We start from the raw sequence: 55,092 nt of genomic DNA, 5'->3' as shown, positions 1-55,092 counted from the left end.
GCGAACGCTCCCCGCAAGCCGACCGCAACTGATCGCGCTCGTGCCGTGACTTCCCGCGTCCCGGGCCGCCCCAGTGCGGCGGTCCGGGCCGGGCTCGTTCGGGAACCTGACCATGCATCCCATCCTCGACGGCCTCAAACAGGGCATCGTGCTCGGCGCCGCGGTGGTCTCGGTGATGCTGCCGCCGATGAGCGGCGTCCGCACCGCGCCGTCGCCGGTGGCCGCAGTTCCTGCGGCTGCCCTGGCCGCCCCGCCTGCCCCGCCACGTTTCGCGGACTTCCAGGCTGAATCACCCTCGGACGCCGTGCGCCACATCGCGGACTGGGTCACCGATTCGCGTGACAACCGCGGCATGGGCTACGTGATCATCGACAAGCAGGACGCCCGCATCTGGGTGTTCGCCCCCGATGGCCGCCTGCAGGCGGCCACCCCCGTGCTGCTGGGCGCGGCCACCGGCGACGATTCGGTCGCAGGCATTGGCCAGCGCCCCATCGCCGAGGTGCGCCCCGAGGAACGCACCACGCCGGCGGGCCGTTTCGTGGCCGAACCCGGCCGCAACGCCCAGGGCGAGGACGTGGTCTGGGTGGACTACGGCGCGGCCGTGTCCATGCACCGCCTGCGTGCCATCGAGCCGAAGGAGCGCCGGCACGAACGCCTGGCGTCCCCCACGCCCGAGGACAACCGCATCTCCTACGGCTGCATCAACGTGCCGCCCGCGTTTTTCGACGCGGTGCTGAAGCCCGCATTCGACAAGCGCCGCGGGGTGGTCTACGTGCTGCCCGAAACCAAGGCGCTGGCCGACGTGTTCGCCTCGTATGACGTGGCGAAAAAACACCGGCCTGCCACCTTCTGATCTCCGGAAAAGCGCCAACTTTCCCACTCAACTTCTGTCGCTGATCAGCGACAACCTTGCTACGATCCGCCATCGAGAACCGGGCCTGTGCCCGGTTCTTTCGTGTCCGGGTGACCGGTGGTACGAGGGGGCGGTATGCGGGTTGGGGTGGCGGGAACACGTTGGCTGGTGGCACTGGGCTGCTGCGTGGCGCTGGCAACGGCCAGGGCGGCCGAATCCGACCCCCTCGCCCCGCTCCACATCGACACCCCCCGCCTCACCGCCGAGGCCCGCGACACGCGCGACTGGGCGCTGGGTGCCGGTGACCACGGCAACCTGCCATTTGCCATCGTCGACAAGAAAAACGCCCGCCTGTTCGTTTTCCATGGCGACGGCCGACTGGCCGGCGACTCTGCCGCCTTGCTGGGCCTTGCACCGGGCGACCATGCCGTGCCGGGTGCGGGCCAGCGGGTGGCGAACCTGCTGCCGTCCGAACGCACCACGCCGGCGGGGCGCTTCCTTTCCGAACCCGGCCACAACCTGAATGGCGAAGCCATCGTGTGGGTGGACTACGACGCCGCCATTGCGATCCACCGCGTGCGGCCGGGCCCCGCCCGCGAGCAGCGCGAACAACGCCTCGCGTCGGCCAGCGCGGACGACAACCGCGTGTCGCTCGGCTGCGTCGTGGTGCCTGTGGCGTTCTACGAGCAGGTCGTGAGCCCGGTGCTGGGCCGAAGCCGCGGTGTGGTCTACGTGTTGCCCGAATCGCAGCCTGCGATGGCCATGCTGAACGCCTACCAGGCCGGCGCGCTCACCTCGCGCTGACCCGCCGAATGCCTCGGCCCGCAAGGGCCCTTGGGATGGGCTTCTTGCACCGGTCCGGCGGCAGCGGCACACTGACGCCATGATCCCCTGGACCCGAATTGTCGTGGGCACCGCACTGGTGCTGCTCTCTGCCACCGCGCGCGGTGAATCACTGCGTTGCAACGGGCAGATCGCCAGCGTCGGCGACTCGCGAATCTCCGTGCTGCAGAAGTGCGGTGAACCGGCGTTGCGCGACAGCTACTGCAAGCCGGTCGAGGTGATCACGCCCTGGTCGCCGTACCCGATCATGGCCCCGCCGCACGTGCTGCCGTGCGAAGTGATCGACGAATGGCTCTACGACCGTGGCCAGGGCAGCCTCTTCGCCACCGTGAGGTTCCAGCGGGGGGTTGTCTACACCATCCACTACGACGGCCGGCCGAAGTGACGCGCCCGCCGATGATCCGATTCGCCGCCAACCTGAGCTTCCTGTACCCCGACCGCCCGTTCCTCGACCGTTTTGCCGCCGCGGCGGCCGACGGGTTCGATGCCGTCGAGTTCCTGTTCCCCTACGCCTTCGGGGCGCATGAGCTGGCGGCCCGCCTGCGCGACCACGGCCTCCGCCAGGTGTTGTTCAACGTGTCCCCCGGCGACTGGGACGCAGGTGAACGTGGCCTCGCCGCGCGCCCCGGGCACGAGGCCCGGTTCCGTGACGCGGTGCACCAGGCGCTCGCCTACGCGGACGTGCTCGGCTGCCGGCAGCTGCATGTGATGGCCGGCCTGCGCGAGGGCGACCCGGCGCGCCAGCACGCCACCTATACCGAGAACCTTGCCTGGGCCGCGGCGTTGGCGGCCCCGCTGGGCATCGACCTGCTGCTCGAGGCCATCAACCCGCGCGACATGCCGGGTTACCTGCTGAGCCGCCAGCAGGACGCGCACGATGCGGCGACGGCCGTGGGCGCGCCCAACGTCAAGGTGCAGATGGACCTGTACCACTGCCAGGTCGTGGAAGGCGATCTCACGATGCGCCTGCGCGAGCACCTGCCGGGCGGGCGTGTGGCACACGTGCAGATCGCCGGCGTGCCGTCGCGGCAGGAACCCGACGAGGGTGAACTGAACCTCGTTCACCTGCTCGCCGAGATCGAGGCCAGTGGTTTTGCCGGCCATGTCGGCTGCGAGTACCGCCCGCGTGGCGACACCTCGGCCGGGCTGGCGTGGCTCAGACGGTACCGGGCAGACGCAGGTTCGTGATGCCCGCGGCCACGTGCCCCGAGGGCACATGCGGGGACGCGTTTTCGATGTGGCCGCTCTGGTCGTCGAAGAAGAAGTCGGGTTCGAACTCACGCAGGAAGGCGCCCTTCGGCAGGCCGCCGAGGAACATGGCCTCGTCGATCTCGATGTCCCACTCCATCAGCGTGCGGATGGCGCGTTCGTGGGCCGGGGCGCTGCGCGCGGTGACCAGGGCCGTGCGGATGCGCATGGCCGGTGAAGCCTTCTGCTGCAGCAGCTTCAGCGCATCGAGCAGCGGCTTGAACGGCCCGGCGGCCAGCGGCACGCCGGCACGGTCGAGTTCGTGGGCCTGGAAGGCGTCGAGCCCGGCGCGCTGGAACACCTGCTCGGCCTCGTCGGAGAACAGCACCGCGTCGCCGTCGAACGCGATGCGCACCTCGTTCGGGTGGGCGCTGGACGCCCGGGCGGAATGTGGGAACACCCGCGCGGCCGGCACGCCAGCGCCGAGGGCAGACCGCACGTCGGCCTCGTTCGTGGACAGAAACAGGTGGGCGTTGAGCGGGCGCAGGTAGCGCCACGGCGATTCGCCCCGCGTGAACACGCCGCGCTGGATGGGCATGCCGTAATGTTTGGCGGACCGGAACACCCGCATGCCGGAGACCGGATCGTTGCGCGACAGGATGACCACCTCGACAGACGCGGCCGGGGGCATCGTGTTGAACGTCAGCAACTTGTTCACGAGCGAAAACGCCACGCCGGGTTTGGCGGGCTGGTCCACCCGCTCGAGCTGCAGCTGCATGTAGGCGCGGTCGTCCCGGGCCTCGAAGAGCTGGTTTTCCTCCTCGAAGTCGAAGAGGGCGCGCGACGAGATGGCGACGACGAGCTGGTTGTCGAGGGAAACGGGCATGGCCGACATCGTAGCGCGGTGGCCTGAAACAAACGAAACACACACGTGTTTGCCCGGAAACCTTGCTGATACCGGCTATGCCGACACTGCCCCTCAGACCCAGCGCTACCGCCCGGAGCCAGAAATGCACACCCCCGTCAGCGTCACCACCACGCTACAACGCCTGTTTTCACGCCCGCCGAACCTGTCCTTGCTGTTCCGCCCGTCCGGCTACCCGGATGCACCGGAGCCGAGCGAAACCGACCTGCCCCCTGCGGATTTCATGGACACCCGTCCCGTGATCTTTCGCAGCGAGGGATTCGACGAAGAGCTGTTGCCCACCCGCGGCCGCGCATGACGGCGGGGTGGCTGTGCGGCACCCGGGGGTGGCGGCACGGGCGGCGCCATGGTTGACCGGTCCCCCCGCGAATGGCTGGCGGACGCGCTCGAAAGGGCGCGGAAAGCCGGCGCGTCCCGATATGATTCGGCCCACAGGACAGTCCCTCAGGGAGAGCCGGTCATGGGGCAGGTTGAGGGTGCGGCAAAGCCCGTGCTGCTGGTGGTGGATGACGAGCCCGAACTCCGGGCGTTGCTCGGCGAATATTTCGGCCGGCACGGCTTTGACGTGCAGATGGCCGAAGACGCCGCCCGCGCGCGTGCGATTCTCGCCACCACGGTGCCACAGGCCGTGTTGCTCGACATCAACATGCCGGGCGAAAACGGCCTGTCGCTGGCCCGCTGGCTGCGCGAGGCCCATCCCCGCGTGGGCCTGCTGATGCTCACCACGGCCGGTGAATCCGTCGACCGCATCGTGGGCCTCGAGCTGGGCGCCGACGACTACCTGCCCAAACCCTTCGAGATGCGAGAACTGCTGGCCCGCACGCGCGCCGTGCTGCGGCGCCTGGATCATGTGGCCGCCCCGGCGCCTGCGCCCGCCGCGCCCATGCCGGCCGCGGCTCACCGGGTGGCGTTCGGGCGGTGTGCACTCGACCTCGAACAACGCCGCCTCACCGCGGCCGATGGCACCGAGGTGGAGATCAGCGCGGCCGAGTTCGACCTGCTGGCGCTGTTCGCCCGCCACCCGAACCGCCCGCTGAACCGCGACCAGATCATGGAGCAGGCGCACAACCGCGGCTGGGACGTGTTCGACCGGTCCATCGACCTGCGCATCATGCGGCTGCGCCGCAAGATCGAAACCAACCCCGACAAGCCTGAAGTGCTGAAGACCGTGCGCAACGTCGGCTACGTCTACGTGCCTCCGGCCTCGCCGTGAACGACCCGGGCCGCGAGTACCGCTGGAGCGGCCCGGTGCCCTCCGGGCCTCACCACGCCCCGTCGTTGCCGTCGCTCGATCCTGCGCTGATGCAGACCTTGCTGGAGCACATCACGGCGCGGGTGGCGGTGATCGACCGCGAGCACCGCTTCGTCTACGCGAACCACGAGGCGCTGGCCTTCTACGGGCGGCCACCCGAGCAGGTGATCGGCCGGCACCTGGCCGAGGTGGTGGGCCCCGCGGTCCATGCGGGTTACCTGCCCTTTGCGGAACGCCTCTTCGGCGGTGAGACCTTGCGCTGGCGCGGCTGGGTCGACTACCCGAACCACGGCCGGGTGTACCTGCACGAGACGATGGTGCCGTTTGCTCCCGACGGCGGGGCTGTCGAGGCCGTCGTGGTGTACGGGCGCGACCACACCGCGCTGAAGCTGCGCGAGGACGAACTGGCGGTGCAATTGCAGCGGCTCCACGCGAGCGAGGCGCTGAAGTCGGCCATCGTGGACTACGCCCTCGCCGCGCTGGTGTCCACCGATGCCGAAGGCAACATCGTGGAATTCAACCCGTCGGCCGAAGCCATGTTCGTTCGCCGGCGAGCGGACGTGATCGGCCAGCCGGTGAGCCAGGTGCTGATCCCCGAACGGTTCCGGGCCGCCCATCAGGAGGGGATGATCCGCCTGGCGGCCGGCGCGGCACCGCGGGCGCTGGGCAACCGGATGGAGTTGCACGCGCTGCGGTCGGACGGTACCGAGTTCCCGATCGAGATGGTGCTGTGGCGCACCGATGCCGGTGGCGGGGTGTTCTACACCGCATCGATGGTGGACACCACCGAGCGCCACCACACCGCGCAGCAGGTGGGCCGCCAGCGCGAGGCGTTGCGCCAGAGCGAGAAGCTGTCGGCCATGGGCAGCTTGCTGGCTGGCGTGGCGCACGAGTTGAACAACCCGCTTGCCATCGTGATGGGGCGCGCGAGCCTGCTCGAGGAAAAGTGCGAGGACGCCGACCTGCGTGCCGACGTGTTGCGCATCCGAGAGGCCGCGGAACGCTGCGGCCGCATCGTGCGCACTTTCCTGAACATGGCCCGCAACCGGCCGGCCCTGCGTGTGGCGGTCGACATGAACGAACTGGTGCGGGCCGCAGCCGACATGCTGCTCTACAGCTTCCGCACCCACGGCATCGAGCTCGACCTGTCGCTCGCGCCGTCGCTGCCGTCCATCAACGCCGATGGTGACCAGGTGGGCCAGGTGGTGCTGAACTTGCTGGTGAACGCGCAGCAGGCGATGTCGGGCACGGCGGGGCCGCATGCCATCCGCGTGGCCACCGGGGTCGAACACCGCCGGCAGGGACGTGAACCGCGGGTGTGGCTGCGGGTGGCCGATACCGGCACCGGCGTGCCGGCCGAGTTGCGCTCGCGCATCTTCGAACCGTTTTTCACCACCAAGGGCGAGGGCATGGGCACCGGGCTCGGCCTGGCGGTTTCACGCGCCGTGGTGCTGGAACACGGCGGCGACCTGAACCTGGAGCACCCGGCCCCGCCCGATGGCGGTGCGAGCTTCCGGATGAGCCTGCCCATCAGTGGCATGGCCATCGACGAGACGGGTCCCGTGCCACTCGATGCCCCGGATGCGCCCATGCTGTCGCGGGTGCTGGTGGTGGACGACGAGCCTGAACTCGCGAGCCTGATGCGCGACCTGCTGGAGCAGGCCGGCTACGAGGTGGCCACGGCCGAATCCGGCGCCCTGGCGCTGGCGCTGCTCGACGAGGCCCGGTTCGACGCCATCGTGTCCGACCTGCGCATGCCCGACATGGACGGTGCGGGCCTGTGGCGTGAGGTGCTGGACCGCCACCCGCTGCTGGCCCAACGCATGCTGTTCGTCACCGGCGACACGCTGTCACCCGATGCCCGCGACTTCCTGCGCACCGCACGCTGCGGCGCACTCGACAAGCCGTTTTCGAAGGCCGGCCTGCTGGCCGGCGTGAAGGCACTGCTGGCCGAATGAAGGTTTCAGCGCAGCCGCGCGGCCGCGAAGTCGATGAATGCGCGCACGCGTGCCGGCTGGTGGCTTCGTTGTGGGTAGTACAGGAACAGCCCCACGCGTGCGCTCGTGTGCCGCGTGAGCAGGTGCACGAGCTGGCCCTCGCGGATCAGCGGCTGCGCCAGGTAGCTGGGCAACTGGCCGATGCCGATGCCCGACAGCACCGCCTGCACCTCGGCGTCGACGTCGTTCGTCACGAACGCGGCCGGCACGTCGCGGTAGGCGGTGGCGTCGCCGTCGAGGTATTCCCATGGCATCTGCTTGCCGGTCTGCGCATGGCGAAAGCCGGTGCAGGTGTGGCGCGCCAGGTCGTCCCAGGTGCGGGGGTGGCCGTGGCGCGCGAGGTAGGCGGGTGATGCACACACGAGCAGCTGGATGTCCATCAGGCGGCGGGCGACCAGGTTGCGGTCGAGGGTGGCGCCGCTGCGAAAGCCTACGTCGATCTTGCCGGCCACGAGGTCGGTGAACTGGTCGTCGAGCGTGAGGTCCACGCGCGTGTCCGGGTGTTCAGCCAGGAAGGCGGCCACCAGCGGCAGCACGAGCGTGGCCCTTGTGGACCGGGGCGCCGTCACGCGCACGGTGCCACCCTTGTCCGCGCGGCTTGCCTTCACGCCGTCGATCGCGGTGCGGAGCGTGTCGAGGCCCGTGCGGGCCTGTTGCAGCAGTTGCTGGCCTTCGTCGGTGAGGCTCAGCTGGCGGGTGGTGCGGTGCAGCAGCCGCACCCCGAGCGACACCTCCAGCTGCTTGACCAGCTTGCTTGCGGCCTGTGGGGTCACGCCCTGTTCGATGGCGGCGCGCCGGAAGCTGCCGGCCTCCACCACCCGAACGAACGTCGACAGGGCCTTCATTTCGTCCATGGATTGACAACTCGAAGTTGCTGATCAAACGGCGATTGTGCGTCTAGTGCGTCACGCCATCAACGCCTAAATTGGCGCCCATCGCAACCTGTCGGAGCACGACACAATGACCCCCACTGCCCTCCCCAAGACCTGGTTCATCACCGGCGCCTCGCGCGGCTTCGGCCTCGAGATCGCCCGCCAGGCGCTGGCCCGCGGCGACACCGTGGCCGCCACCGCACGCCGGCCCGCCGACGTGACCGCGGCCCTCGGCGCCCACCCGAACCTGCTGGTGGTGCCGCTCGACGTGACGAACGAGGCCCAGGCCACCGAGGCCGTGCAGGCTGCCATCGCCCGTTTCGGCCGCATCGACGTGCTGGTCAACAACGCGGGCTTCGGCCTGCTGGGGGCCATCGAGGAATCGAGCGCGGCCGACGTGCGCGCCCAATTCGACACCAACGTGTTCGGCCTGCTGCACGTGACGCGGGCCGCGCTGCCGTTCCTGCGCGAACAGGGCAGCGGCCACGTGGTGAACCTGTCGTCCGTGGCCGGCTACCAATCGTTCCCCGGGTTCGGCGTGTACAGCGCCACCAAGTTCGCGGTGGAAGGGCTGACGGAAGCGTTGGCGGCCGAGTTGGCACCGCTGGGTGTGTTCGCCACCGTGGTGGAGCCGGGCTTCTTCCGCACCGATTTCCTGGACGACCGGTCGTTGGCAAACACGGCGAGCCGCATCGGCGCCTATGCGGCCACGGTGGGGGCTAGCCGCGAGCTGGCGGCGGGTGTGAACCACCGCCAGGCGGGTGACCCGGTCAAGCTGGCCACGCAGGTGCTGGCGTTGGCCGATTTGCCGGCACCGCCGTTGCGCCTGCCGCTCGGAAGCGACACGGTGCAATACGTGCGCGCAAAAAACGCGTTCGTGGAGGCGGAGTTCGCGAAGTGGAACGCGGTGGCGGCGTCCACCGACCACGACGACGTGGCGGCCTCGCGCTGACCGCTGCAGGCTACTGCATGAACCCGATGGGCGACCGCTTGGTGTTGCCGTCGGGCAGGTCGCGCGGCTGCACGTGGTCGCGGCCGGCGAGCTTCGCGTTGCCGAAGGCGGTCATCCACGCGCGGCGCATGTCGCGCGGGGCCATCTCGCTCATGCGGTCGAGCACGTCGGTGCCGGGTTCCGCTTCGAAGCGGCTGCCCCAGCCGTGGTCGGCGCGGATGCTGCGGTAGAGCTTCGCGGCGATGTGGCGCGCCTGGTCGCGGTCGGGTGCAAGCACGTCGTAGACGTTCATGCGGTTCAGGATGGGTTCCGGGATGGCCCGGGCATCGTTGGCGGTGGCTACCCAGATGACCTGGCTGGCGTCGATGGGCACCTCGGCGAATTCGTCGATGAAGCTGCCGGCCGTGTCGTGTTCGAGCAGGCTGTACAGCGCCCCGAGCGGGTCGTAGGCGTGTTCACCGCCGGCCTTGTCGATTTCGTCGACCACCATCACCGGGTTGGCGTACTGGCCTTCGACGAGCGTTTCGAACACCTTGCCGGCGCGGGCGCCTTTCCATTGGCTGGACGCACCGGAGAGCACCCAGCCGGCGGTCATGGAACTCATGGAGATGAACCCCATGCCGGTGCCCAGCAGCTGCGACAGTGCACGGGCGAAATGGGTCTTGCCGATGCCCGGCGCACCGAGCAGGAGCAGCGGGGTGATCTCGAGGGCGTCGCGGCTGTCTTCGCAGAGGGCCAGCTGGCGCTTCACGTCGTCGAGGACGTCGGCGAAGTTGGGCAGGTCGTCGTACAGGTGGTCCATGGCGGGCAGACCGGCGGGCTTGACCTGGAAGCGGTCGGGGCCCTTTTCGATCATGCGCTCGTAGGTGGAGCGCAGGCTCTCGTGCTCCTTGTCGGGGAGGCGATCGAGCTTGCGGCCGACGTCGTCGACGCGGTAGACGCTGCGCATGCGCGCGATGGGGATGCTGCCACGGGACGACACGGGAACCAGATCGTTGGATGTGCTCATGCTGACCTCCTGAACCAACCAATGAGTCCATTCAACCACGGCCGGCGCCCAGCGCCTTGGTGAATAACCCGCCCAAAACCTGCCAGTTGCAGAGCATGGACCGTGCCCGGATCGGGTTAGGGCCGCATGAGTTCATCTGAAATCGGTCGTTCGCCGTCGTGGCCGCCGGCCTCACCGCGGTGTCCGCCGCCCCGCGGGCGCTCGCCGCCGAACCGGTGCGCGTGGCGTACCAGACCGTCGTCGAACCCGCCAAGGTGGCGCAGGCCGACGGCGCCTACGAGAAGGCCACCGGCCGCAGGATCTGCGTGATCGCGGCCGTGGCCTTTGCGCTGGAACTGGGGCTGCGGGCCCTGCAGCGCCGCCTCGTCCCGTGGGTAGGCAAGGCGTGAGGTCATGGGTGGGGTCAGAACGGCGCGTCGCCCTCGATCGTCGTGCGGTAGAGCCTGCGGCGCAGGTGGTCGGGGGTGCCCGCCGCCAGGTGCATCACCGATCGGTTGTCCCAGAACACCATGTCGTGCGGCTGCCAGCGGTGGCGGTACACGTGGGCCGGCAACACGCTGTGCGCGAACAGCCGGTCGAGCAGCTCGCGGCTGTCGGTTTCGCTGACACCCAGGATGCGCGTGGTGAAGTGTTCGCTGACGAACAGCGCCTTGCGGCCGGTCTCCGGGTGCGTGCGCACCACCGGCTGGATCGCGGGCTGCACCTTGGCCTTCTGTTCGTCGCTCAGGTTCGGGCGCCACGGGCTGCGCTGCTGCAGCTCGGTGTACTTCGCGAGGTAGCTGTGTTCGGCCTGGAGGCCGTCGGCCCGCTGCTTCAGTTCGGCCGGCAGCGTGTCCCACGCGAGGTGCATGTTCGCGAACAGCGTGTCACCGCCTTCGCTGGGCAACTCCTGCGCATGCAGCATCGATCCGAGGCTGGGCCTGGCCTTGTACGACAGGTCCGAGTGCCAGTAGTGGCCCGCGTCGCCGAGCCCCACGGGCAGGCCGTTCTCGGTGATGTTCGAGACGATCAGCACTTCGGGGTGCTGCGGCAGCAGGAACTGGTGCAGCACGTGGATCTCGAGCGGCCCGAAGCGGCGGCTGAAGTCGACCTGCTGCTGCGGCGTGATGCGCTGGTCGCGGAAGACCAGCACGTGGTGGTGCAGGTGCGCGCGGTGGATGGCGCGAAAACCTGTGTCGTCGAGCGGCACGTTCAGGTCGAGGCCGGTGACCTCGGCGCCGAGCGGGCCGTCGAAACGGGTGATCGACAGGCGTTCGGCGGTGGCGGCTGCAGGCATGCGGGATCCTTCGTGAAACAACGGCATGTGCCTGACCGTACGCCCGTCTGAACGCCGGGGCAACGACGGATTGCGTGTGTCCATCACCGGGGAATGCATAAAGGCCGAACCGCAGATCGACAGCCGGATTTCTTCGTTGTTCGCGGCCGCCAAAAGCAAAACACTGCGTTCACGTTCCCGCATTGCCTCCTCACCCATGACTTCCCTGGTTCCTCCTGACATCGCCGCTCGCGCCGATGCCCTCGCCGAAGCGCTCGCCGCCACCGCGGTGGAACGCGACCGTGCGGGCGGCCACGCCGCGGCCGAACGCGAGCTGCTCCGCGAGAGCGGCCTGCTCGCGCTGACCGTGCCCACCGAATTCGGCGGCCTCGGCCACGGCTGGGCCACGATGCTGGCCGTCGTGCGCCGCCTGGCACAGGCCGACAGCGCACTGGCCCACCTCTTCGGCTTTCACCACCTGCAGGTGGCCGGCGTGCTGCTGTATGGCAGTGCCGGGCAGCAGGCTCGGCTGCTGGGTGGCACCGTCACCGAACGCTGGTTCTGGGGCAACGCGCTGAACCCGCTCGACAAACGCGCGATCGCCGTCGACGATGGAGACGGCGGCCTGGTCGTCGAGGGGGTCAAGAGCTTCTGCTCCGGGTCCGTCGGGTCCGACCGCCTCACCCTCTCCGCGTGGCACGAGGCCACGCAGACCGCGCTGATCGCCGCCGTGCCCACCACACGCCGCGGGGTCGCCGTGGTGCCCGACTGGGACGCGTTCGGCCAGCGCCAGACCGACAGCGGCACCGTGACGTTCGACCGCGTGCGCATCGACCCCGAGGACCTGCTGCAGGCCCCCGGCACCGTGCCCACGCCGCGGGCCACGCTGCGGGCGCAGGTGGCCCAGCTGATCCTGACGAACCTGTACCTCGGCATCGCCACCGGCGCGTTCGATGCGGCGCGGCGGTACACGGTCGACTCGACGCGGCCCTGGTTCGCGTCAGGCGTGGCCCGTGCGGCCGACGACCCGCTGGTGCAACACCGCTACGGCGGCCTGTGGCTGCACCTGCGGCCAGCCGCGGTGCTGGCCGACCAGGCCGCGGCGCTGCTCGACCGGGCCGTGGCACGCGGCGCGGCGCTCACTGCCGGCGAACGCGGCGAGGTGGCCGTGGCCGGTGCCGAGGCCAAGGTGCTCGCGCACCGGGCCGGCCTCGAGATCAGCTCCCAGCTGTTCGAGCTGACCGGTGCCCGTTCCACCTCGGAGCGCCTGGGCCTCGACCGGTTCTGGCGCAACGTGCGCGTGCACACGCTGCACGACCCGGTGGACCACAAGCTGCGCGACCTCGGGCGCCACGCGCTCGACGGCCGCTTCCCCGACCCCACCCCGTACTCCTGAGGCCACCATGGGACATGTCCAGACGTTCGACCCCGGCCTCGCGCCGCCGCTGCTGCGGCTCGAACACCTCCACAAGACGTTCCGGCTCCCGGACGGTTCGTCCTTCCACGCCGTGCGCGACGTGTCGTTGCAAGTGCGCGAGGGCGACATCATGGGCCTCGTGGGCAAAAGCGGCGCTGGCAAGTCCACGCTGCTGCGCACGATCAACCTGCTGGAGCGGCCCGACAGCGGCACCGTCACGGTGGCCGGCAAGGAACTGACCACCCTCGACAAGCGCGCGCTGCGCGAAGCCCGCCAGAACATCGGCATGATCTTCCAGCAGTTCAACCTGCTGCAGAACGCCACCGTGTTCGACAACGTGGCCTTCCCGCTGAGGCTGCACGGCACCCGCGACCCGCGCGCCATCGCTGCGCGCGTGCACGAGTGCCTGGAGGTGGTGGGCCTGACCGACAAGGTGGACAGCCACCCGGCGCAGCTGTCCGGTGGCCAGAAGCAACGCGTGGCCATCGCCCGCGCGCTGGCCCCGAAACCCGCGGTGCTGCTGTGCGACGAACCCACGTCGGCGCTCGATGCCGAAACCACCCGCAGCGTGCTCGACACGCTGCGCGAGATCAACACCACCCTGGGCGTGACCATCGTGATCGTCACCCACGAGCTGTCGGTGGTGCGCCGGCTGTGCCGCCACGTGGCCGTGATCGAACAGGGTGGGATCGCCGAGCAGTTCGGCGTGGCCGAGACCGGCGTGTTGCGCCAGACCGTGCTGGGCCGCGAACTCGCGCGCCTGGCCGCCTCGCCCGAAGAGGCCCACGTGCTCGACCAACTCGAGGCCGCCGTCGCATGACCTTCCTCTCCGACAACATCCAGGCCGTGCTGCCCGAACTCGGCACCGCCTTCGGCCAGACCCTCACGATGCTCGGCATCGGCCTGTCTGCCGCCGTGCTGATCGGCGGCCCGCTCGGCGTGCTGCTGTTCCTGCTGAGCCCCGGCCAGTCGCTCGACCAGCGGCACACGTTCCGCGTGCTGAACTGGTTCGTCAATACCGTGCGGTCCTTCCCGTTCATCATCCTCCTCGTGGCGCTGGTGCCGGTGACCCGCGTGGTGGCCGGCACGTCCATCGGGCCGGTGGCGGCGGCCGTGCCGCTGAGCTTCGCGGCCATCCCGTACTTCGCGCGCCTGGTCGAGCAGTGCCTGCGCGACGTGCCCCGCGGCACCATCGAGGCCGCCCATGCGATGGGCGCGTCCGAGTTGCAGATCGTGTGGCGGGTGCTGGTGGTCGAGGCCCGCTCGGGCCTGGTGCTGGCGCTCACCGTGCTCGCCATCAGCTTCCTGTCGTACTCGGCCGCGGCCGGGGTGGTGGGCGGCGGCGGCATTGGCGACCTCGCCATCCGCTACGGCTACTACCGATTCCAGACCGACGTGATGGTGCTGACCGTGGCCATCCTCGTGGTGCTCGTCCAGATCATCCAGTTCGGCGGCAACGCCATCGCCCGCCGGCTCGACAAACGCTGATCCCGCTTCTTCCAGGACCGCTCATGACCTTCACCCGCCGCACCACCCTCGCCACGCTGCTCGCCCTGGGCGCCGTCTTCACCACCCCGTCGTTCTCGCAGGAAAAGAAGGAGCTCGTGTTCGGCGCCACCGCCGGCCCGTATGCCGACCAGATCAAGATCGGCATCAAGCCGCTGCTCGAGAAAAAGGGCTACCGCGTGAAGGTGGTCGAGTTCAACGACTACATCCAGCCGAACCATGCGCTCGCGCAGGGCGCGCTGGATGCCAACGCGTTCCAGCACATCGTCTACCTGACGAAGTTCGCCAGTGAAAACAAGCTCGAACTCAGCGAGCTGCTGAAGGTGCCCACCGCCCCCATCGCCATCTACAGCCGCAAGCACAAGCGCCTGGACGAGGTGAAGGACGGCGCCACCGTGGCGTTGCCGAACGATCCCACCAACGCGGCCCGCGCGCTGGTCGTGCTGGAGCAGATCGGCTGGCTGACGCTGCGCGAGGGGTACGACCCGATCCGTGCGTCCGAGAAGGACGTGGCGCAGAACCCGAGGAAACTCAAGCTCGTGCCGCTCGAGGCGGCGCAGCTGCCGCGTTCGCTCGACGACGTGGACTTCTCGTTCGTCAACGGCAACTTCGCGCTGGCCTCCGGCCTGAAGCTCACCGAGGCGCTCGCGCTCGAGAAGACGAGCCCCACGTACCAGAACCTCGTGGCCGTGCGCACGGCCGACAAGGACAAGCCGTGGGTCAAGGACATCGCCGATGCCTACCGCTCGCGCGAGTTCCTGGCCGTCACCGAGAAGAACTTCGCCGGCTTCGTGAAGACCGACTACCAGCAGGGGCGCTGATGGCGCGCCGCATCCGCTTCAACGCGTTCCAGATGAACGCGGCCTCGCACCAGTCGCCGGGCCTCTGGACGCACCCGCGCGACGAGGCGCAGCGCTACACCGACCCCGACCACTGGATCGGGCTGGCAAAGCTGCTGGAGCGGGGGATCTTCGACGGGGTGTTCCTTGCCGACGTGCTGGGGGTGTACGACGTGTTCGCCGGCAACCACGATGCCGCGGTGCGCCACGGCGTGCAGGTGCCCGTGAACGACCCGCTCGCGCTTGTGCCGCTGATGGCCCAGGCCACGGAACACCTCGGCTTCGGCGTGACCTGTGCGCTGACCTGCGAGCACCCGTACCCGTTCGCTCGGCGCCTCTCGACGCTCGATCACCTCACACGCGGCCGCGTGGGCTGGAACATCGTCACCGGCTACCTGGACAGCGCGGCACGCAACATGGGCCTGGCGAAACAGCTGGGCCATGACGAACGCTACGACCTCGCCGACGAGTACATGGAGGTCGTCTACAAGCTCTGGGAAAAGAGCTGGGCCGACGACGCCGTGGTGCGCGACAAGGCCTCCGGCACGTTCGCCGACCCCGCCAAGGTTCATCCCATCGCCCACCACGGCACCCACTACGACGTACCCGGCATCCACCTGTGTGAGCCGTCCCCGCAGCGCACGCCGGTGCTGTACCAGGCCGGTACCTCGAAGCGTGGCACCGCATTCGCGGCGCGCCATGCCGAGTGTGTGTTCATCAGCGGGCCCACCGAGACGGTGTTGCGCCGGTACGTGGACGCGGTGCGCACTTCGCTCGTCGAGGCCGGCCGCCCGGCCCACGGCACGCTGATCTACGCCCAGGCCCTCGTGGTGGTCGCAGCGACCGAACAGGAGGCTCGGGCGAAACACGAGGAGCTGCTGGGCCACATCGACGTCGAGGCCTCGCTGGTGCTGCTGTCCGGCTGGACCGGCGTGGACTTCAGCCGGTACGCGCACGATGCACCTATCGAGCACGTCGACACCGAGGCTGGCCGAACGGCCCTCGCTTCGTTCACGCGAGCCGATCCGTCGCGCCGCTGGACGGTGGGCGAGGCGGCGCGCTTCATCGGGCTTGGCGGGCGTGGCCCGGTGATCGTCGGGTCCCCCACGCAGGTGGCCGACGAACTCGAACGCTGGGTGGCGGACACGGGCATCGACGGCTTCAACCTCGCCTACGCACTGGCACCCGACACGATGCGCGACGTGGTGGACCTCGTGGTGCCCGAGCTCCAGCGGCGCGGGTGCTACCCCACGTCGTATGCGGCCGGCACGCTGCGCGACAAACTGTTCGAACGCGGGCCCCGCCTGGGGCCCACCCACGCGGCCACGCAGGTCCGCATCTGACCCTTCCACGGAACCTTCTTTCATGACCCTCCTGATCCATCGCCGTGCGTTGATCGCACTGACTGCCCTGTTCCTCGGTGCCACCACGTTGGGTGCCTGGGCACAGGACACCGTGCGCATCGCCGTCACCGCGGGCCCGCACGCGCAGATCGCCGAGGTGGCGAAGAAAGTGGCCGAACGCGACGGCCTGAAGCTGCAGATCGTGGAGTTCCAGGACTACGTCCAGCCGAACGCCGCGCTCGATGCGGGCGACGTACAGGCCAACAGCTACCAGCACCTGCCGTTCCTGCAGAGCCAGATCCAGGCCCGCGGCTACCAGATCAGCCCGGTTGGTTACACCGTGACGTTCCCGATGGGTTTCTATTCGAAGAAAGTGAAGTCGCTGGCCGACCTGCCGCGGGGCGCGAAGGTGGGCATCCAGAACGACCCCAGCAACAGTGGCCGCGCGCTGGCGCTGCTGCAGAAGTACGGAGCCATCAAGCTCAAGCCCACCGCCGGCATCTCTGCCACCGTCGCCGACGTCATCGAGAACCCCAAGGGCTTGCAGATCGTGCAGGTCGAGGCCGCCCAATTGCCGAGGTCGCTCGACGACCTCGACGCCGCCGCCATCAACACCAACTACGCCGTCCAGGCCCAGCTGGTGCCCACCCGCGACGCCATCGCCATCGAAGATGCCAAGAGCCCCTACGCCAACCTCCTGGCCGTGCGCACTGCCGACAAGGACAAGCCGTGGTCGCCAAACTCGTGAAGGCCTTCCAGAGCCCCGAGGTGAAGAAGCTCGTGGAAAGCAACTTCAGCGGCTCATTGGTTCCCGCGTTCTGAGGGAGACGAGTCACCGCGTTTCGGGGCATGGCATCGCTTCGCTCGCTCGCCCCACGACAGAAGGCCCGGTCAATCCGGGCCTTCTGTCGTAGAGCAAGCGCAGCGACGCGCCAGATCAAGCTACCGCCGAGCCCGGGTCCCCCGGGCGACCGCGGGCGCCCCTCGGGGGCAGGAGCGAAGCGACTGGGGGGCCCTATTTCACCCAGGTGTTGAGCTGGATGATGGGCAAGAGCACCGCCAGCACGATCACCATCACGACCCCGCCCATCACCACCATCAGCAGCGGCTCCAGGATGGTGGCCATCTGCATCGACCGCCGTTGCACTTCCTGGCCCAGCTGGCCGGCAGCGCGGTCGAGCATTTCCGGCAGCTTGCCGGTCTGCTCACCCAGCCGCGCGAACATGGCGAGGAGGCCAGGGAAACGCTTCTTGCCGGCGAGCGCAGACGCCAGCGGCGCCCCTTCACGCACCTGCACGAGGGCGTCGAGCGCATCGGCCCGCATCGCGCGGTTCGACAAGGTTTCGGCCGCGGCCTGCAGGGCCTTCAGGATGGGCACCCCGGCCCCGGCCAGCATGGCCAGCGTGCCGGCGAACCGCGCCGCGTTGTAGCCGCGCGCGAGGCGGCCGAACAGCGGTGTGTTGAGCAGTCCCGCGTCGAACTGGATGCGGAACGCCTCGTTGCGCAACGAAAGTTTCAACAACCCGCCGGCGCCCACCAGCGCGAGCGCGAGCAGCCAGCCGTAGCTGCGCAGGAACGCGCTGAGCCCCAGCATGGCCGACGTCAGGAACGGCAGTGCACGTTTTGAGTTCACGAAGACGGACGCCACCTGCGGCACCACGTAGGTGACGAGGAAGATCACGATCACGACGGCGATGACCGACACGATGGCCGGGTACAGCGTGGCCCCCATCAGCTTGCCGCGTAGTGCCTGGCGTTCCTCGAGGTCGTCGGCCATGCGTTCGAGCACCCGCCCGAGCGCGCCGCTCTGTTCGCCCGCCGCCACGACCGCGCGGTACACGTCGTCGAATTCCCGCGGTGCGCTCGACAGGGCCCGCGCGAACGGCGAGCCGGAGTTGACCTCGCTGCGCAGGTGCGCGACGAGTTCACGCTGGCGCGGGTCCTCCGCCTCTTCGCTCAGCAGGGTCAGCGCACGTTCCAGCGGCAGGCCGGAGCCCACGAGGCCCGCGAGTTGGCGGGTCCACACCGCCAGGTTGGTGGACGTGAAAACCTTGCGCTTGATGGAGAGGCTGCCGGCCGTCTGGGTGCCGGCAGTGACCACCTGCTGCACGTCGAGCGGCACGAGCGACTGCGCGCGCAGTTGCGCTCGTGCAGCCTTGACGTTGTCGGCCTCGAGCAGGCCGGTGGTGGACTTGCCGGCGCCATCGAGCGCCTCGAACTTGTACGCGGGCATCGGCGGCGGGCCTTACTCTCGGGTGACGCGCAAGACCTCTTCCGGGGACGTGATGCCCTCGGCCACGAGGCGGTCGCCGTCTTCGCGCATCGAGCGCATGCCACCCAGTCGTGCGGTGGCGATCAATTCGGATTCGGGTGCGCGGTTGTGGATGAGCGCACGCACGCGGTCGTCGGCCACCATCAGCTCGTATACGCCCGTGCGGCCCTTGTAGCCACTGTGGCCGCATTCCGGGCAACCCACCGGTTTCCACCGGCCCTCGCCGTCCTGCACCTTGCAATGCGGGCACAGCTTGCGCACGAGGCGCTGCGCCAGCACCCCCAGCAGGCTGGAGCTCAGCAGGAACGGCTCGATGCCCATGTCGGTGAGCCGGGTGACGGCGCTGGGCGCGTCGTTGGTGTGCAGCGTGGCGAGCACCAAGTGGCCTGTCAGCGAGGCCTGCACGGCGATCTGCGCCGTCTCGAAGTCGCGGATTTCACCGATCATGATGACGTCCGGATCCTGCCGCAGGATGGCGCGCAGCGCCTTCGCGAACGTCAGGTCGATCTTCGAGTTGACTTGCGTCTGGCCGATGCCGGCGAGTTCGTACTCGACCGGGTCTTCCACCGTCAGCACGTTGGTGGTCTGGGTGTCGACGCCGGCGAGCGACGCGTACAGCGTGGTGGTCTTGCCGGAACCGGTGGGGCCCGTGACCAGCACGATGCCGTGGGGCTGCTGGATCAGCTTGTCGAAGCGCGACAGCGACGCCCCGCCCATGCCGAGGCCTTCGAGCGTGAACTTCGATTCGCCCTTGTCGAGCAGGCGGAGCACCGCGCGTTCGCCGTGTGACGACGCGAGCGTGGACACCCGCACGTCGACCGCGCGGCCGCCGATGCGCAGCGAGATGCGGCCGTCCTGCGGCAGGCGCTTCTCGGAGATGTCGAGTTCGGCCATGATCTTCAGCCGCGAGATCAGCGCGGCGTGCAGCGCCTTGTTGGGCTGCACCACCTCGCGCAGCGTGCCGTCCACGCGGAACCGCACCGAGCTGGACCGCTCGTACGGTTCGATGTGGATGTCGCTCGCACCGTCCTTCGCGGCCTGCGTCAGCAGCGCGTTGAGCATGCGGATGATGGGCGCGTCGTTGGCGGCTTCCAGCAGATCTTCCACCGCAGGCAGGTCCTGCATCATGCGGCTCAGGTCGACGCGGCTTTCCACCTCGCCGATCACCGTGGCCGCACTGGACTCGCCACCGGCGTAGGCCGCGGCGATGCGGTTGGCGAGCGTGGACGCCGACTCGTGCTCGAGCGTGTCGACCGAAAACAGCCTCAGCACCTCACCGAGTGCGGACAGCGACACGTTCTCCGGCGCCCACAGCATCAGGCGCTCGCCGTCGTCCTCGAGCAGCAGCGTGTGCGCCTTCGCGTAGGCGTAGGGAAGGGGATGGCGGGCGCCCATGGTGTGGCCTCAGTTCGTGGGGGCCGAGGCCGGTGGCGCGACAGGCCGCGGCGGCGTGGACGGGTCGCGGGGCACCTGCGGGGCCGACTCCGACAGCTGCGGCGGGATCGACGGTGCTGGCTGGCCAGGCGTGGGCGCCACATACGGCGGCAGCACGGGGGACTCCTGCTTCAGCGGAGCGGCGCTGCGCTGCTGCATGGCACGGATCGCGTCGTAGCGGTCGAGGCTCAGGTCGGTGGCGGCCTGCTGGTCGCGCATGACCACCGGGCGCAGGAACACCATCAGGTTGCTCTTGATGCGGGTGCGGTTGTCGGAGCGGAACAGGACCCCGAGGTAAGGGATGTCGCCCAGCAACGGCACCTTGCTCACCGAGCCGGTGTACTCGTCCTTCAGCAGCCCGCCGAGCACCATGATCTGGCCGTCGTCGACCACGACCGTGGTTTCGATGGCGCTCTTGTCGGTGGTGGGGCCGGCACTGCTCGTGAGACCGGCGACGACGCTCGAGTTCTCCTGGTAGATGGTCATCCGCACCGTGCCGTTTTCGCCGATCTGCGGCTTGACCCGCAGCGTGAGGCCCACGTCCTTGCGTTCGATGGTCTGGAACGGGCTGGTGGTGGCGCCACTCCCGGTGTTGGAGTAGGAGCCGGTGATGAACGGCACGTTCTGGCCGATCACGATCTTCGCTTCCTCGTTGTCGAGCGACACGAGGTTAGGCGTGGACAGCACGTTGCCGTCGGCGTTCGTTTCGAGGAAACGGGCGAGGGCGCCGAGCGTGTAGATATCGCCGAACTTGCGCAGCAGGCCGATGTTGAAGCCCTGCCCGACCTGCGATGCGGCGGATGCAAGGTCGCCGGTGGCAATGGCGGCGGTGGCCGTGACGATGTTCCCGGTGGTGCCGAAATTGGTTCCCGCGCCGTAGATCTTGCTGTCGCCGTTCCTGCCGCTGGGGCCTTGCCACTGCACGCCGATGTCGACGACCTTGTTGGCGTCGACCTTGACGATCATCGACTCGATGTAGACCTGCGCACGGCGCGAGTCGAGCTGGTCGATGACGGCGCGCAGCTGGCGGTACAGCGGTTCGGGTGCGGTGATGATCAGCGAGTTGGTGGCCGGGTCGGCCTGGATGAAGCCGCCGGTGGACGGGCCGGCCGTGGCGGCCACGGGCGCCGTCGATTGGGTGGCCCCGCCGGCCGCATTGGCCGATGCGTTCTGAGGCGCGTTGCTGGCGGACGGCGATGCGCCACCGCTGCTGCCGCCGCCGGCACCGCTGCTGCCGGTCGAGTTGGCGCCGTGTGCGGCGCGCAGCACCGTGGCCAGGCGCGTGGCGTCGGCGTTCTTGAGGTACACGACGTAGATGTTGCCCATCGGCGACGTGTTGTCGGACGGGCGGTCGAGTTTCTCGGCGAGTGAGCGGATCGCGTTCATGCGCGCCGGGTTGGGGGCACGCACGATCAGCGAGTTGCTGCGCGAATCGACAAGGATGGCCGGGGCGCTGCTGCCCCCCGCACCGCCGCCGGCTGGCTGGCCCGGCTGGCCGGTGGCCGCTGCGTCGCTCAGGCGCTGGATGGTGGGGGCCAGGTCGGCCGCCACGACGTGCTTGAGCGTGATGATCTCGACGTCGCCCGTGGTGGCGGTGTCCATCGCCGAGATGATCTTCGCGATGCGCGCGAGGTTGTCGGCGTAGTCGGTGATGATCAGCGTGTTGTTGCCGGGGTTCGCGTTGATGGTGTTGTTGGGGCTGATCAGCGGACGCAGCACCGGCACGAGGTTGTTCGCGTTCTCGTGGTTGATCTTGAAGATCTGCGTGATGATCTGGTCACCCCGGCGTGACACCGCGCCCACCGACACGGTGCCCGACTGCAGCTTGGCATCGGCCTCGGGCACCACCTTGTACAAGCCACCGGCCTCCACCACCGTGAAGCCCTGGCCGCGCAGCGCGGCGAGGAAGTTCAGGTAGGCCTCGCGGGTGGTCAGCGGTTCTTCGTTGTACAGCGTGATCTGCCCCTTCACGCGGGGATCGACGATGAACTGCTGCTTGAGCATGGCGCCGATGGCGCGTGCCACACCTTCGATCTCGGCGTTGACGAAGTTCAGGGTGACCTGCTGTTCCGCCGCCTTGCTGCGTTTGGCCGGTGCCTGGGCGAAGGCCGCGGGCACCGGTGCGAGCGTGGTGAACAACATGGCCACAGCCACCGCGGTGGTCAGCGGGCGCCGGGGCATGGACAGGAGAGGGCGCTTGTTCATCATGCTTATCCGATCGAAATGACGGACCGTGCGCCGTTGCGCCGTCCGATGATATTGAGCAGGTTGGACAGGGCGGCGGCTTCCGCCTCGGCCGCCGTGGCCTCCCCGCGGAACCGCAACCCGTTGGGGGTCCATGTGCCCGAACCCGAAAGCTTCAGGGCGCCGTCCACCGTGACGAGGTTCACCTGGGGCGGTTCGCCGGGACGGCCGGCGTTGCCGTTGATGCTGAGGCGGTAGGTGCCGAGCGTGTCCAGCGTGGACAGCCGCGACGACGCCTGGGCCACCTCGATGTCCAGGTTGCCGTCCAGCAGCAGCCGGCCTTGCACCCATTCCACCGTCATGCCGGGTGACAACATCCGGATGGTGCCGCCGAGTTGCAGCGTGTTCCACGGCGTGCCGAGGCCACCGAGCAGGGCGCTTGGCCACTGGCCCACCCAGCCGGGCGGTGGCACGAGCGTGGCAGCAAAGCGGCCGAGGCCCGGCTTGAGCTTGAGCGTGACGGTGTCGTTCAGGCAGCAGGCATGCCGCAGCTTCATGGCGAGCGAGGTGCCGGCCAGGCCGAGCGACCAGTCGAGCCGCCCCGGCAGCGCACTGGCATCGCGGCTGCCGGCGCCGCCGGTCAGCACGAGCACGGCGCTGCCCGACCAGATGGTGCCGCGCGCATCCGACAGCAGCACGCGCTGGGCGGTGCCGGAGGCCACGGCGCGAGCCACCCATTCGGCAGGCGCAAAAGCCACCAGTGCCACGAGCATCCCCAGCACCATGCCGGCGATGGACCAGCGGGTGGCGGCATTGCGCGAGCGCTCCCACTGGGTTTCGGCGTAGGTGGAGTCGCCCCAGCCGGTGGGCGCCATGCTGTTGGAAAAACGTTTGCCCCGGACGCGGCGCACGACGAATTTGCGGACCATCAGCTGGTGCTCCCCAGGGTCAGGGTGAGCGTGCCGGCATAGCCCTCGGCGCCGCGGGTCAGCTGGGTTTCGACCGGACGCGCGCGGGCACCGCTGCGGGCCTCGCCGAGCCAGCGCCGCAGCTGTTCGCCGGTGACGCCGGTGAGTGTCAGCGTGGCGCGGTCGCCCTGGACGGTGAGGCGGGCCTTTTCCGCACCGAGGCGATCGGTGGCGGCCTTCAGCGCCTCTTGCTGCTGCACCGGGCTCACCGGTGACACCGCGCGGAGTTCACGGGTTTCCGCGGCCATGCGCTGCATGGCCTGCAATTGAGCGTCCAGTGCGTCGATCTGGGCGGGGGCCTCGCGGATCGTGCGCCATGCCGGTTGCACCGTCACGGCCCAGACGATCCAGACGCCGATGAGCGCTGCCGCGATGGTGGCGCCCAGGCGCTCGCGTTCACCGAGGGCGCGCCAGCGCTCGCCGGCCTGTTTGCTGGCAAGCGCCAGGGCGGGGGGCAGCTGGATGCTGCGTTTGTCGCTCATGGCTTGGGTCCGGAAGGCGCACGGCTCAGGGTCAGCGCGCCATTGGTGGATTCGACCTGCCAGCCACTGGGCCGCAGCTGGCCGATGAACTGGTTGATCTGCTCGGGGCTCCAGCCGGGGGCGGCGATGGTGAGGCGGCCCGGCTCGTAGCGGAGGTTGTCGACGGGCGGGCGGTCGCCCGGCCAGGCCGACGCGGCCGCGAGCAACAGCGGCTCGAGGTCGGTTTCGCCCGGTTTGCCGGCGGCGGCGCGCAGCGTGTCGGTTTCGCGGCGCATCTGCATTGGGGCATCGAGCACCCCCTGCACCTGCGGGTGGGCCGTGCGCAGCACCTGCACCATCGCGTCGCGCTTCTGCTTGAGCGTGTTGCGCTGCGTGGCAGCCCACAGGTTCAGGCCGAGCACCTGCACGACCACGAGCGCGACCAGGCCGTACCGCAGCGGCCGCCAATCGGGGCGCAGGAACTGGCGCCAGACGTCGCGCAAGGCGCGCGACCCGCGGTTCTTGCGGGCGAGCGTGAATTGCCGCAGGTTCCACAACGACCGTGCCGACAGCAGCATCCGCTGCGCCGCCGTCATCACGACCACGGGCGAACCCGCCCACTGTTCGGCAGCGGCCGCAGCGGCCGGTGTGGCGCTGAAGCGGGCGTTTTCCGGAAGCGGCGTGGGCAACAGCGCGCGGGCGAGGCTGCCTTTCAGGTTCACGATCACCACCCCGTCGGGGTGGGCCCAGCTCAGCGTGAGGCGATGGGCGGACGCGGCGTCGCCGGACGGCGCCTCACCCTCGGGTTCGGCAAAGTGGCCGGTGGGCGGGTCGTCGGGCCACGAGGCCGGCACCAGGCGGTCGACGAACACCTGCGACTTCTCGAGGAACGCCAGCTCGGCTGCAAGCCACGCGCGGTCGGTGGCGGCCACCCAGGTGGGCTGGCCCGCGCTGGCCATCGGGGCCACCGCGAGGTGCACGGAATCGGGGTCTTCGAGCAGGGCCTCCTCGAGCACGCCCACGAGCGCCATCTGCATGCGCGCGGCGGGGGCCTTCGGCAACGTGATCCGATGCCAGCTGACGTCGGCGTCGGCCAGCACGGCCACCACGGTGGCCGCCTTGGGCAGCAGCGAGGCGGCGCATTGCCCCTGGTCGCTCAGCAACAGCCCATCAGGGCTCAGCGCATAGCTGTACTCGGTGGCGTTGCGGGCCTCCGTGTCGGTCGCACCGGTGCTGTGGCCTAGCAGGCGCAGCCGGGGCGGTATCTGGACGACAAGTGTGCTCATGAGGACTGGGTCGAATTTGCGGCATTGTAGGCATCGAACACGGCGAATTCGTCAAAAATCAACGGCTTACGAAGGATTTCTACAGTGTTCGTTGCATGGAAGGGGTGTTCAACCGGGATCGCTCGAATTGACCCACTCTCGGGAGCGTGGCACCACGTCCCGTCCCTGTCGTTCCACGAGCGAGCGCTGTTCCAGCACCTGGTTGTTCAGGCGCAGGCGGCCGTTGATGATGAAGAAGCTGCTCGCCACACTGAGTTGGGTGGTGCTGAGCACAATGTTGCCGCCCAGCCGGGTTGTCGCATCCGAAATGTTCTTGAAGTGCTCGCGGCCGCGCATCTGCACGATGCGCTCGGCAGTGGCCAGGTCCACCTTGGCGACGGCCGCGATGACCTCGCGCGACGCGGTGTTCACGTTCACCTGGGTGGCCGACGTCTGCGGCAGGATGACCACGTAGGGTTCCAGTTGCTTGATGGTCTTCAGGTCCACGCCGAACCAGGCCAACTGGTCGAGGCGTTCGGGCCGGAGCGGCGGGTTGGCCACGCCGGTGTGGGGCGGCGTCGACTCCAGGAACCCCTTGCTGATCTGCTGGGCCACGGTGGCACTGAGGTTCAGGAAACCGCACAGGCGCTGAAACGCGGCCACCTCGTCGACGACGGCTGTGGGCACGTTGTTGGTGACCGTGACCATGTTCGACAGGTTGAAGCGCGATTGCGCGTCGGTGATGTTGCCCGACAGGAACGTGTCGGGCGCGTCGTCGGTGTTGTCCTTGTCGGCCGCCAGGAAGGTGGACAGGCGTGCCTCGGACAGCGGCACGGCCCAGGGTTCCCCCAGGTTGTCCGTCTTGTCCGGGTTGCTCGGCCGCAGGTCTTCCTTCAGGATGATGCGGGTCCAGGCAAGGGCGCCGGTGAGGATCCAGGCTGACTGCTGGCGGGCGCGTTCCGCCGATTCCACCTGCACGGCGCGCCACTGCTGCCACACCATCGACACCGCCAGCGTGGAGATCACCGTGACGATGATCAACGCCATCAGCAGCGCGGCACCGCGCTGCGCGCGGCGGGTGGGGCGGGAGTGGCGGGTCATTTGGGTCCGATCGGGACGTCACGGGTGATGGTGCCGGCCATGCCCTGGTTGCCGCCGAACGTCAGCACGATGCGCACGGCTTCGGGCAATGGCGCGGCCACTTGCTGGGGCACGCCGCTGCCGGCGGGAGCGGCCGGTGCGGTGCCCGCGCTCGATTGCGCGTTGGTCCACGCGTTCGTGCGGTAGAAATACACCTGCCAGTCCGACAGGTCGGGCAGCGTCTTCAATTGTCCGGCTTCGTTGCCGATGAACTGCCGGCTGCCGATCCAGGCGTCCTGCAGCGCACGCACGGTGGTCACCGGCGGGCTGGCCCAGCGGAACCACGCGTTGTCGCGCCGTGCCCAGACCACCAGCTGCAGGCCGCCTTCGGTGCGGCGGGTCAGCGAGACCCGTGCGCCGTCGAACTCGAGGGCTGGCACCACGTTGCCGGTTTCCTGCACGGCGTCGAGGTCCTGTTCCCATTGGGCGAGCACGGTGCTGGCCCTCAGCACCAGGTCCACGCGCGACTGCGTGCTGTTCTTCGCGCGCACGATGCCGTCGACGCCCTGCCAAGACATGATCGCGACGATGGCCATGATGGACATCGCGATCAGCACCTCGATGAGCGTGAATCCGCGGACGGGCCGGTTGAAGGTGTGTGGCATCACAGCCGCCCCAGCACGGTGGACAGCGTGAGCAGTGGCTGCCCCGCCTCGTTGAAGATCTGGGCATCGGCCCGGCGGAAGGACGGGTTCGGCGTGGGGCGCACGACCAGCTTGCCGGTGTAGGTGGCGCCGAACTGTTCGCAGGTGAACTCGGTGTCACCGACCGACGGGAAGCTGGGCGGGGTGGTGATGCGCAAGCCGGTCAGCTGGTTTTCGGCGCACCATTGCGCCGCGGTCACGTCCTGCAGCCGCTGGGCGTTCTGCGTGAGCGAGCCGGCCGCCTTGATGCCGGCGCCGATGGCGATGGCGACGATGCTGAGCGCCACCAGCACTTCGACGAGCGTGAAGCCGCGCGGGCGGGGGGTCACGGTGCCGCCTCGTCATCGACCACGGAGAACGGGGCAAGCCCGTCGGTGGCGAGCGTGAGGCGTTGGTCGTTCAGGCGGAGCACGACACGCTGGCGGTTGATGATGGGTTCGGGCCCGAGCATCAACGCGGGCAGCCCCACGATCTCGGCCGAGACCCCCTGGCCGAGCCACTGGTTGGGCAGTTCGTTGCCCGGCGTCAGGCCCACGAACCGGAATCCTTCGGGGTTGGGGGCCACGGGGCGAGGCTCCCACCGCACCGCGATGCCGGTGGCGCGCGACTGGGCGCGCGCAGCCTCGAGCAGCGAGGCGAGGCGGGCGGCTTCGTTCTCGAGTTGCGTGCTCGACGGGTCGCGGATGGCGAAGGTGGCCAGCCCCGACGCCACGGCGATCAGGGCCACGACCAGCAGCAGCTCGATGAGCGTGAAGCCGCCGGCACGTGCGCGCGGTTTCAATTTATTGCCAGGAGCCGACTTCGGCGTCGTTGCCTTCGCCGCCGACCTGGCCATCGGCTCCGAAACTGTAGACATCGATCTCACCTTTCACGCCGGGGTTGGCGTACTGGTACGGGTGATCCCACGGGTCATTCGGCAGCTTGTCGAGGTAGGGTTTCCAGTTCGGGGGGATCACGCCGGCGGTGGGCTTGGCCACCAGGGCCTTGAGCCCTTGTTCGCCAGACGGGTAGCGCTGGTTGTCGAGCTTGTAGAGCTTCAGCGCCTGCATCAGGTTGTTGACGTCGGTGCGCGCCGCGGTGACGCGGGCACCCGCGGCACGGTCGAGGACGTTGGGCACGATCAGGGCGCCGAGCACGCCGATGATCACGAGCACGACCATCAGTTCGATCAGCGTGAAACCACGCGCGCTGTGGCGTGCAAGCCGCTTGGAAGCGAGGGAAAGGGATTTCATGGTCATTGAATGTGGCTGCCGGTTCAGGCAATGAATGATAATTCTCCCATGCTTGCAAGACTGTCAGCTTTCGTAGTTTGGGCGCTCGTCGCCGGAGCCATCGTGTTCTGGGGCCTGCGGCTGTTCGTGTCATCCACCCCTGCGCCCGGCAACGCCGTCGCGGTGGTCGAGTCCGTCGGCAGTGGCGGCGACCTGTCCCGCCTGTTCGGCGCCGAGGCGGTGGCCGCGGCGGCCGCGCCGCCGCCCGAGAGCACGCGGTTCAAGCTGCTGGGTGTGCTGTCCGAACGTGACGCCGAAGGTTCCACGGGCCCCGGTGTCGCCCTCGTGTCCGTCGACGGCAAGCCGCCGCGCCCCTACCGCGCCGGCGCCCGCGTCGAGGATCAACTCACCCTCCAGTCGGTTGGCGCGAGATCGGCCTCGTTCGGCCCGGCACAGGGGGAAGTGGCATTCACACTGGAAGTGCCACGCATGCCCGAGCCGGCCACAGGCACGCTGAACCCGGTTGATCCCTCGCAGTTGCAGGTGTCTCGCCCACAGCCGCCCGTGGCCCCGCCGCCGGTGCAGCAGGCTCCTGTGGTGCCGCAGCAGGCGCCACCGCCCAATGCCAATCAGCCGGGTGGCCAGCCCAGCGGCCCCATGGGCGCCCCGCCGCCCGGCAACGAAACCCCGTTCCGCCAGCGTGGCGGTCCGGGCGGCCCTGGCGGCGCGAACCAGCGCTGAGCGGCTTGGCCCCCTCGCGGGCTTCAGGCCAGGCGGCTCGGTGCAGCACCGCCGGTCATCTCGGCGGGCAACGACGGCCCCGGGTCTTCCCCTTCGGCCACCTCGGTCAGCAGTGCCGCGGCGCTGCGAACCAGCGGATAGGCCAGGGTGGCGCCAGTGCCGTCCGTGCTTTCCATGCCCAATTCGAGCAGCGCCATCGCCTGGAACAGTGACAGTGCCTGGGTCAGGCCCGGGTGGCTGTGGCTGCGGCAGAACACGCAGTAGTCGGTGACGGTGGGCGCGATGCGCGACGCCACCATCAGCGCGGCGCACGCCGGCATGCCGTCGATCATGATCAGGTGGCGCTTGCTGGCCGCCACGAGCATGACCCCCACCATCATCGCGATCTCGAAACCGCCACAGGCCGCCAGCACCTCCACGGCGTCATTCAACTGGCCGTGCCGGCCTTGCGCCGTCTGCATCACCCTCATCAGCAGCGATTCGGCTTCGGGCGGCATGTGCGGGCCGGGAACCACGAGTTCGCGGATGGGGTCGCCAGACAGGCCCGACAGCACGAGCGCTGCACTTTCGTGGGAACCGATCCCGATGCCGGCGCAGGCCACGACGTTGCCCGGCAAGGCATCGGCGATCTCCATGCCGGCGCGGATGGCCGCGTGCGCCTGGTCGAGCGACATGGCCGCGGTGACCCGGAGGTTGCGCGTGCCGTGGGCGATCTTGCGGGCCATGAGGCGGGGGTGGGGCACCACTGGTTCGGCCACGCCGCAGTCCACCACGTTCAAGGCCATGCCCTGGATGCGAGCGAACACCGACAACGGCAGCTGCGACGTCAGCAGGCTGTGCACGAGCCACGCGGTGGACGGCTGGTTGGCGCTGTTGGCGCAGACGCCGTCGACGGCGAGCCCGTGGTCGGACGCGAACACCGCGAGTTGCGGGGCATCGAAGCGGGGTTTGAGGGTGTTCTGGATCAGCCCGATGCGGATGGCGAGCGGCTCCAGTTCCCCGAGCTTGCCCGTGGTTTCGCTGCGGCGTTTCAGCTTGTCACGCAACGCTTGCTCGAGCAGCGAGTTGGAGGTGGGGCTGATCAGCGATCGGTTGGCGGACATGGGCGGCGAGTCAACAGGTCACGGTCGGGGGGGCGCGAGGGTCTCGCCGCCTGCGTGGATTGTGAGGCCACGCGAACACCGGCGGCAATCGACTCGGACACTACCTGAGAAACAACCGGTACGCCGGGTTGTCGGTTTCATCGACCCAGGGGTAGGCGAGGGTCTTCAGGAACTCGGTGAACGCCTTCTTGTCGCCGCGGGGCACCTGGATGCCCACCAGCGTGCGGCCGTAGTCGGCGCCCTGGTTGCGGTAGTGGAAGAGGCTGATGTTCCAGTCCGGGTGCATGTGCGACAGGAACCGCATCAGCGCCCCCGGGCGTTCCGGGAACACGAAGCGGTACACGCGTTCGTCGCGCGCCAGCTCGCTGCGCCCGCCGACCATGTGCCGCACGTGCTGGTGGGCCATCTCGTCGTCGGTGAGGTCGATGGCGGCAAAACCGTGGCGCGTGAAGCTGCGGGCGAGCTTGGCCGACTCGCTGCGGTTGCGGGTGGTCAGTCCCACGAACACGTGGGCCTGGCGCTCGTCGGAGATGCGGTAGTTGAATTCGGTGACGCTGCGGTCGCCGATCAGTTCGCACAGGCGGCGGAAGCTGCCGCGTTCCTCGGGGATCGTGATGGCAAACAGGGCTTCGCGTTCCTCGCCCACCTCGGCACGTTCTGCCACGAACCGAAGGCGGTCGAAGTTCATGTTCGCGCCACACGTGATCGCGACGAACGTCTTGCCCTTGAGCTTGTGCTGCTCCACGTACTGCTTGATCGCAGCCACGCCCAGCGCGCCGGCGGGCTCGACGATGCAGCGGGTGTCCTCGAACACGTCCTTGATGGCCGCGCAGGCCGCGTCGGTGTCGACCTTGACGAACTCGTCGACGAGCATGCGGGTGAGGCGGAAGGTTTCCTCACCAACGAGCTTCACGGCCGTGCCGTCCGAGAACAGGCCCACGTCGTTCAGTTGCACGCGTTTGCCTGCGGCCACCGAACGGGCCATCGCGTCGGAATCGGTGGTTTGCACACCGATGACCTTGGTCTCGGGACGGATCGACTTGATGTAGGCCGCGACGCCCGAGATCAGGCCACCACCGCCGATGGCGACGAACACGGCATCGATGGGGCCGGGATGCTGGCGCAGCAGCTCCACCGCGACCGTGCCCTGTCCGGCGATGACGTCAGGGTCGTCGAACGGGTGCACGAACGTCAGCCCGCGCGAACGCTCGAGTTCGAGTGCGTGCTGGTAGGCATCGGAATAGCTCTCGCCGTACAGCACCGTCTCGCCGCCGAGCGCCTTGACGGCATCCACCTTCAGCTGCGGCGTGGTGACCGGCATCACGATCACGGACGTGCAGCCGAGGTGGCGCGCGCCGAGGGCCACACCTTGTGCGTGGTTGCCGGCGGAGGCGCAGATCACCCCGCGCTTGAGTTGCGCGGGCGTGAGCTGGCGCATCTTGTTGTAGGCCCCGCGCAACTTGAAGCTGAAGACGGGCTGGGTGTCCTCGCGCTTGAGCCAGACATGGTTGCCGAGCCGTGCCGACAGCTTGTTCGCGCGGTCCAGGGTGGTTTCGCGGGCCACGTCGTAGACCTGCGCGTTGAGGATCTTCTGCAGGTAGTCGGGCAGGCCGAGGGGCTTCGGGGGACGGGGGCGGGCGGTGCCGGCCATGAACGATCTCCTGGGCGAACGATGCGCCGGATGAAGTGAGTCGAAAAAAAGCCCAAGGCATTGCTGCCTTGGGCTGAATCCACCAATGGAGGAGGTGGAGGAGACAATCGGTTGGGTTGGGCGAACACGCCATAACACCAATGATCGTCAGTGTAATACTTGACATGTTGCGTCGCAATAACCCGTTCGAGGGTATTTCGAGGCCTTTCCCGTGGACGTCCGGCTGATGTCGCGCACGTTGCCCACGTTCCGTTTTTACTGATTTTTTCAGACAGGACATTTCATGGAATGCACCATCAACTGGCTGGCCGCGAGCGGCATGGGCTTTGTCGCCGAAACCGGCAGCGGTCACGTGCTGATGATGGACGGCGCGCCTGACGGCGGCGGCCGCAACCTGGCCCCACGCCCCATGGAAACGGTGCTGGCGGGCACCGGCGGTTGCACCGCCTATGACGTGGTGTTGATCCTCAAGCGCGGGCGGCACGACGTGAGCGGCTGCCAGGTGAAGGTCACGTCCGAGCGGGCGCCGGTGGATCCGAAGGTCTTCACGAAGATCCACATGCACTTCACGGTGACCGGCAAGAACCTGCCCGAAACGGCCGTGCAGCGAGCGATCCAGATGTCCCACGAGAAGTACTGCTCCGCCAGCATCATGCTTGGCAAGACCGCCGAGATCACCACCAGCTTCGACCTGGTGGCGGCCTGAAGGCTCAGATGCGGTGGGCCGTGGTGGTCATCACCTTGGACGCCGCACGCATCAGCCATTGCGCCACCTTCGGCAGCGGCACACCGCCGGCCTGCTCTGCCTGGTCGGCGTGACGGGCCTCGTCTTCCTTCATCCGCAAGACGATGGCGCGTGACGCGTGGTCGCCTTCGGGCAGCCGTTCGAGGTGGCCTGCGAGGTGGGCCTCGACCTGCCGCTCGGTCTCTACGACAAACCCGAGGCTCAACCGGGAGCTGGTTCGCCCGGCCACCCAGCCGATGCCGAACGAACCGAGGTACCACAGCGGGTTCAGCAGGCTCGGGCGGTCTCCCAGCTGGACCAGGCGGTCGCGCGTCCAGGCGAGGTGGTCGGTTTCTTCGCGCCCGGCGGCCTCGAAGCGGGCCCGCGCGACCGCGTCGCGCGCCGTGAGGGCCTGGGCGTTGTAAAGCGCCTGCGCGCACACCTCGCCGACGTGGTTCACCCGCATCAGGGCGCCGGACAGGCGCCGGTCGGCGTCCGGCAGGTCGGGGATGGCCAGCGGCGCCGCGGGTGACGGCACCGCCGCCGGACCGGCACCGGCGAGCGTGCGCAACGCGTTGTCGGCCGCCACGAGCCAGGCATCCAGCGAGGACAGCGGGGCGCGATTGGATTCGAAAGTGTTCATGACCCCCGAGGATACCCGCAGTGGATTGCGCGTAAACCCTCGTTTTCTGCGCGCAAACGGGCCAAACAGCACGCCAATAGGCGTAAATGCTCGTTGCTGCGAGGCAACACCGGCTTGGCATTCGTTAATGCACTCTGGTGCAATAACGTAACTTCCGCTGAGGAGTTCGGCCCGATCGGTTTGTACGTGCCGGAGCTTGATCGGGACCTCTTGTTCAAAACTCATGGAGATAGTCGCAATGAAAAAATCCCTTCTCGCCCTTGTGATTCTCGGCGCGTTCGCTGGCGCTGCTTCGGCCCAGTCGTCGGTGACGATCTTTGGCAAGATTGACCAGGCAGCCCTCAAGCGCATCGGATTCAACGACAAGCAGATTGGGGACACGGCTGGCAGCCGCATTGCTTTCCGCGGGTCCGAGGACCTGGGCAGCGGCATGGCGGCGTTCTTTGCGTTCGAGCACCGGTTCCTTCCCGACACGGGCGGGAACGGTTCGGGCGTCCAGCCCACCGCGGCCGTCACGTCCCGCTTCTGGGAAGGTTTTTCGTTCGTCGGCTTGCGCACGCCGTTTGGCGCGATGTCGCTGGGTCGCCAGTACACCTCGTCCTTCCTGACCGTCCAGAACCAGGTGGATGTCTTCGCGGGAGAAACCACCGCTGCGCTGCGCGACATCGGCATGGGCAACAGCACGGTTTTTGCGATCAACGGTGTCGGTCAGGTTCGCGTTGCCGATTCGGTCAAGTACGCTGCGGCATTCTCCGGCGTGACCCTGTCGGCGGACGTGGCCGAAACGCCTGCCGGGAGCCCCGATCGCCCGTACAGCGTCGCGGGCAGCTACACCGGCGGCCCGGTCTGGGTCGGTGCTTCATTCGAGAACCCGGCTGGTGCCGAGGACCGGCTGGCCAACCTGGGCGCCCGTTTCACGTTCGGCCAGTTCACCTTGTCGGCCGGCATGGGCAACGGCAAGAACAACGCCAGCGTGAAACTCAAGTCCTTCCTGGTGGGTGCGAACATCGCCGTGGGCACGGGCGACATCAAGGTCGGCTACGCAAGCCTCAAGTTGGGATCGACCGACGTCAACAAGCGCTTCGGGCTCGGCTATCACCACAACCTGTCGAAGCGCACGAAGCTGTACGTGGACTACGCTCATGACAGCAAGGGCTTCTCGGGCGCGTTGCCCGTCATTCCGCAAACCGCCATCCTGCGTACCGAGAAGAAGGGCTACGACCTCGGCATCCAGCACAACTTCTGATCCCCAGCTGGCCTCGCGGCCAGCCAGGCATCCGTGCTGCAAAGGCCGCCCTCGGGCGGCCTTTGCGCTGGCGCCCCTATCATTGCGCCGATGTTGGCCTTCCTGATCCGCCGCCTGCTGCAAGGTGCCGTCGTGCTGCTGGCGGTGGCCTTCCTCGCTTTCCTTCTTTTCCAGCACGTGGGCGACCCCGTGACGCAGATGCTTGGGCAGGAGGCCTCTCCCGCGCAACGTGAGGCGTTGCGGGCTGACCTGGGCCTGGACCGTCCGGTACCCGTCCAGTTCGCCCGTTTCGTGGGCCATGCGCTGCGCGGAGAGTTCGGTATCAGCCTTCGGCAGGCGCGGCCCGTCGCCACGCTGTTCGCCGAACGCCTGCCGGCCACTCTGGAGCTGGCGCTGGTGGCCGCGGTGCTGGCTGTCCTGCTCGGCGTACCCCTCGGCGTCTACGTGGCGTTGCGCCGAACCACTTGGGCGGCGAAGGTGCTGATGGGTGTTTCACTCCTCGGTGTGTCGTTGCCCACGTTCCTGATCGGCATCCTGCTGATCCTGTGCTTTTCGGTGCTGCTCCCCTGGCTGCCGGCGTTCGGCCGCGGGGAAGTGGTCGATGTGGGCGGATGGACCACCGGGTTGCTCACGGCCGACGGTTGGCGGCATGTGCTGCTGCCCGCCGTGACGCTCGCACTGTTCCAGTTCGCACTCATCCTGCGCCTGGTCCGTGCGGAGATGCTCGAAGTCATGCGCGCCGACTTCATTCGCTTCGCCCGCGCACGCGGGTTGCCTGACCGCGTCGTCTACCTGGGGCACGCGTTGCGCAACACGCTCGTGCCGGTGGTCACGGTGGTCGGCCTCCAACTCGGGTCGTTGATCGCCTTTTCGATCGTCACGGAAACGGTGTTCCAGTGGCCGGGCATGGGCCAACTCTTCATCCAGGCGGTGATGTTTGCCGACATCCCCGTGATGGCGGCGTACCTGTGCCTGATGGCCCTGGTCTTCGTGCTCATCAATGCGGGAGTCGACCTGCTGTATGTGGTGATCGATCCGCGGTTGCGCACGGGGCGAGGCGTGGCATGAGGGCGGCGACCTTGCGCAGCGCCTGGCAGAGCGACGCTGCGCATGCCTTGCGTGCATCACCGGCCTTTGTCCTGGCAGCGCTGGTGTTGCTGGTGTTGCTGCTTGCTGCGTCGACGGCCGACCTGCTGGCGCCCTACCACCCCTTCGAGCTGGCCACGCTCGACCTGCTCGACGCCCGGTTGCCCCCGGCCTGGCTCGATGGTGGTTCACGGGCACATTGGTTCGGCACGGACGGCCAGGGGCGCGACGTCCTGTCGGCGCTGATGTTCGGGCTGCGGATCTCGCTGTTCGTGGGGCTGGTGTCCGTGGCCGTGTCGCTGCTGATCGGTGTGACGCTCGGGCTGGTGGCCGGCTACGTGGGCGGTTGGGTCGATGCCGTGATCATGCGCGTCTGCGACGTCATGCTGTCCTTCCCGCCCATCCTCGTGGCCCTGCTGATCGACGGCGTCGGCCGGGTGCTGATTCCCGACGGCCACGACACACTGGCCGTGGCGGTGCTGGTGCTCGCGATCTCGTTGACGGGCTGGGTGCAGTACGCACGCACGGTTCGCGGTTCGACGATGGTCGAGCGCCAGAAGGACTACGTCCAGTCGGCGCGATTGATCGGGGTCTCCGGACTGCGGATCATGCGCCGCCATGTGTTGCCCAACGTGATGGGCCCGGTGATGGTGCTGGCCACGCTGCAGGTCGGCACGGCCATCCTGATCGAGGCCACGTTGTCGTTCCTCGGGGTCGGGGTGCCGGCCACGTCGCCGTCGCTGGGCACCCTGATCCGGATCGGCAACGAGCTGATGCTGTCAGGTGACTGGTGGATCGCGCTGTTCCCGGGGGCCGTGCTCGTGCTCACGGCCGTGTCCATCAACCTGCTGGGCGATGGCCTGCGCGACGCGTTGAATCCGAGGCTCAGATGACGGGCCCGCTGCTGGAGGTGCATGACCTGCGTGTGGTGTTTCCCACCCGAGCCGGCCCGCTGGTGGCGCTGGACGGCGTGTCGTTCGACATCGCGAGGGGCGAGATTCTCGGCGTCGTGGGTGAGTCGGGGGCGGGCAAGTCGCTCACCGGCGCGGCCGTCGCGGGCCTGCTGGACCCGCCGGGGCGCATCGCGTCCGGCGAGATCCGCTTCGGTGGCCGCCGCATCGACAACCTCGGTCCCGATGCCATGCGGCGCTTGCGGGGGCGGCACATCGCCACCATCTTCCAGGACCCGCTGACCGCGTTGAACCCGCTGTACACCGTGGGACGGCAACTCGTCGAAACCTTGCAGACCCACTTCCCGCAGAGCACTGCCCAGGCCAGGCGCCGAGCCGCCGAACTGTTGGCGGAGACCGGCATCCCGGGCGCCGCCGCGCGCCTCGACGATTACCCGCACCAATTTTCGGGAGGCATGCGCCAGCGGGTCGTCATCGCACTGGCGCTGGCCGGCGAACCCGAACTGGTGATTGCCGACGAACCCACCACGGCACTCGATGTGTCGGTCCAGGCCCAGATCATGGATCTGCTGAAACGCCTCAGCCGGGACCGTGGCCTGTCGGTCCTGCTGGTCACGCACGACATGGGTGTGGTGGCAGAGGTGTGTGACCGCGTCGCGGTCATGTATGCCGGCCGCGTGGCCGAGATCGGTCTGGTCGGCGACGTGACACGTGCGCCGGCCCATCCCTACACGGCGGGACTGATGGGCGCCATCCCGAGCATGACGATCGACCGCGAACGCCTGTTGCAGATCGACGGTTCGATGCCGCGGCTGGACGCGATCCCTCCAGGCTGCGCGTTCCACCCGCGGTGTCCGCGCGCGTTCGCGCTGTGTGGACACGATCGCCCGGAACTGATGCCTGCCGGCGCGTCACGGGCGGCCTGCTGGTTGCACCGCGAGGGGGGCGCATGAGCGGCGAGCCGCTGGTCGTGGCGTCCGGCCTCGAGAAACGCTTTGCCCAGCCCGGGTCGTGGCTCCAGCGGACGCTCGGGCTCGCCCCGCGCCGGTACCTCCAGGCCGTGGACGGGGTGTCGCTGTCCATCGAACGGGGGCGCACCCTCGGGCTCGTCGGCGAATCCGGCTGTGGCAAGACGACCGTGGGCCGGATGATGGTGGGCCTCCAGACGCCCAGCGCCGGGGAGGTGCGGTTCGATGGGGCGCTGCTTGGGCCGGCCCACCGCCGCCACGTCCAGATGGTGTTCCAGGACCCGTATGCGAGCTTGAATCCACGTTGGACCGTGGGCGACATCGTCGGGGAGCCCCTGCTGGAGCTGGGGCTCGTCCCGGCGCCCGGGGCGCGCGCGGAGCGTGTGGCCGAGCTGCTGGTGTCGGTGGGATTGTCACCCGCGGACCGCACGAAGTTTCCCCATCAGTTCTCTGGAGGGCAGCGCCAACGCATCTCGATCGCGCGCGCGATCTCGACGGCGCCAGCATTCCTCGTGTGCGATGAGCCCACGTCGGCGCTGGACGTGTCGGTGCAGGCCCAGGTGCTGAACCTCATGAAGGACCTGCAGCAAGCCCGCGGGATGAGCTACCTGTTCATCTCGCACAACCTTGCGGTGGTGCGTCACGTCAGCGACGACGTGGGCGTGATGTACTTCGGGCGGGTGGTCGAGCGTGCGTCGAAGGCCGAGCTGTTCGCGCATCCGCGCCACCCGTACACGAAGCTGTTGATCGACGCGATCCCCGGGGCGGCCCAGCGTGGCCGGCGGCACCTCGCCGTGCAGGGTGAAGCACCCGATCCATTGGATCCGCCGTCGGGTTGTGCCTTCCATCCGCGCTGTCCGCTGGCCAACGCACGGTGCCGCCAGGAGCGGCCGGTGTTGTTCGACACCGGTCGCGCGCAGGTGGCCTGCCATGCGGTGGAAGAGGGGCGGGGCTGAGAGACTGAGCCGCCTGAAGGGTTCGATCAGCGCGCTGGCAGCAGACGCTCGCCCTTGAACAGGTCTGCCGGCTGTTCGCGTTCGCGAACCAGCCATGCCTCGTCACCCGACACCAGCACTTCGGCCGCTCGCCCGCGTGTGTTGTAGTTGCTGGCCATGCTCATGCCGTACGCGCCGGCCGACAGCACGGCGATGTGGTCGCCGGCATGCACTGCCAGGTCGCGGTCGCGGCCCAGCCAGTCGCCCGATTCGCACACTGGGCCCACCACGTCCATCCGCGTGGGCGGTTCGTCGCGGCGGGTGCAGGCCACGATGCCCATCCAGGCCTCGTACATCGCCGGGCGTGCCAGGTCGTTCATGGCTGCATCGACGATGCAGAAGTTCTTCTGTTCGCCCGGTTTCAGGTAGAGCACCTCGCTCACCAGCACGCCCGCATTGCCCACCAGCGAGCGGCCCGGTTCGAACACCACCTTGCGGTGACCGTGCCCGCGGGCATCGATGCGTTGCAGCAGCAGCTTCACGAGCACTTCGGCCGACGGCGGCACTTCGTCGGTGTACGTGATGCCCAGCCCGCCGCCGAGGTCGAGGTGGTGGATCGGGATGCCTGCCGCCTCCACCGCTTCCACCAGGTCGAGCACCCGGTCGAGTGCGTCGAGGTAGGGCGTGGTGTCGGTGATCTGCGAGCCGATGTGGCAATCGATGCCGGCCACCGCAAGGCCAGGCAAGGCGGCCGCGCGGCGGTACGTGGCCACGGCACGCTCGTGTGCGATGCCGAACTTGTTGCCCTTCAGCCCGGTGGAGATGTAGGGGTGGGTGCCGGCGTCCACGTCCGGATTCACCCGCAGGCTGACCGTGGCCGTGCGGCCCGCCTGCACGGCCACCTCGGACAACAGTTCGAGTTCGGCCTCGCTTTCGACGTTGAAACACATCACGCCCACCTGCAACGCGTGGGCCATCTCGGCGCGGGTCTTGCCGATGCCGGAGAAAACGACCTTGGCAGGATCCCCGCCAGCGGCGATCACCCGGTGGAGTTCACCGGACGACACGATGTCGAACCCGCACCCCGCCTGTGCGAAGACCTGCAGCACCGCCAGGTTGGAGTTGGCCTTGACGGCGTAGCAGACGAGGTGGTCGCGGCCGACCAGCGCGCGCTGATAGGCGGCCACCGCGTCCAGCATGGCCGTCTTCGAGTAGGCGTACAGCGGGGTCCCGAAGCGTTGGGCCAGTGCGCTGACCGATTGGCCTTCGAGGGACAGGTCGTCGCCGCGGTAGGCGACGTGGGGAGAGCCGGGCAGGTTCATGGGAGGTCAGGGCGCCGTGGCGGACGCGGCGGGAGCAGGGGAGGGCGCGATGGCCGGGGAGTCGGTGGGCGACAGTTGGGGCGGCGCCGCTGGCGACGTCACCGGGCGGGGGGGCGGCCGTTGAAGCGACTGGCCCTCTGACAAGGTCAGCGGGCCTTTCTGGCCACACCCGGCCGTGAGGGCCAGCGTTGCCGCGAGCAAAGGGCCCACTGCAAACGCCACGAAGAGTCGGCCCGGTACACTGGAAAACTGATGCAACATGCCACGAATTCTACCGGCCCCATGACAGTCGATCTCGTTCCCACACCACTCACCGACCCCGAATTCCACGCGCTGGCGGGCGCCGTGCTGGCGTCGGTCGAAACCACCGTCGACCAGTGGCTCCAGGACGACGTGGTCGACATCGACAGCCACCGCACCGGCGGACTGCTGGAGCTGAAGCTGCCCAACGGCAGCCACCTGATTCTCAACACGCAGCCGCCACTGCACGAACTGTGGCTTGCCGCCCGGTCCGGCGGCTTTCACTACAAGTACGTGGGCGGGCGCTGGGTGGACCGCACCGGACGCGAGCTGTTCGAGGCCCTGTCGGCCTGCGCCAGCGAGCAGGCCGGCATCGCGCTCCGGTTCGAAGCACCACGCTGAGGGACTGGGCCCCCCAGGGTCAAGGAAACTTGGGGCGGCCCGGCGTTTCCTTGAGAGAGCCCCCAGGGTCGGGCTGCGCCCGACCCACTCCGGTCAGTTCTTGAAGAGGTCGAGGATGCCCTTTTTCTCGTCCTCGCTCGGTGCGGTGGGCAGCTTGTCGTCGAGACCCAGGCTGCTGACGCCGCCCCCGTGGGTGTACTCGTCGTAGTACCACTCGCCGCCGAGGTTCGCCAGCCCGGACGGTGCCGAGGGCTCCTCCACCGGCACGCCCTTGAGCGTGGAACTCATGTAGTCGATCCACACCGGCAGGGCGAGGCCACCGCCGGTTTCGCGAGCGCCCAGCTTGCGCGGGGTGTCGTAGCCGATCCACACGGCCGCCACCACGGTGCGCTGGTAACCGACGAACCAGGCGTCGAGCGAATCATTGGTGGTGCCGGTCTTCCCGTAGATGTCCGGGCGTTTCAGCGTGCCCTGGGCGCGGGCCGCGGTGCCGGAGCGGGTGACCTCCTGCAGCAGGCTCGTCATCACGAACGCGTTGCGTGCATCGATCGCGCGGGCCGATTCGTCGAGTGCCTGCGGCCGGGCCTCGGTCAGCACCTTGCCCTTGGAGTCGGTCACCTTGCTGATCAGGTACGGGTTCAGGCGGTACCCGCCGTTGGCGAACACCCCATACGCCGAGGCCATCTGCAGCGGCGTGACCGAACCGGCCCCGAGTGCCATCGTCAGGTACGCGGGGTGCTTGTCGGCCTCGAATCCGAACCGGGTGATCCATTCCTGTGCGTAGGCGGGCTGGATGGACTGAAGGATCCGGATCGAGATCATGTTCTTCGATTTGGCCAGCCCACGCCGCATCGACATGGGGCCGTCGAACGTGCCGTCGTAGTTCTTGGGTTCCCACGGCTGGCTGCCGGTGGTGCCCGCATTGAAGAACAACGGCGCGTCGTTGATCACGGTGGCGGGGGTGAAGCCCTTTTCGAGCGAGGCCGAGTAGATGAAAGGCTTGAAACTCGAGCCCGGTTGGCGCCACGCCTGCGTGACGTGGTTGAACTTGTTCTTGGCGTAGTCGAACCCGCCCACCATGGCCCGGATGGCACCGTTGCGGGGGTCGAGTGCCACAAAGGCACCTTCGACTTCCGGCAGCTGCGTGATGGACCAGTCGCCTTTGGCGTTTTTCACGAGCCGGATCACGGCGCCGACGCGGATGCGGGTCTTTGGGCTGGCCTTGTCCGACAGGCCTGACGTGGCCGGCTTGAGGCCTTCACCGGTCACGGTCACCGATTCGCCGTTCTGCAGCATGGCGATCACCTTGCGCGGGCTCACCTCGAGGGCCACCCCCGCGCGGAGTTCGTCGTTGTCCGGGTGGTCCACCAGCGCCTCGGCCACGCGTGCGTCGATCTCCTTCGAGTTGGAAGGCAGGTCGATGTAGGCCTCCGGGCCACGGTACACCTGCCGGCGTTCGTAGTCGAGCACGCCCTTGCGAAGCGCGCGGTAGGCCACGCCTTGTTCGCCGGACTGGATCGTCAGGTAGACATTCAGGCCCCGGCTGTACGCGTCGTCGCCGTATTGCGTGTAGAGCATCTGCCGCGCTGCTTCGGCGACGAACTCGGCGTGCACCGGCACCTCGGTGGGCGGGCGGTAGCGCATGGGCTGGTTGCGAGCTGCGTCATGCTCTTCCCGGGTGATGAATCCGTTCTCGAGCATCCGGTCGATGATGTACAGCTGCCGGATCGTGGCGCGCCGGGGATTGTTGACCGGGTTGTAGTTCGACGGCGCCTTGGGCAGGCCGGCGAGCATCGCGGCCTCGGCCACGGTGATCGACTGCAGGGGCTTGCCGAAGTAGATCTCGCTGGCGGCCGCGAACCCGTAGGCCCGCTGGCCCAGGAAGATCTGGTTCATGTAGACCTCGAGGATCTGGTCCTTGGTCAACTGGGTCTCGATCTTGAGGGCCAGCAGCACCTCGTAGATCTTCCGGGTGAAGGTCTTCTCGGTCGACAGGTAGAAGTTGCGGGCCACCTGCATCGTGATGGTTGACGCGCCCTGGCTGCGGGCGTCGCTCAAGTGCGCCAGGCCGGCACGCAGCACGCCCTTGTAGTCCACGCCGCTGTGTTCATAGAAGCGGGCGTCCTCGATCGCCAGCACGGCATCCTTCATCACCTTCGGCACCTGGCCGATGGGCGTGAAGTTGCGGCGCTCCTCGCCGAACTCGCTCAGCAGCACGCCATCGGCCGAGTAAATGCGCATGGGCAGCTTGGGGCGATAGTCCAGCAACCCGCTGATCTGCGGGAGGTGGGGGTACGCGACGGCCAGCGCCACCCCGCCCAGCAGCAGCACGGCAAACACCATGGCCGCCACCGAAGTAGCGCACCAAAGGGCAGCTTTTCCGACCCAACGGAGCCAGTGGGGCGCCCGAGAATGGGCGGGGCGGGGGGAAGACGTTGCTTTGTTCTCGGTCGCGCGGGTGGAATCGCTCATGAAGCTCCAACGAAAGTCGGCGTGATTATAAGAACGGCGTCAGGGGCGGCAGGCGCAGAGTGTGAACTGCTTAACAGGCTGTGACCGCAGGCCGTCCGGGACAACCCCAACCCGCTTCGCGCAGGACCCCGATGTGACATTTTTTGACCGGTTATTTCGTCTGAGATTTGCAACGGCCGCGAGATGCAAGAAAAGGAAATTTCTTTGTTGCACAAAGGGTTTACTGCTAGCATTGAAGTAACTTCTTAACAATCCAGCGCTGTTTTTTGCGCCCTGGGAGATGGCCTCGTGAGCTTCCTAGACATGTTGTTAGGCCGCAAGCACCCGGCCATGATCGGGCTGGACATCAGCTCTTCCAGCGTCAAGCTGGTCGAGCTCGGCCAGACCGCATCCGGCGACTATGTGCTTGAACGTTTTGCCGCCGAAAGCTTTGAAAAAGGCTGGATCACCGACGGCCAGATCGAAAAATTCGACGAAGTCGCCGAAGCGGTTCGCCGCGTGGTGATCAAGAGTGGCACCAAGGCGAAGCAGGTCGTGCTGGCCATGCCGCAGTCAGCCGTGATCACCAAAAAGATCATGCTGCCCGCCGGCCTGCGCGAAGAGGAACTCGAGCTCCAGGTCGAGTCCGAAGCGAACCAGTACATTCCGTTTTCGCTGGATGAGGTCAGTCTCGACTTTTCCGTGATCGGCCCCAGCCCCACGTCCGTTGGTGACGTCGAGGTGCTCATCGCCGCGTCCCGCAAGGATCGTGTGCAGGACCGCCAAGGTCTCGCCGAAGCCGCCGGCCTGAAGCCGGTGGTGCTTGACATCGAATCGCACGCGTCGCGCCTGGCGATGGGCCGGCTCATCGAGGCCCTGCCCAACGAAGGCAAGGACGCACTGGTTGCGCTGTTCGAGATTGGCGCAGACACCACCAGCCTCAAGGTCCTTCGCGACGACGAGATGCTGTACGACCGGGACCAGGCCTTTGGCGGCGCCCAGCTGACGCAGCTGATCTCCCGCCAGTACGGCTTCTCGTTCGAGGAAGCGGAGCAGAAGAAGCTGTCCGCCGAGCTTCCGGAAGACTACGAATCGTCCATTCTGGCGCCGTTCGTCGACAGCCTGTCGCAGGAAATCGGCCGGGCGTTGCAGTACTTCTTCACCAGCACGCCGCACCACAAGGTCCACTACGTGATGCTCGCGGGTGGCACGGCCACGCTGCCGGGCCTCAAGGACCGCGTCACCGAACTGACCGGCTTCGCGTCGATGGTGGTCAATCCGTTCGAAAGCATGAAGCTCGGGTCCGCCGTGCGTGAAAGCAAGCTGCGCCGAGAGGCGCCTTCCTACCTGACTGCGTGTGGCTTGGCGATGCGGAGGTTCCTGCAGTGATCCTGATCAACCTGCTCCCGCATCGGGAGGAAAAGCGCAAGCGGCGCAAGGCGGCCTTTTTCCTGGGCCTGGGCCTGGCGGCTGCCGTGGGGGTCGCGGTCGCCGCCATGTGGTACCTCGTGCTGCAGCAGATGACGTCGAACCAGCAGGAGCGCAACCAGTTCCTGATCGCCGAGATCCAGAAGCTCGAGTTGCAGATCAAGGACGTCGCCACGCTGCGTGCCGAGATCGACCGCCTCAAGGCCCGTCAAAAGGCCGTCGAGGATCTGCAGACCGACCGCAACATCCCGGTGCACGTGCTGAACGAACTCGTCAAGCACACGCCGGAAGGCGTGTACTACACCACCGTCAAGCAAGACGGCCAGGTGCTGACGCTGACGGGCATCGCGCAAACCAACGAGCGGGTCTCCGAACTGCTGCGCAACACCAGCAACAACAGCGAGTGGCTCACCCGCCCCGAGCTTGTCGAAATCAAGGCCGCCACCCCGCAGGCCACGGCCCGCGACCAGCGCCGCCTGTTCGACTTCTCGATGCGTGTGAGCGTCAAGCGCCCGCAGGTCGAAGGCCCCGCGGGTGCGGCCTCGCAGCCAGGCGCCGCCGCGAGCGCGCCGGTGAACCCTGTCAAGCAGCCCTGAACACCGAGACGCCATGGCAACGCTAGCGAAATCCGCCAACATCGATCTGAACTCGGTCTTCGGCGCTGCAGCCTCGCAGTTCCGGGGCCTCAATCCCAACGAGCCGGGCCAGTGGCCGCTGCTGCCCAAGTTCGCCGCCTGGGTGGTCGTGGCTGTCCTGATCGTCGGCCTCAGCTGGTTCGCCGTGCTGTCGAGCGCCGATGAGGCGCTCGAAGCCGAACGCGCCCGCGAGCCCACGCTGAAACAGGACTACCGCAGCAAGCTGACGCAGGCGGTGAATTTGGAAGAGCTGCGCAAGCAGAAGCTCCAGGTCGAGGAATACGTGACCCAGCTCGAGAAGCAGCTGCCGGGCAAGGCCGAAATGGACGCCCTGCTGTCCGACATCAACCAGGCAGGCCTGGGCCGGGGCCTGCAGTTCGAACTGTTCCGCCCGGGTCAGGTGCTCGTGAAGGACTACTACGCGGAACTGCCCATCGCCCTCAAGGTGTCGGGTCGGTACCACGACATCGGCTCGTTCACGGCCGACGTCTCCAATCTCTCGCGCATCGTCACGTTGCACAACGTGACCATCAGTGTGCCGAAGGACACCAAGGATTCGGGCGGAGCCCTGACCATGGAAGCCACCGCACGCACGTACCGTTACCTCGACGCCGATGAGGTGATGGAGCAAAAGAAGGCTGCCGACAAGGCGAAGCAGGGAGCCAAGAAATGACGATGTCGTCGTCGCGTACCTCGCGAGCCCTGCTGCTCGCGGCCCTGCTGCCGATGGTGCTGGCGGGCTGCGGAGACGCCCAGGACGAACTCTCGCAATGGATGGAGCAGCAGCGCCGGGAGGTCAAGCCCAACGTGACGCCTCTGTCGCCGCCGCGGAAATTCGATCCCCAGCCTTACCTCGCCGCGAACGCGGTCGAGCCCTTCAGCAGCCAGAAGCTGGCGGTGGCGATCAAGCAGGAGGCCCGGCAGCAGAACTCGCTGCTGGCGGCCGAAGTGAACCGCCGGCGAGAACCGCTGGAGGCATACCCCATCGACAGCATGAACATGGTGGGCAGCGTCACGAAACAAGCACGCCCACAAGCGTTGCTGCGGGTTGACAAGTTGCTCTACCAGGTCAAGGTCGGTGACTACATCGGCCAGAACTACGGAAAGATCCGGTCGATCACCGAAACGGAAGTGACCTACCGAGAGATCGTGCAGGACGCAGCAGGCGAATGGACCGAGCGCATCAGCTCCCTCCAGCTTCAGGAGAATGCGCGATGAAGAACATGCAGGAGAATCAAATGATGATTAAGTGGCGGGCGCGCGCAGTCGCCATCGCGTTGTTCTTCGGCACGTCCGTGTCGGCGTGGGCGCAAAACACCATCCAGTCGATCAATGGCGCGTCGCAAGGCGGTTCCGATGTGATTCGCATCGAACTGTCGGAGCCGTTGACCGCCGTTCCGGCGGGGTTCACCGTGCAGACGCCTCCTCGCATCGCGCTCGACTTGCCGGGCGTCACCAATGCCATCGGCAAGTCCACGGTCGACATCAACCAAGGCAACGTCCGCGGCGTGAGCATCGCGCAAGGCGGTGAGCGCACGCGCCTGGTGGTCAGCCTGAAACAGGCGGCCAACTACCGTGCGCAGATCCAGGGCAAGGTGCTGATCGTCACGATCGACAATGGTCCTGCACCGTCCGGTGCGAACGCCAGCGTGGCGGCTTCCAATGCCGAGCCGGTCCGTTTCGCCGAGAACCTGAACCAGTCGCAGGTGTCGCTGAAGAACATCGACTTCCGCCGCGGTCAGGATGGCGCCGGCCGGGTCGTGGTCGACCTCCCGAACAACCAGGTCGGTGTCGACATCCGTCAGCAAGGGCAGACCCTCGTCGTCGAATTCCTGCGCTCCACGCTGCCGGAAAGCCTGCGCCGCCGCTTCGATGTGACCGACTTCGGCACGCCGGTGAACGCCGTGTCGGCTTTCCAGAGCGGTGACCGTGTGCGCCTGGTGGTCGAGCCGCGCGGCAACTGGGAGCACAGCGCATACCAGACCGACAACCAGTTCGTGCTCGAAGTTCGCACGCAGAAGGTTGACCCGAACAAGCTGGTGCAAGGCCCGGGCTACACCGGTGAAAAGCTCTCGCTGAACTTCCAGAACATCGAAGTCCGCGCCTTGCTGCAGGTCATCGCCGACTTCACAAACTTCAACGTCGTGACGAGTGACACCGTCACCGGCAACGTGACGCTGCGCCTCAAGGACGTCCCTTGGGACCAAGCGCTCGACATCATCCTGCAGGCCAAGGGCCTCGGGCTCCGCAAGTCCGGCAACGTGATCCTGATCGCGCCGAAGGATGAGCTCGCGGCCAAGGAGAAGGTCGATCTCGAGGCCAAAGCCCAGATTGCGAGCCTCGAGCCGGTTCGCACCCAGTCGTTCCAGCTCAACTACACCAAGGCCGAAGAGGTGGCCAAGGGTCTGACGGGTCAATCGAGCGGCGGCGCAGGCAGCGGCACCAAGATCATCACCGCGCGAGGCAGCGTGATCTTCGAAAGCCGCACGAACCAGCTCTTCGTCACGGACATCCCGGCGAAGCTCGAGGAAATCCAGGCCCTGATCGCCAAGATCGACATCCCCGTGCGCCAAGTGCTGATCGAAGCCCGCATTGTTGAGGCGGTGGACACGTTCGGTCGTTCGCTGGGCGTGAAGTTGGGCGCCACCGACAATCGACTGGCGCGAGGCGGTGTGCCCGGCTACAACGTGGGTGGTGACAACCGGGTCACCATGTCCGGCAACATCAACGCGGTTGGTGGTTACACCGGACAGGTCAAGCTCGACGAAATTGATTACACCGATACCCAGTTCGTCCAACTGCCCGCCAACGGTTTCAACGACTACAGCGCCTCGTCGTTCGCGCTGTCGCTGTTCAGTGCTGCCGCAGGCCGCTACCTGAACCTGGAGTTGTCGGCGCTCGAGGCCGACGGCAAGGGCCGCATCGTCTCCAGCCCGCGTGTCATCACCGCCGACCAGGTGAAGGCACTGATCGAGCAAGGCGAAGAACTGCCGTACCAGATCGCCACGTCCAGCGGTGCCACCGCGCTGCAGTTCCGCAAGGCCAACCTGAAGCTGGAAGTGATTCCTCAGATCACGCCTGAAGGCAACGTGATCCTGGACGTCGATGTCAACAAGGACAGCGTCGGCCGCATCACGGCCGCCGGCCTTGCGATCAACACCAAACATGTTCGCACGCAGGTTTTGGTCGAGAACGGTGGCACGGTGGTGATCGGCGGCATCTTCACGCAGGAAGAGCGTGACGACGTCACGAAGGTCCCATTCCTCGGGGACATTCCCTACCTGGGCGCATTGTTCCGCACCAAGACGCGCAACACCAGCAAGACCGAACTGCTGATCTTCATCACGCCGAAGGTGGTGAACGATCGCTCGTCGGCCGCTCGCTGATCTCTTGCAGCGCAGGCGATACTCCGGCTCGAAACAAACGAACATTCAGATTGCACAGGTGATTCAATGAAACTGACGCGCTATGTCCGCATGCCACTCCTGTTGGCCAGCCTTGCCGTCCTGGCTTCTTGCGGCGGTGGTGGTGAAGACGAAGCTGGGGCCGATGTGGTCTTCAGCATTTCTCCGGCCGAAGTCACGCAGAATTGGACGACGGCCGCCTGCGGTGCCGTGGATAACGTCGCCACGGTGTATGTCTATGGTGGTGCAGCGCCGTACCAGCTGAACAACACCTTTCCCGATGTGATGAAGGTGGACAAGTCCACGGTCCCCAAGAACGGCAGCTTCACTGTGTCGCTTCTCGGCGGCTGTTTCTCTCCTGGCATCGTCACCGTGGTTGATGCGCTCGGGCGCACGATCAATCTGACTGTCAACAGCAAGGGCACCTGATCCCCGGGCAGCCATTCTTGCGGTCGAGCGGACCGCTTGGCTCTTCATGGGGGGCATCTCCCCAGCGTTCATCGACCGTGTCTCACGCAAGAAACATCGCACTGGTCGGCCTTCCTGGCGGTGGCAAGTCCACCGTCGGTCGCCACCTGGCGAAGCGGTTGCGTCGAACGTTCGTCGACAGTGACACGGTGATCGAACAGCGCATCGCGCGTTCGATTCGCAGCTTCTTCGAGCAAGAGGGAGAGGCCGCCTTCCGGGACATCGAGTCCCAGGTGATCGCCGAGTTGAGCGTGCCGCGCGGCCTCGTGCTGGCCACTGGCGGCGGGGCCACCCTCCGCGAAGCCAATCGCCTCGTGCTGCATGCCGAGTGCCACGTGATCTACCTCCGCTCCACGCCGGAGGAGCTCTATCGCCGACTGCGCCACGACACCCAGCGCCCCCTGCTGCAAGTGCGCGACCCGCTGGCGCGGTTGCGCGAGATGCATTCGGAACGTGATCCGCTCTACCAGTCGGTCGCCCACTTCGTCATCGACACCGGTCGTCCGTCGGTGCCAGCGCTCGTCAACATGCTCATGATGCAGCTCGAACTGATGGGCATCGTGGGTGCGGACGAGATGGCTTCTGCCCCCACGGAACCAACCCCACCGCCCGCGGGATGAAACGAGCGGCCCGCTAAACTCCGTGGCATGAACGACATTTTCCCCGACGTGGTCGGCATCGACCTCGGTGACCGGCGATACGACATCCTGATTGGTGCAGGCCTTCTCGACAGTAGCTCGGCCTTCGCCGACTTGCCCAAGGCCGCGACCGCCGTCATCGTCACGAACCGCACCGTAGCGCCCTTGTACGCGGCCCGCCTCCAGCAACGCCTGACGGCCACCTACAGCGCGGTCGTCACCATCGAACTGGAAGACGGCGAGGCGCATAAGGACTGGGCGTCCCTCAACGCCATTTTCGATCGTCTTCTCGGCGCGGGCCTCGATCGGAAGACCGTGTTGTTCGCCCTGGGCGGTGGTGTCGTGGGTGACATCACCGGTTTTGCTGCCGCCAGCTACATGCGGGGGGTGCCGTTCGTGCAAGTGCCCACCACGCTGCTTGCCCAGGTGGACTCCTCGGTGGGAGGCAAGACGGCCATCAACCACCCGCTGGGCAAGAACATGATCGGGGCCTTCTACCAGCCTCAGCGGGTGATCGCCGACCTCGACACGCTGGACACATTGCCCGACCGCGAGTTGGCGGCGGGCCTGGCCGAAGTCATCAAGTACGGCCCCATCGCCGACGATGTCTTCCTGACCTGGATCGAAGACAACCTCGACGCGCTGTGGGCGCGCGACAAGAAGGCCCTGGCCTACGCGGTCAAACGTTCCTGCGAAATCAAGGCGTGGGTGGTGGGCCAGGACGAGCGGGAGTCTGGCTTGCGCGCCATCCTGAACTTCGGCCACACCTTCGGCCACGCGATCGAAGCGGGCATGGGATATGGCGCCTGGTTGCACGGCGAGGGCGTGGGGTGCGGCATGGTCATGGCGGCCGACCTGTCCTGCCGGTTGGGCTTGATCGACCGCGCTTATGTCGATCGCCTGACACGCTTGATCGAACGCGCGCGGCTGCCTGTGAGGGGTCCTGCGCTCGGCGCGGACCGTTACCTCGAGTTCATGCGCGTGGACAAGAAGGCCGAGGGCGGAGAGATCCGCTTTGTCGTGATCGACCAACCCGGCCAGGCCTCGGTGCGGCCGGCACCGGATGCCGTGGTCCGTGACGTGCTGGCCGCGCACACCGGCTGACGGCTACGCACACCGGCCCGAAGCGATGCTGCAGCCGTACGCCTGCGCTCCCGAGCAATCGCGGGGCCGCCGCCATGCGGAGGCCCCGGCGCCCACGCGCAGCGACTTCCAGCGGGACCGGGATCGCATCGTCCACAGCACGGCGTTCCGGCGTCTGGTCTACAAGACCCAGGTGTTCCTGAACCATGAGGGCGACCTGTTCCGTACCCGGCTGACCCATTCCCTGGAAGTGGCTCAGCTCGGGCGCTCGATCGCGCGCACGCTGGGACTGAACGAAGACCTGGTCGAAGCGATCGCGCTTGCGCACGATCTTGGGCACACGCCGTTCGGACATGCGGGCCAGGACGCCCTGAACGAGTGCCTCCTGGCTGCCGCGCCGGAATCCGGGGGCTTCGAGCACAACCTCCAGAGCCTGCGGGTCGTCGACAGCCTGGAAGAACGTTACCCCGACCATGACGGCCTGAACCTCTGTTTCGAGACCCGCGAGGGCATCCTCAAGCACTGTTCGGCGGCCAACGCGCGGCGCCTGGAGGCGCGAGAGCCCGGTGGCGTGGGGCATCGCTTCCTCGCGCGGCAACAGCCGAGTCTCGAAGCCCAGTTGTGCAACCTGGCTGACGAGATCGCCTACAACGCCCACGACGTGGACGACGGCGTGCGCTCCGGCCTGCTGTCGCTCGAGCAGGTGGAGGAGGTGCCGCTGTTCCGGCGCTTCCTGCGGGAGGCGCTGGCGCAGCATCCGGGTCTAAAGGGGCGGCGGTTGCTGTTCGAGTCGATCAGGCGCATGTTGTCAGAGCAGGTGTACGACGTGTTGCGCACCACGGGGCAGGCATTGGCGATCGCTGCGCCCCGGGACGTCGACGACGTCCGGCGGGGTCGCCCGCTGGTGTCGTTCTCCGCCGAGATGGCCGAGGAAGGCGTGGCCCTGAAACGGTTTCTGCGCGACAACCTGTACCGCCATCCGCAAGTGGCCGACACCACGGGGCGTGCGAAGGACGTGATCCGCGAACTGTTCGCCGCGTACCAGGTCGAACCGCCCGCATCGCTTGCCCCCGGAGGCGACCTGCCGCGCGCGTTGGCCGACTACATCGCCGGCATGACGGACCGCTTCGCGCTGCGCGAACACGAGCGCCTGACCGGGCGCCGCCTGTTCGACTGACGGCGGGCGAGCATGGCCCGGCTTCCGCGACTGAGCGTCGGTGGGGTGCCGCACCTGCTGGTGCAGCGCAGCCACCACCAGCAGGCCGTATTCGTGGACGACTCCGACCGTACCCTCTTTCGCAACCTTCTGGGCGAGGCTGCGCGCGCGGAAGGTGTCGCGCTGCATGCCTATGGGTTGCTCGACGGCGAGGTGAGGCTGCTTGCCACGCCAGCCACGGCAGAGGCGCTCGGGCGGATGATGCAGTCGCTCGGGCGTCGGTACGGCGGTGCGTTCAATCGCCGCCATGCCCGTACCGGCGGACTGTGGGAAGGGCGGTTCCGCGCGACCGTGATCGAGCCGGAACGCCATTTGCTTGAAGCGATGTGCTACGTCGAGGACGAGGCGAACTGGGCGGGAGGTGCCGCAGTGGCCGACGCGGAAGCCGCGTCGAGCCGAGGGCATCACCTCGGCCGGCGTCAAGACTCGCTGGTCGCCGACCATCCGGTGTTCTGGGCGCTCGGCAACACGCCGTTCGATCGGGAGGCAGCGTACCGCGCATTGCTGTCGGCCGGGCTGCCGGCGCGCCAGCGCGCGGTGCTGGAGGAAGGGGTCCACAAGGGGTGGCCGCTCGGGTCGCCGCGGTTCATCGAAAGCCTGGCGGGACAGACAACCCGGCGCCTCGTGCCGCTGAAACGAGGCCGCCCACCGAAATCGTCGGGCAGCGCTTGATATGTCCCCAATTAATTGCGCAGCAGAATCGTCAACATTTAATTGGTGACAGACCCCAATTGTTTGCGTTGTCTTGAGGGGTTCGCTGCAGTATCCTCGGCAATCCCCATTTTCATGACATGGAGTGCGCCATGACCCAGGCCATCCCAGGCACCGCCACCGCCGCTGAACGCCAGGCCGCCGCCGAACACGGCCTCTACGACCCCACGAACGAACACGACGCCTGCGGTGTCGGGTTCGTGGCGCACATCAAGGGCCACAAGGCCCACAGCATCGTCGAGCAGGGCCTGAAGATCCTCGAGAACCTGGACCACCGGGGTGCCGTGGGTGCCGATGCCCTGATGGGCGACGGCGCCGGCATCCTGATCCAGATCCCCGACGAGTTCTATCGCGAGGAAATGGCAGCCCAGGGCGTCACGCTGCCGCCCCCGGGCGAATACGGCGTGGGCATGATCTTCCTGCCGAAGGAACACGCCTCCCGCCTCGCTTGCGAACAGGCCGTCGAGCGTGCCATCAAGGCCGAGGGGCAGGTGCTGCTGGGCTGGCGCGACGTGCCGGTCGATGCCGAGATGCCGATGTCGCCCACGGTGCGCGAGAAAGAGCCGATCATCCGCCAGGTGTTCATCGGCCGCGGCCCGGACGTCATCGTGCCCGACGCGCTCGAACGCAAGCTCTACGTGATCCGCAAGACGGCCTCGAGCGCCATCCAGCGCCTCAAGCTCACGCACAGCCACGAGTACTACGTGCCCAGCATGAGCTGCCGCACCATCATCTACAAGGGCCTGCTGCTCGCCGACCAGGTGGGCAAGTACTACAAGGACCTGCAGGACCCGCGCGCCACCTCGGCGCTGGCCCTCGTGCACCAGCGTTTTTCCACGAACACCTTCCCCGAGTGGCCGCTGGCCCACCCGTACCGGATGGTGGCCCACAACGGCGAGATCAACACCGTCAAGGGCAACTTCAACTGGATGCGCGCCCGCGAAGGCGTGATGAAGTCGCCGGTGCTGGGCGACGACCTGCAGAAGCTGTACCCCATCAGCTTCGAAGGCCAGTCCGACACCGCCACGTTCGACAACGCGCTCGAGCTGCTGACGATGAGCGGGTACTCGCTCGCCCACGCCGCCATGATGATGATCCCGGAAGCCTGGGAGCAGCACGCGACCATGGACGACCGTCGCCGCGCGTTCTACGAATACCATGCCGCAATGCTCGAGCCGTGGGACGGCCCGGCGTCGATGGTGTTCACCGACGGCCGCCAGATCGGCGCCACGCTCGACCGCAATGGCCTGCGTCCGTCGCGCTACATCGTCACCGACGACGACCTCGTGGTGATGGCCTCGGAATCCGGCGTGCTGCCGATGATCCCCGAGAACAAGATCATCAAGAAGTGGCGCCTGCAGCCGGGCAAGATGTTCCTGATCGACTTCGAGCAGGGCCGCATCATCGAGGACGAGGAACTGAAGAACCAGTTTGCCCTGGCCAAGCCGTACCGCCAGTGGATCGAGAACGTGCGCGTGCGCCTCGACTCGATCGACGCCACCGGCACCGCCAGCCAGTTCAGCGAAGCCCTGCTCGACCGCCAGCAGGCCTTCGGCTACACGCAGGAAGACATCAAGTTCCTGATGAGCCCGATGGCCCAGGCCGGCGAAGAAGGCACGGGGTCGATGGGCAACGACTCGCCGCTCGCGGTGCTGTCGGACAAGAACAAGCCGCTGTACAACTACTTCAAGCAGCTGTTCGCCCAGGTCACGAACCCGCCCATCGACCCCATCCGCGAAGCGGTGGTGATGTCGCTCGTCTCGTTCATCGGCCCGAAACCCAACCTGCTCGACATCAACGCGGTGAACCCGCCGATGCGGCTCGAGGTGTCGCAGCCCGTGCTCGACTTCGCCGACATGGAGCGCCTGCGCGAGATCGGCAAGTACACCTACGGCAAGTTCAAGAGCTACGAGCTCAACATCACGTACCCGCTCGCCTGGGGCGACGAGGGCGTGGAGGCCAAGCTCGCGTCGCTGTGCGCCGAGTCGGTGGACGCCATCAAGGGTGGCCACAACATCCTGATCATCAGCGACCGCCACATGGACCGCGACAACGTGGCCATCCCGGCGTTGCTGGCACTGTCCGCCGTGCACCAGCACCTGGTGCGCGAGGGCCTGCGCACCACGGCCGGCCTGGTTGTCGAAACCGGTTCGGCCCGCGAAGTGCACCACTTTGCCGTGCTGGCGGGCTATGGCGCGGAAGCCGTGCACCCGTACCTCGCGATGGAAACCCTCGCCGGCATGCACAAGGAGCTTCCGGGCGACCTGTCGGCCGACAAGGCCATCTACAACTACGTGAAGGCCATCGGCAAGGGCCTGTCGAAGATCATGTCGAAGATGGGCGTGTCCACGTACATGTCCTACTGCGGTGCGCAGCTGTTCGAGGCCATCGGCCTCGAGAAGGCGCTGATCGACAAGTTCTTCCGTGGCACCGCCAGCCAGGTGGGTGGCATCGACGTGTTCGACGTGGCCGAGGAAGCGCTGCGCATGCACAAGGCCGCCTTCGGTGACGACCCGGTGCTGGCCGGCATGCTCGACGCGGGTGGCGAATACGCCTGGCGTGTGCGCGGCGAGGAACACATGTGGACGCCGGACGCGATCGCGAAGCTGCAGCACAGCACCCGCGCGAACAAGTTCGACACCTACAAGGAATACGCGCAGATCATCAACGACCAGTCGCGCCGTCACCTGACGCTGCGCGGCCTGTTCGAGTTCAAGCTCGACCCGAGCAAGGCCATCCCGCTCGACGAAGTCGAATCGGCGGCCGACATCGTCAAGCGGTTTGCCACCGGCGCCATGTCGCTGGGCTCCATCAGCACCGAAGCCCACGCCACGCTGGCCGTCGCGATGAACCGCATCGGCGGCAAATCGAACACCGGTGAAGGCGGCGAAGACCCTACCCGTTATCGCAACGAGCTCAAGGGAATCCCCATCGTCCAGGGCGCGAAGATCAGCGAGTTGATGCCCGGAGGCGATGTCCAGGTCGACTACGAACTCAACGCAGGCGACTCGCTGCGTTCGAAGATCAAGCAGGTGGCCTCGGGCCGGTTCGGCGTGACCGCCGAGTACCTGTCGTCGGCCGACCAGATCCAGATCAAGATGGCCCAGGGCGCCAAGCCGGGCGAGGGCGGCCAACTGCCGGGTGGCAAGGTGTCCGAGTACATCGGCAAGCTGCGCTATTCCGTGCCGGGCGTGGGCCTCATCTCCCCGCCGCCGCACCACGACATCTACTCCATCGAAGATCTGGCGCAGCTCAT

General features: G+C 67.6%; 55 protein-coding genes and 1 pseudogene (2 of these 56 running past the window's edge). 35 read left to right on the top strand and 21 right to left on the bottom strand.

From position 1 onward, the window contains the following. The 5 genes from ASC87_RS02845 to otnI all read left to right on the top strand — a co-directional run. A protein-coding gene (locus ASC87_RS02845; protein ID WP_056656320.1) for a hypothetical protein crosses the window boundary here: on the top strand, positions 1-32 show its 3' end. The gene continues 214 nt to the left of window position 1, outside the view; only the last 32 of its 246 coding nucleotides appear in the window; its start codon lies beyond the left edge, outside the window; it ends in the stop codon at positions 30-32. An 80-nt stretch (positions 33-112) separates the two neighbouring features. Further along, the gene (locus ASC87_RS02840; protein WP_235582024.1) at positions 113-853 is read left to right on the top strand and encodes a hypothetical protein; all 741 of its coding nucleotides are present in this window, start codon (positions 113-115) and stop codon (positions 851-853) included. Between the two features lie 168 nt (positions 854-1,021). Continuing rightward, complete coding sequence (locus ASC87_RS02835; RefSeq protein ID WP_235582023.1) at positions 1,022-1,657, top strand: hypothetical protein; 636 nt, start codon at positions 1,022-1,024, stop codon at positions 1,655-1,657. Between the two features lie 79 nt (positions 1,658-1,736). Next, positions 1,737-2,081, top strand: coding sequence for a DUF2845 domain-containing protein (locus ASC87_RS02830; protein ID WP_082568338.1), 345 nt, complete (start codon positions 1,737-1,739; stop codon positions 2,079-2,081). A gap of 11 nt (positions 2,082-2,092) precedes the next feature. Continuing rightward, positions 2,093-2,884 (top strand): 2-oxo-tetronate isomerase, encoded by a 792-nt coding sequence (gene otnI / locus ASC87_RS02825; protein ID WP_056656316.1) that lies wholly within the window; start codon positions 2,093-2,095, stop codon positions 2,882-2,884. Here the strand turns inward: otnI and ASC87_RS02820 are convergent. Next, the gene (locus ASC87_RS02820) at positions 2,853-3,770 is read right to left on the bottom strand and encodes a 5'-nucleotidase (RefSeq protein WP_056656433.1); all 918 of its coding nucleotides are present in this window, start codon (positions 3,768-3,770) and stop codon (positions 2,853-2,855) included. The two genes, otnI and ASC87_RS02820, sit on opposite strands and share 32 nt — an antisense overlap. Here ASC87_RS02820 and ASC87_RS31515 point away from each other — a divergent pair. The 3 genes from ASC87_RS31515 (at position 3,769) to ASC87_RS02805 (ending at position 7,019) form a co-directional block, all read left to right on the top strand. Further along, positions 3,769-4,107: a hypothetical protein gene (locus ASC87_RS31515; RefSeq protein WP_157603797.1), complete on the top strand. Its 339-nt coding sequence runs from the start codon at positions 3,769-3,771 to the stop codon at positions 4,105-4,107. The two genes, ASC87_RS02820 and ASC87_RS31515, sit on opposite strands and share 2 nt — an antisense overlap. A gap of 162 nt (positions 4,108-4,269) precedes the next feature. Next, the gene (locus tag ASC87_RS02810) at positions 4,270-5,022 is read left to right on the top strand and encodes a response regulator (protein WP_056656310.1); all 753 of its coding nucleotides are present in this window, start codon (positions 4,270-4,272) and stop codon (positions 5,020-5,022) included. Beyond that, a complete protein-coding gene (locus ASC87_RS02805) occupies positions 5,019-7,019 on the top strand; it encodes a PAS domain S-box protein (RefSeq protein WP_056656307.1) in 2,001 nt (666 codons plus the stop codon). The genes ASC87_RS02810 and ASC87_RS02805 overlap by 4 nt, the downstream gene beginning before the upstream one ends. A 5-nt stretch (positions 7,020-7,024) precedes the next feature. Here ASC87_RS02805 and ASC87_RS02800 read toward each other — a convergent pair whose 3' ends face one another. After that, entirely contained in the window at positions 7,025-7,912 is an 888-nt protein-coding gene (locus tag ASC87_RS02800; RefSeq protein WP_056656304.1) for a LysR family transcriptional regulator, read from the bottom strand. Positions 7,913-8,018: 106 nt separating this feature from the next. Here ASC87_RS02800 and ASC87_RS02795 point away from each other — a divergent pair, with 106 nt between their 5' ends. Continuing rightward, a complete protein-coding gene (locus ASC87_RS02795; protein ID WP_056656300.1) occupies positions 8,019-8,882 on the top strand; it encodes an oxidoreductase in 864 nt (287 codons plus the stop codon). Between the two features lie 10 nt (positions 8,883-8,892). Here ASC87_RS02795 and ASC87_RS02790 read toward each other — a convergent pair whose 3' ends face one another. Continuing rightward, entirely contained in the window at positions 8,893-9,891 is a 999-nt protein-coding gene (locus ASC87_RS02790; RefSeq protein WP_056656297.1) for an AAA family ATPase, read from the bottom strand. Between the two features lie 158 nt (positions 9,892-10,049). Between ASC87_RS02790 and ASC87_RS32985 the strand changes: the two genes are divergently transcribed. Then, on the top strand, positions 10,050-10,280 hold the full coding sequence (locus tag ASC87_RS32985; protein WP_056656295.1) for a hypothetical protein: 231 nt from the start codon (positions 10,050-10,052) through the stop codon (positions 10,278-10,280). Between the two features lie 14 nt (positions 10,281-10,294). On the opposite strand, the gene ASC87_RS02780 is transcribed toward ASC87_RS32985, so the two are convergent. Then, the gene (locus ASC87_RS02780) at positions 10,295-11,167 is read right to left on the bottom strand and encodes a TauD/TfdA family dioxygenase (protein WP_056656292.1); all 873 of its coding nucleotides are present in this window, start codon (positions 11,165-11,167) and stop codon (positions 10,295-10,297) included. Positions 11,168-11,363: 196 nt separating this feature from the next. On the opposite strand from ASC87_RS02780, the gene ASC87_RS02775 reads away from it, so the two are divergent. The 6 genes and pseudogenes from ASC87_RS02775 to ASC87_RS02750 all read left to right on the top strand — a co-directional run bounded on the left by ASC87_RS02775 (position 11,364) and on the right by ASC87_RS02750 (position 17,073). Continuing rightward, the gene (locus ASC87_RS02775) at positions 11,364-12,542 is read left to right on the top strand and encodes an acyl-CoA dehydrogenase family protein (RefSeq protein WP_056656430.1); all 1,179 of its coding nucleotides are present in this window, start codon (positions 11,364-11,366) and stop codon (positions 12,540-12,542) included. A gap of 7 nt (positions 12,543-12,549) precedes the next feature. Next, entirely contained in the window at positions 12,550-13,383 is an 834-nt protein-coding gene (locus ASC87_RS02770; protein ID WP_056656289.1) for a methionine ABC transporter ATP-binding protein, read from the top strand. Then, positions 13,380-14,051 (top strand): methionine ABC transporter permease, encoded by a 672-nt coding sequence (locus ASC87_RS02765; protein ID WP_056656287.1) that lies wholly within the window; start codon positions 13,380-13,382, stop codon positions 14,049-14,051. Before ASC87_RS02770 ends, ASC87_RS02765 begins: the two co-directional genes overlap by 4 nt. A gap of 23 nt (positions 14,052-14,074) precedes the next feature. Continuing rightward, positions 14,075-14,890, top strand: a complete 816-nt coding sequence (locus ASC87_RS02760; RefSeq protein ID WP_056656283.1) for a MetQ/NlpA family ABC transporter substrate-binding protein — start codon at positions 14,075-14,077, stop codon at positions 14,888-14,890. Continuing rightward, positions 14,890-16,251 carry an LLM class flavin-dependent oxidoreductase gene (locus ASC87_RS02755; protein ID WP_056656282.1) on the top strand — a complete coding sequence of 454 codons (1,362 nt, stop codon included), beginning with the start codon at positions 14,890-14,892 and terminating at the stop codon, positions 16,249-16,251. Before ASC87_RS02760 ends, ASC87_RS02755 begins: the two co-directional genes overlap by 1 nt. 34 nt (positions 16,252-16,285) lie before the next feature. Beyond that, positions 16,286-17,073: pseudogene (locus ASC87_RS02750) on the top strand (MetQ/NlpA family ABC transporter substrate-binding protein). Between the two features lie 193 nt (positions 17,074-17,266). Here the strand turns inward: ASC87_RS02750 and gspF are convergent. The 11 genes from gspF to gspG all read right to left on the bottom strand — a co-directional run bounded on the left by gspF (position 17,267) and on the right by gspG (position 27,851). Then, a complete protein-coding gene (gene gspF / locus ASC87_RS02745; protein ID WP_056656279.1) occupies positions 17,267-18,484 on the bottom strand; it encodes a type II secretion system inner membrane protein GspF in 1,218 nt (405 codons plus the stop codon). 12 nt (positions 18,485-18,496) lie between these two features. Further along, positions 18,497-19,918 (bottom strand): type II secretion system ATPase GspE, encoded by a 1,422-nt coding sequence (gene gspE / locus ASC87_RS02740; RefSeq protein WP_056656276.1) that lies wholly within the window; start codon positions 19,916-19,918, stop codon positions 18,497-18,499. A 9-nt stretch (positions 19,919-19,927) separates the two neighbouring features. After that, positions 19,928-22,162: a type II secretion system secretin GspD gene (gspD, locus tag ASC87_RS02735; RefSeq protein ID WP_157603796.1), complete on the bottom strand. Its 2,235-nt coding sequence runs from the start codon at positions 22,160-22,162 to the stop codon at positions 19,928-19,930. Positions 22,163-22,167: 5 nt separating this feature from the next. Further along, positions 22,168-23,070, bottom strand: coding sequence for a type II secretion system protein N (gspN, locus tag ASC87_RS02730; RefSeq protein ID WP_235582022.1), 903 nt, complete (start codon positions 23,068-23,070; stop codon positions 22,168-22,170). Continuing rightward, the gene (gene gspM / locus ASC87_RS02725) at positions 23,070-23,591 is read right to left on the bottom strand and encodes a type II secretion system protein GspM (RefSeq protein ID WP_056656270.1); all 522 of its coding nucleotides are present in this window, start codon (positions 23,589-23,591) and stop codon (positions 23,070-23,072) included. Before gspM ends, gspN begins: the two co-directional genes overlap by 1 nt. Further along, positions 23,588-24,856 (bottom strand): type II secretion system protein GspL, encoded by a 1,269-nt coding sequence (gene gspL / locus ASC87_RS02720; RefSeq protein WP_056656269.1) that lies wholly within the window; start codon positions 24,854-24,856, stop codon positions 23,588-23,590. The genes gspM and gspL overlap by 4 nt, the downstream gene beginning before the upstream one ends. A 108-nt stretch (positions 24,857-24,964) precedes the next feature. Further along, complete coding sequence (gene gspK, locus ASC87_RS02715; protein WP_056656266.1) at positions 24,965-25,936, bottom strand: type II secretion system minor pseudopilin GspK; 972 nt, start codon at positions 25,934-25,936, stop codon at positions 24,965-24,967. After that, entirely contained in the window at positions 25,933-26,580 is a 648-nt protein-coding gene (locus ASC87_RS02710; protein WP_056656263.1) for a prepilin-type N-terminal cleavage/methylation domain-containing protein, read from the bottom strand. The genes gspK and ASC87_RS02710 overlap by 4 nt, the downstream gene beginning before the upstream one ends. Beyond that, entirely contained in the window at positions 26,580-26,948 is a 369-nt protein-coding gene (gspI, locus tag ASC87_RS02705; protein WP_056656260.1) for a type II secretion system minor pseudopilin GspI, read from the bottom strand. The genes ASC87_RS02710 and gspI overlap by 1 nt, the downstream gene beginning before the upstream one ends. Beyond that, positions 26,945-27,400: a Tfp pilus assembly protein FimT/FimU gene (locus ASC87_RS02700; protein ID WP_056656255.1), complete on the bottom strand. Its 456-nt coding sequence runs from the start codon at positions 27,398-27,400 to the stop codon at positions 26,945-26,947. Before ASC87_RS02700 ends, gspI begins: the two co-directional genes overlap by 4 nt. A 1-nt stretch (position 27,401) precedes the next feature. Next, a complete protein-coding gene (gene gspG, locus ASC87_RS02695) occupies positions 27,402-27,851 on the bottom strand; it encodes a type II secretion system major pseudopilin GspG (RefSeq protein WP_056656425.1) in 450 nt (149 codons plus the stop codon). A 48-nt stretch (positions 27,852-27,899) separates the two neighbouring features. On the opposite strand from gspG, the gene ASC87_RS31510 reads away from it, so the two are divergent. After that, positions 27,900-28,571, top strand: coding sequence for a hypothetical protein (locus ASC87_RS31510; protein WP_157603795.1), 672 nt, complete (start codon positions 27,900-27,902; stop codon positions 28,569-28,571). 23 nt (positions 28,572-28,594) lie between these two features. Here the strand turns inward: ASC87_RS31510 and ASC87_RS02685 are convergent, their stop codons facing one another. Together ASC87_RS02685 and ilvA are read right to left on the bottom strand one after the other, a co-directional pair. After that, the gene (locus ASC87_RS02685) at positions 28,595-29,674 is read right to left on the bottom strand and encodes a nicotinate-nucleotide--dimethylbenzimidazole phosphoribosyltransferase (RefSeq protein ID WP_056656249.1); all 1,080 of its coding nucleotides are present in this window, start codon (positions 29,672-29,674) and stop codon (positions 28,595-28,597) included. 100 nt (positions 29,675-29,774) lie between these two features. After that, positions 29,775-31,325, bottom strand: a complete 1,551-nt coding sequence (ilvA, locus tag ASC87_RS02680) for a threonine ammonia-lyase, biosynthetic (RefSeq protein ID WP_056656246.1) — start codon at positions 31,323-31,325, stop codon at positions 29,775-29,777. 283 nt (positions 31,326-31,608) lie between these two features. On the opposite strand from ilvA, the gene ASC87_RS02675 reads away from it, so the two are divergent. Further along, on the top strand, positions 31,609-32,031 hold the full coding sequence (locus tag ASC87_RS02675; protein WP_056656243.1) for an OsmC family protein: 423 nt from the start codon (positions 31,609-31,611) through the stop codon (positions 32,029-32,031). A gap of 4 nt (positions 32,032-32,035) precedes the next feature. Here ASC87_RS02675 and coq7 read toward each other — a convergent pair whose 3' ends face one another. Beyond that, positions 32,036-32,653: a 2-polyprenyl-3-methyl-6-methoxy-1,4-benzoquinone monooxygenase gene (gene coq7, locus ASC87_RS02670; protein WP_056656422.1), complete on the bottom strand. Its 618-nt coding sequence runs from the start codon at positions 32,651-32,653 to the stop codon at positions 32,036-32,038. Between the two features lie 277 nt (positions 32,654-32,930). Between coq7 and ASC87_RS02665 the strand changes: the two genes are divergently transcribed. The 5 genes from ASC87_RS02665 to ASC87_RS02645 all read left to right on the top strand — a co-directional run bounded on the left by ASC87_RS02665 (position 32,931) and on the right by ASC87_RS02645 (position 37,859). Further along, on the top strand, positions 32,931-33,938 hold the full coding sequence (locus tag ASC87_RS02665; protein WP_162255123.1) for a porin: 1,008 nt from the start codon (positions 32,931-32,933) through the stop codon (positions 33,936-33,938). A 90-nt stretch (positions 33,939-34,028) separates the two neighbouring features. Further along, the gene (locus tag ASC87_RS02660) at positions 34,029-35,006 is read left to right on the top strand and encodes an ABC transporter permease (RefSeq protein WP_056656235.1); all 978 of its coding nucleotides are present in this window, start codon (positions 34,029-34,031) and stop codon (positions 35,004-35,006) included. Next, entirely contained in the window at positions 35,003-35,917 is a 915-nt protein-coding gene (locus ASC87_RS02655; RefSeq protein WP_056656233.1) for an ABC transporter permease, read from the top strand. The genes ASC87_RS02660 and ASC87_RS02655 overlap by 4 nt, the downstream gene beginning before the upstream one ends. Beyond that, positions 35,914-36,888, top strand: coding sequence for an ABC transporter ATP-binding protein (locus tag ASC87_RS02650; protein ID WP_056656230.1), 975 nt, complete (start codon positions 35,914-35,916; stop codon positions 36,886-36,888). The genes ASC87_RS02655 and ASC87_RS02650 overlap by 4 nt, the downstream gene beginning before the upstream one ends. After that, entirely contained in the window at positions 36,885-37,859 is a 975-nt protein-coding gene (locus tag ASC87_RS02645) for an ABC transporter ATP-binding protein (RefSeq protein WP_056656227.1), read from the top strand. Before ASC87_RS02650 ends, ASC87_RS02645 begins: the two co-directional genes overlap by 4 nt. Before the next feature lie 26 nt (positions 37,860-37,885). Here ASC87_RS02645 and lysA read toward each other — a convergent pair whose 3' ends face one another. Both lysA and ASC87_RS32980 read right to left on the bottom strand, forming a co-directional pair. Next, positions 37,886-39,160: a diaminopimelate decarboxylase gene (lysA, locus tag ASC87_RS02640; protein ID WP_056656224.1), complete on the bottom strand. Its 1,275-nt coding sequence runs from the start codon at positions 39,158-39,160 to the stop codon at positions 37,886-37,888. Between the two features lie 6 nt (positions 39,161-39,166). Further along, positions 39,167-39,421, bottom strand: a complete 255-nt coding sequence (locus tag ASC87_RS32980; RefSeq protein WP_235582021.1) for a lipoprotein — start codon at positions 39,419-39,421, stop codon at positions 39,167-39,169. A gap of 21 nt (positions 39,422-39,442) precedes the next feature. On the opposite strand from ASC87_RS32980, the gene cyaY reads away from it, so the two are divergent. Next, a complete protein-coding gene (cyaY, locus tag ASC87_RS02635) occupies positions 39,443-39,802 on the top strand; it encodes an iron donor protein CyaY (protein WP_056656221.1) in 360 nt (119 codons plus the stop codon). A gap of 93 nt (positions 39,803-39,895) precedes the next feature. On the opposite strand, the gene ASC87_RS02630 is transcribed toward cyaY, so the two are convergent. Continuing rightward, positions 39,896-42,274 (bottom strand): penicillin-binding protein 1A, encoded by a 2,379-nt coding sequence (locus ASC87_RS02630; RefSeq protein WP_056656219.1) that lies wholly within the window; start codon positions 42,272-42,274, stop codon positions 39,896-39,898. 303 nt (positions 42,275-42,577) lie between these two features. Here ASC87_RS02630 and ASC87_RS02625 point away from each other — a divergent pair, with 303 nt between their 5' ends. From ASC87_RS02625 to ASC87_RS02575, 11 genes are all read left to right on the top strand, one after another. After that, the gene (locus tag ASC87_RS02625) at positions 42,578-43,642 is read left to right on the top strand and encodes a pilus assembly protein PilM (protein WP_056656215.1); all 1,065 of its coding nucleotides are present in this window, start codon (positions 42,578-42,580) and stop codon (positions 43,640-43,642) included. After that, positions 43,639-44,277, top strand: a complete 639-nt coding sequence (locus ASC87_RS02620) for a PilN domain-containing protein (protein ID WP_056656211.1) — start codon at positions 43,639-43,641, stop codon at positions 44,275-44,277. Before ASC87_RS02625 ends, ASC87_RS02620 begins: the two co-directional genes overlap by 4 nt. Before the next feature lie 13 nt (positions 44,278-44,290). Beyond that, positions 44,291-44,989 (top strand): type 4a pilus biogenesis protein PilO, encoded by a 699-nt coding sequence (locus ASC87_RS02615; protein WP_056656209.1) that lies wholly within the window; start codon positions 44,291-44,293, stop codon positions 44,987-44,989. Further along, positions 44,986-45,534, top strand: a complete 549-nt coding sequence (locus tag ASC87_RS02610; RefSeq protein ID WP_082568335.1) for a pilus assembly protein PilP — start codon at positions 44,986-44,988, stop codon at positions 45,532-45,534. Before ASC87_RS02615 ends, ASC87_RS02610 begins: the two co-directional genes overlap by 4 nt. A 23-nt stretch (positions 45,535-45,557) precedes the next feature. Further along, positions 45,558-47,702, top strand: coding sequence for a type IV pilus secretin PilQ (pilQ, locus tag ASC87_RS02605; protein WP_235582031.1), 2,145 nt, complete (start codon positions 45,558-45,560; stop codon positions 47,700-47,702). 66 nt (positions 47,703-47,768) lie between these two features. Next, positions 47,769-48,149, top strand: a complete 381-nt coding sequence (locus ASC87_RS02600) for a hypothetical protein (protein ID WP_056656202.1) — start codon at positions 47,769-47,771, stop codon at positions 48,147-48,149. A gap of 77 nt (positions 48,150-48,226) precedes the next feature. Beyond that, a complete protein-coding gene (locus tag ASC87_RS02595; RefSeq protein ID WP_235582019.1) occupies positions 48,227-48,808 on the top strand; it encodes a shikimate kinase in 582 nt (193 codons plus the stop codon). A 27-nt stretch (positions 48,809-48,835) separates the two neighbouring features. Beyond that, positions 48,836-49,930: a 3-dehydroquinate synthase gene (aroB, locus tag ASC87_RS02590; protein WP_056656198.1), complete on the top strand. Its 1,095-nt coding sequence runs from the start codon at positions 48,836-48,838 to the stop codon at positions 49,928-49,930. 25 nt (positions 49,931-49,955) lie between these two features. After that, on the top strand, positions 49,956-51,086 hold the full coding sequence (locus tag ASC87_RS02585) for a deoxyguanosinetriphosphate triphosphohydrolase (protein ID WP_056656412.1): 1,131 nt from the start codon (positions 49,956-49,958) through the stop codon (positions 51,084-51,086). Between the two features lie 12 nt (positions 51,087-51,098). Continuing rightward, positions 51,099-51,797: a transposase gene (locus ASC87_RS02580; RefSeq protein WP_056656197.1), complete on the top strand. Its 699-nt coding sequence runs from the start codon at positions 51,099-51,101 to the stop codon at positions 51,795-51,797. Between the two features lie 131 nt (positions 51,798-51,928). Further along, positions 51,929-55,092: the 5' portion of a glutamate synthase-related protein gene (locus tag ASC87_RS02575; RefSeq protein ID WP_056656195.1), read on the top strand. Its footprint extends 1,594 nt past the window's final position; only the first 3,164 of its 4,758 coding nucleotides appear in the window; the start codon lies at positions 51,929-51,931; the stop codon falls past the right edge of the window.

Source organism: Rhizobacter sp. Root1221 (assembly GCF_001425785.1).
Lineage (GTDB): Bacteria > Pseudomonadota > Gammaproteobacteria > Burkholderiales > Burkholderiaceae_C > Rhizobacter.
Note: the sequence above shows the minus strand (reverse complement) of the source record. Positions and strands in the feature narration are given on the sequence as shown.

Excerpts from the sequence above, each read along its gene's own strand:
- gspE (WP_056656276.1), bottom strand. The coding sequence starts at position 19,918 with ATGGGCGCCCGCCATCCCCTTCCCTACGCCTACGCGAAGGCGCACACG.
- ASC87_RS02840 (WP_235582024.1), top strand. The coding sequence starts at position 113 with ATGCATCCCATCCTCGACGGCCTCAAACAGGGCATCGTGCTCGGCGCC.
- gspK (WP_056656266.1), bottom strand. The coding sequence starts at position 25,936 with ATGACCCGCCACTCCCGCCCCACCCGCCGCGCGCAGCGCGGTGCCGCG.
- aroB (WP_056656198.1), top strand. The coding sequence starts at position 48,836 with ATGAACGACATTTTCCCCGACGTGGTCGGCATCGACCTCGGTGACCGG.
- ASC87_RS02755 (WP_056656282.1), top strand. The coding sequence starts at position 14,890 with ATGGCGCGCCGCATCCGCTTCAACGCGTTCCAGATGAACGCGGCCTCG.
- ASC87_RS02685 (WP_056656249.1), bottom strand. The coding sequence starts at position 29,674 with ATGTCCGCCAACCGATCGCTGATCAGCCCCACCTCCAACTCGCTGCTC.
- ASC87_RS02710 (WP_056656263.1), bottom strand. The coding sequence starts at position 26,580 with ATGCCACACACCTTCAACCGGCCCGTCCGCGGATTCACGCTCATCGAG.
- ASC87_RS02585 (WP_056656412.1), top strand. The coding sequence starts at position 49,956 with ATGCTGCAGCCGTACGCCTGCGCTCCCGAGCAATCGCGGGGCCGCCGC.
- gspN (WP_235582022.1), bottom strand. The coding sequence starts at position 23,070 with ATGGTCCGCAAATTCGTCGTGCGCCGCGTCCGGGGCAAACGTTTTTCC.
- ASC87_RS02660 (WP_056656235.1), top strand. The coding sequence starts at position 34,029 with ATGTTGGCCTTCCTGATCCGCCGCCTGCTGCAAGGTGCCGTCGTGCTG.
- ASC87_RS02625 (WP_056656215.1), top strand. The coding sequence starts at position 42,578 with ATGTTGTTAGGCCGCAAGCACCCGGCCATGATCGGGCTGGACATCAGC.
- ASC87_RS32980 (WP_235582021.1), bottom strand. The coding sequence starts at position 39,421 with ATGTTGCATCAGTTTTCCAGTGTACCGGGCCGACTCTTCGTGGCGTTT.
- ASC87_RS02765 (WP_056656287.1), top strand. The coding sequence starts at position 13,380 with ATGACCTTCCTCTCCGACAACATCCAGGCCGTGCTGCCCGAACTCGGC.
- ASC87_RS02615 (WP_056656209.1), top strand. The coding sequence starts at position 44,291 with ATGGCAACGCTAGCGAAATCCGCCAACATCGATCTGAACTCGGTCTTC.
- ASC87_RS02650 (WP_056656230.1), top strand. The coding sequence starts at position 35,914 with ATGACGGGCCCGCTGCTGGAGGTGCATGACCTGCGTGTGGTGTTTCCC.
- ASC87_RS02790 (WP_056656297.1), bottom strand. The coding sequence starts at position 9,891 with ATGAGCACATCCAACGATCTGGTTCCCGTGTCGTCCCGTGGCAGCATC.
- pilQ (WP_235582031.1), top strand. The coding sequence starts at position 45,558 with ATGATTAAGTGGCGGGCGCGCGCAGTCGCCATCGCGTTGTTCTTCGGC.
- lysA (WP_056656224.1), bottom strand. The coding sequence starts at position 39,160 with ATGAACCTGCCCGGCTCTCCCCACGTCGCCTACCGCGGCGACGACCTG.
- ASC87_RS02645 (WP_056656227.1), top strand. The coding sequence starts at position 36,885 with ATGAGCGGCGAGCCGCTGGTCGTGGCGTCCGGCCTCGAGAAACGCTTT.
- gspG (WP_056656425.1), bottom strand. The coding sequence starts at position 27,851 with ATGAAATCCCTTTCCCTCGCTTCCAAGCGGCTTGCACGCCACAGCGCG.
- ASC87_RS02675 (WP_056656243.1), top strand. The coding sequence starts at position 31,609 with ATGGAATGCACCATCAACTGGCTGGCCGCGAGCGGCATGGGCTTTGTC.
- ASC87_RS02800 (WP_056656304.1), bottom strand. The coding sequence starts at position 7,912 with ATGGACGAAATGAAGGCCCTGTCGACGTTCGTTCGGGTGGTGGAGGCC.
- ASC87_RS02580 (WP_056656197.1), top strand. The coding sequence starts at position 51,099 with ATGGCCCGGCTTCCGCGACTGAGCGTCGGTGGGGTGCCGCACCTGCTG.
- ASC87_RS31510 (WP_157603795.1), top strand. The coding sequence starts at position 27,900 with ATGCTTGCAAGACTGTCAGCTTTCGTAGTTTGGGCGCTCGTCGCCGGA.
- ASC87_RS02655 (WP_056656233.1), top strand. The coding sequence starts at position 35,003 with ATGAGGGCGGCGACCTTGCGCAGCGCCTGGCAGAGCGACGCTGCGCAT.
- ASC87_RS02810 (WP_056656310.1), top strand. The coding sequence starts at position 4,270 with ATGGGGCAGGTTGAGGGTGCGGCAAAGCCCGTGCTGCTGGTGGTGGAT.
- ASC87_RS02830 (WP_082568338.1), top strand. The coding sequence starts at position 1,737 with ATGATCCCCTGGACCCGAATTGTCGTGGGCACCGCACTGGTGCTGCTC.
- ilvA (WP_056656246.1), bottom strand. The coding sequence starts at position 31,325 with ATGGCCGGCACCGCCCGCCCCCGTCCCCCGAAGCCCCTCGGCCTGCCC.
- ASC87_RS02630 (WP_056656219.1), bottom strand. The coding sequence starts at position 42,274 with ATGAGCGATTCCACCCGCGCGACCGAGAACAAAGCAACGTCTTCCCCC.
- gspL (WP_056656269.1), bottom strand. The coding sequence starts at position 24,856 with ATGAGCACACTTGTCGTCCAGATACCGCCCCGGCTGCGCCTGCTAGGC.
- gspM (WP_056656270.1), bottom strand. The coding sequence starts at position 23,591 with ATGAGCGACAAACGCAGCATCCAGCTGCCCCCCGCCCTGGCGCTTGCC.
- ASC87_RS02780 (WP_056656292.1), bottom strand. The coding sequence starts at position 11,167 with ATGCCTGCAGCCGCCACCGCCGAACGCCTGTCGATCACCCGTTTCGAC.
- ASC87_RS02775 (WP_056656430.1), top strand. The coding sequence starts at position 11,364 with ATGACTTCCCTGGTTCCTCCTGACATCGCCGCTCGCGCCGATGCCCTC.
- ASC87_RS02770 (WP_056656289.1), top strand. The coding sequence starts at position 12,550 with ATGGGACATGTCCAGACGTTCGACCCCGGCCTCGCGCCGCCGCTGCTG.
- ASC87_RS02610 (WP_082568335.1), top strand. The coding sequence starts at position 44,986 with ATGACGATGTCGTCGTCGCGTACCTCGCGAGCCCTGCTGCTCGCGGCC.
- ASC87_RS31515 (WP_157603797.1), top strand. The coding sequence starts at position 3,769 with ATGGCCGACATCGTAGCGCGGTGGCCTGAAACAAACGAAACACACACG.
- ASC87_RS02795 (WP_056656300.1), top strand. The coding sequence starts at position 8,019 with ATGACCCCCACTGCCCTCCCCAAGACCTGGTTCATCACCGGCGCCTCG.
- cyaY (WP_056656221.1), top strand. The coding sequence starts at position 39,443 with ATGACAGTCGATCTCGTTCCCACACCACTCACCGACCCCGAATTCCAC.
- ASC87_RS02600 (WP_056656202.1), top strand. The coding sequence starts at position 47,769 with ATGAAACTGACGCGCTATGTCCGCATGCCACTCCTGTTGGCCAGCCTT.
- gspF (WP_056656279.1), bottom strand. The coding sequence starts at position 18,484 with ATGCCCGCGTACAAGTTCGAGGCGCTCGATGGCGCCGGCAAGTCCACC.
- gspD (WP_157603796.1), bottom strand. The coding sequence starts at position 22,162 with ATGAACAAGCGCCCTCTCCTGTCCATGCCCCGGCGCCCGCTGACCACC.
- ASC87_RS02760 (WP_056656283.1), top strand. The coding sequence starts at position 14,075 with ATGACCTTCACCCGCCGCACCACCCTCGCCACGCTGCTCGCCCTGGGC.
- otnI (WP_056656316.1), top strand. The coding sequence starts at position 2,093 with ATGATCCGATTCGCCGCCAACCTGAGCTTCCTGTACCCCGACCGCCCG.
- ASC87_RS02665 (WP_162255123.1), top strand. The coding sequence starts at position 32,931 with ATGAAAAAATCCCTTCTCGCCCTTGTGATTCTCGGCGCGTTCGCTGGC.
- ASC87_RS02820 (WP_056656433.1), bottom strand. The coding sequence starts at position 3,770 with ATGCCCGTTTCCCTCGACAACCAGCTCGTCGTCGCCATCTCGTCGCGC.